The organism is Bifidobacterium catenulatum subsp. kashiwanohense JCM 15439 = DSM 21854, assembly GCF_001042615.1.
Taxonomy (GTDB): domain Bacteria; phylum Actinomycetota; class Actinomycetes; order Actinomycetales; family Bifidobacteriaceae; genus Bifidobacterium; species Bifidobacterium catenulatum.
The window spans coordinates 57,672-115,342 of sequence record NZ_AP012327.1 but is presented as its reverse complement, the minus strand read 5'-3'; the positions used below and the strand labels follow the sequence as shown (position 1 = coordinate 115,342).

Sequence of the window (57,671 nt, the reverse complement as noted above, 5' to 3'; positions counted from 1 at the left end):
CTATATGCTGTGGGGTGTGGATGATGCGACGCATGGCATCATCGGCACCACATTTAATCCGCTTGCAGCCAAGCACAAGGGACAGGAGCTTGAGTTGTGGCTACGCCTCAAGCTTTCCAAAAATGCTGAATTCAAGTTCATTCCCATGGACTATCGAGGGCATCGAACGGTTATCTTGCGCATTTGGCCCGCCACCGGATACCCCGTAGCATTCGACGGCACGGAATATATCCGTTCCGGTACGTCCACGCAGCCTATTGCCAAGAATTCGCAGAGGGAACGACGCCTGTGGGAAGTCACTAAATCAGAAGCATTTGAAGACCAGATAGCAGCCCAATGGCTCACTGCCGAAGAAACTTTGGCAATGCTGGACTGGAATACCTATTTTCGGCAAACAGGCACGCCGCTACCTTCAAATCGTACGGAAATTCTGCATTATCTTGAATCCGATCACATTATCAAATTCCTTGACAGTGGGCAGTATGCCATCACCAACCTTGGGGCATTGCTGTTTGCGGATGATCTGCAGCAATTCCCTACCGTTGCACGCAAGGCACTCCGACTCATCAAATATGACGGGGAACGTAAGTCCTCGCCGTCGCGTTCGCAAACATACGCTCACGGATATGCCGACCTTGACGATATCGCGGCCGTGCTACAGGCTTGGCTTCCGGAAAGCGAAACCATTGGGCGCGGCCTACGTGTTACGAACATCTCATACCCTCAGATTGCCGTCAGAGAGCTGCTGGCCAACATGCTGATTCATCAGGATCTCACCGTCAGAGGCGGTGGACCGCTTATTGAAATCTTCGACAATCGTGTGGAGTTCTCCAATCCCGGAAGCTCGCTAATTCGACTGGAACGGCTCGTCAACGACCCACCTGAGGCAAGGAATCCGAAGCTGGCCGATTTGTCTCGACGTCTCGGCATGTGCGAGGAAGCTGGATCCGGTTGGGATAAGATCATCGATGCCTGCGAGACGGCACATCTCCCCTCTCCCGTAGTGCAGCAGTCCAATGATCCCGAGAGCAGCGCCAGCATTATGGTGCGGCTCTCCCAATACCGCCCGTACCCTGATTTGAGCCCAAGCGAGCGCGTTGACGCCTGTTATTGGCATGCCTGCATTCAGTTCGCGAATGGCGACTATCTCACCAATGCGTCACTGCGTGCCCGATTCGGCTTGGAAGACTCGTATTCATCCCCCATTTCACGCTTGATTCGGGAAAGTGTATCGTCCGGCTTCATCAAACCGGTCGACGCAAATGCACCTCGCAAGAAGATGGAATATATTCCAGGATGGGCGTAGCGCCATTTATTTGATCCGTTTCTGCGATTTTGGTGGCACAAATCGCAGAAACGTTGATTTTTCAACGATTTTTTATTTGACTGGTATTTGATTCGTATTTGACTGACGTGCGATCAGCAAGACTTCAATCGCAATACAAAGCGTGCGATTGCCGCACACTATAAGCACAGCAATCGCACGCTATTCATTGTCGACTAGCGACAATCATGCAACGTGATTATTCAGCGTGATCAGAGTCGGTGTGATCGGTCAGGTCTAGCTTGAATGGGTGAGCGGGCAGATCATTGTCATTAGCCAACGGTGCAGGCCCCCAACTGCGCCACGCGTAGCGCATCATCACCGGCGCTGGCACTTCCGGCGTGGCCAACGTAATCGTGCCGATACTGCGACTGTTAATCGGAATACCGAACTCCGTAGCGTTATAGTCAACCACATTGACCTTCGCGTTGATCAAATCGTCAATATCGCAATCCACGAAAATCGCAGCAGTGGCCGGATGGAACACACCATCAGCGCCGGCAAGCTCGAAACCGGAACATTCCGGCAGTCGTACCAACGAAGGCAGGCTCTTGTCGAACTTATCACCATAACTGTCGGGCGTAGTACCGCTGAAATGCAGGCCGTGCGCATATCGGAAGAACAGACGCACGCGACCGCCTTCGTCGCAGCGGAAGCCCAGCACAGTCGGACCATACACCGGAATACGGCTCATACCATACACTTGGTGAAGCGCACAATTGCCGAGACGCTCGCCGGGCGTGCGCTTATCAACCGGGTGAATGTTGTTGTATTCACCGCAATCCATGGTGCAGATGGCGAACACGTTGTCGATGGACTGCGCGGCATCCCACTGGGCTTCACGCAGCACCGGCCACAGCATCGGATCGCCGTCGCCCTCGTCGACCTTCTTGTCGATCCATTGCGGCAACTGCACGATCAGGAACGGCAGATTCTCGCTCCACAGCGCACGCCATTCGCCGATCATCATGCCCAGCAGCTCACGATAGGATCCGCAATATGGCTCGTCTTCCTCGCCCTGATACCACAGGAATCCCGCCAAGGAATAGGGCACAATACGCTCCAGCATGGCATGGAACGGACCTGTCGGACGCCACTGCGAGGTCGGCGTCATCGGTGGTGGCCACGGGCATTCGCCGTACTGTTGAGTCAGCGTATCCCACGTCACATCAGGGTCGGCTTCACGAGCTGCAGCAATCGACGCATTCCAAGTATCAGAACGCGACTGCCATTCGCTATACTCCAAATCGAACTGTTCCTGCGTTTTACCGGCGACCGCCTGCTCGTAGCGAGCAAGATAATCGCGCCCGGATTCGCTGGAATTCAGTGCATCCTCGCTCATCCAACAACTAATCGACGTACCCCCGATATAACAGTCGATAATGCCGATTGGAAGGTCGGAATCAAGTTCATCACGCAGTTTTCGCGCGAAATAGTACGCTACGGCACTCATAACGCCACTGTTTTCGGGCGATGATTCCTGCCAGCTTGCCGCATGTTCGGCATTGCGATTAATCACGCCGGTTTTCGGCACATTGTAGAAACGCAGGAGCGGATCGGCGCAGTTTTCGAGGGCTTCCTCGGCGTTTTCACTGTTGCGCAACTCAAGTTCCATATTGCTTTGCCCGCCGGCAAGCCACACTTCACCAATCAGCACGTCGTAGTATTCGATGAAATCGTTGCCTGCGGTGACGCGCAACGTGTAAGGTCCGCCTTCGGGTTGCGCGGGCAGCATAACGCGCCACGGAGAAAAGCCGTTCTTGATCTCTTTGGAGGAGTACGCGTGCGCCTGCACAATCACGGAACCATCTAAATCGCGTATTTCCGCTGAAACCTCAAGTCCGGCGCAATCAGCATCCAACGCGCCGAACACGGCGATGGGTTTATTGCGCTGCAACACCATATGCGAGGCGAAAATCGCGGCAACGTGCAGAACTCCTGCCGTGCTGCGGTCCTCAATATCGCCGATTGCCGCCGTCATTTCAGATCCGGGCGCAGGACCAGTCGCAGTGACCATGGCATCTCTTCCTAATCAAAAATCCCTACGCGTTGTATCCTATGCCGACTTCCCGTCAAAATACATGAAACTTGCCGTTGCCGCAACGGATTTTTACGGTTTCGCGGCTCACTTTGTGGACCAGACACGCTGCAAGATGGAGGCTCCAGTAGGATAGACCCCAGTTTGCAGGACAAAATCCATGCATGAAAACACGAATTTCATCTGCGAATGGTAGAAACCCGAACGCTTTTCCAAGCGTTCACCCCACTACATAAAAGGAGTGCCAAGTACAATGACTGCACAAATCTGGTATGAGAACGACGGCGATCTCTCGGTCCTCGAAGGCAAGAAGGTTGCCATCATCGGTTACGGTTCCCAGGGCCACGCTCATGCGCTGAACCTGCGCGATTCCGGTGTGGACGTCGTCGTTGGCCTGCGTCCGACCTCCAAGTCCGTTGAGCACGCCAAGGAGCAGGGTCTGGAAGTCAAGTCCGTTCCGGAAGCCGCTGCTGAGGCCGACATCATCATGATCCTGGCTCCGGATCAGTACCAGCGCACCATCTGGGCCAACGACATCGAGCCGAACATCAAGCCGGGCGCTGCAGTCGCATTCGCCCACGGTTTCAACATCCACTACGGCTACATCAAGCCGTCCGAGGACCACCCGATCTTCATGGTCGCCCCGAAGGGCCCGGGCCACATCGTGCGTCGCGAGTACGCCGCCGGCCGTGGCGTCCCGGTCGTCGTGGCCGTGGAGCAGGATCCGCGTGGCGATGCTTGGGACATCACCCTGGCTTACGCCAAGGCTCTGGGCGCTCTGCGTGCAGGCGCCATCAAGACCACCTTCACCGAGGAGACCGAAACCGATCTGTTCGGCGAGCAGAATGTGCTGATGGGTGGCGTGAACAAGCTCGTTGAAATGGGCTTCGAAGTCCTCACCGACGCCGGTTACCAGCCGGAGATCGCCTACTTCGAGGTCTGCCACGAGTTGAAGATGCTCGTCGATCTCATGAACGAAGGCGGTCTGAACAAGGCCCGCTGGTCCTGCTCCGACACCGCCCAGTACGGCGACTATACCAACACCTGCATCGACGAGCATGTACGTGAGCGCATGCAGTACCACCTGAAGCGCATTCAGGATGGCTCCTTCGCCAAGGAGTTCATCGATGATCAGGACGCAGGCGCTCCGAAGTTCAAGCAGCTGCAGGAGGAGTACGGCAACGTGCGCATCGAGACCGTTGGCCCGAAGCTGCGCGCCATGTTCTCCTGGAACAACGGCAAGGATGATGACGCCGACATGGCCACCTTCACCGGCAAGATCGCCCGTGGCTGAGTGACTTAGGGCTTCGCTTGATCGGGATTCCGATCAAGCGGCCTCGGTCCATCGGAATCCGGTCAATTGGTCCCGATGGACCGGATCGCAAGCCTCAATTACCAATGGAAGGCCGTCGCCCGTTTGTGGGTGTCGGTCTTCCTCTATTTTCAGAAGATTTCACGGTTTTGAGGTTTCAAGGTTCCGAGATTCCAGAACCACGGTTCCAACAAATAACCCCGTACCCGAAAAAACGCGATCCTCGCCACCAATCCCCGGCCAACACAGGCAAGGGGGCCCTGAATCGACAGAAACCAGAAGAAACTATACCCCCATACACGAAAAACTCTATTTATCGCACCAAACACCTGTCAGTGTGGCAAAAGGAGCCAACACAACGCAAAAGACCGCCGCCCGAACGAATCGGGCGACGGTCTTAATGCTGCAGATTCCGGCTCTCAGCTCGAAATCAGGCGATCTCACTGAACCTGGGTACGAGCGATCTTGCCGTTGAAGGACTCGGACATATCGGCATCGGCGTCCACCTGGTTGTTCCAGGAGAACATGGCGCGCAGCTTCGGACCAACGGTCTCCAGGTGCGGGTGGCTGTACTCTTCCTGCAGCTCCTTGAACTTCGGAGCGCCAGCGGCCTGATCATCCATGAACTCCTTGGCGAAGGAGCCATCCTGAATGCGCTTGAGCTGGTACTGCATGCGCTTCTTGGTCTCTTCGGTGATGACGGTGGAGGTGTAATCGCCATACTGAGCAGTGTCGGAGCAGCTCCAACGAGCCTTGTTCAGGCCGCCTTCGTTGGCCAGATCCACCAGCATCTTCAGCTCGTGGAACACCTCGAAGTAGGCGATCTCCGGCTGGTAGCCAGCCTCGGTCAGCACGTCGAAGCCCAGATCGCACAGGTGGTTGATGCCACCCATAAGCACGTCCTGCTCGCCGAACAGATCGGTTTCGGTCTCCTCGGTGAAGGTGGTCTTGATGGCGCCTGCACGCAGAGCGCCCAGAGCCTTGGCGTAAGCCAGGCACAGCGGCCAGGTCTTGCCATCCGGATCCTGCTCCACGGCCACGACGACCGGGACGCCACGGCCGGCGGCGTACTCACGACGCACGATGTGGCCCGGGCCCTTCGGGGCGACCATGAAGATCGGGTGGTCCTCGGACGGCTTGATGTAGCCGTAGTGGATGTTGAAACCGTGAGCGAAAGCCAGAGCAGCGCCCGGCTTCAGGTTCGGCTCAACCTCTTCCTTGTAAACCTTAGCCTGGTACTGGTCAGGCAGCAGGATCATGACCACGTCGGCTTCGGCGACGGCCTCGCCGACCGGCTTAACTTCCAGGCCCTGCTCCTTGGCGTAATCCACGGACTTGGAGGTCGGACGCAGACCAACGACGACGTCCACACCGGAATCGCGCAGGTTCAGTGCATGAGCGTGACCCTGAGAACCGTAACCAAGGATGGCCACCTTCTTGCCTTCAAACACAGACAGATCGGCGTCCTTTTCGTACCAGATAGTTGCTGCCATGATTGGCGCTCCTTTTATTTTCTTTTATCGCTTCGGGATCGTACTTTTCCCGAAAAAATCTTTCGATTTCTGTTACTTGTTCGGTTGTTGCAACGGCTTGTGATTCCTAGGATGTTACTCCCCCGGATTGTGTCCGAGAAATCACACCGCCTCTCCTGCGGAACTGTTTTAGTCCCGTTTTCTTTATATTGGTTGCTGACGTTCACATAGTGGTTATGTTTTGCGTCAAACGCTTTTTGTAAGGCTTCGGGCGATTCCACCCGGGCACCGCCCGAAGCCCTCACGGACATCACTTGGTGAAATCGACGTCCTTAGTCTCCTTGCAGCTCAGCACCGCAACAAGGCAGCACACGGCCATCACGCCGAGGTACAGACCGACGGAGTGCACACCCCAGTGGTGGGACAGCCAAGTGGCGATGGTCGGCACGAATGCCGCGCCGACGATGGCGGCCAGGTTGTAGCCGATGCCGGAGCCGGAATAACGCACGTTGGCGTCGAACAGCTCCGGCAGGAACGCGCCGATCGGACCGAATGCGGTGCCCATCAGTGCAAAACCGATGCACAGGAACAACAGGCTGGCGGCGAAGTTACGCTGGCCGACGACCGCCGGATCAAGCAGGAACGGGAAGAGCAGCGCGAATACCACGAGGCAGCAGGACGAGAAGACAATCACGCGCTTGCGGCCAAATTTGTCGGCATTCACGCAGGAGATGACGATGAACGCGGCGAACACGCAGATGGCGAGCATCAACATGAGCAGGTATTCACGATTGGTGAAACCAAGATTACCGCCGCCCTGTTCGATAGTCTTGGTGCCCCAAGCGAGGGACCAGGTTGCCAGCGTGTAGAACAGCGTGTAGGTGACGGCCACCAAGAACGTGGCTTGGATGACTTCCTTCCAGCTCTTCTTGAACACTTCGGTCAGCGGGGACTTGACGACCTTCTTCTGCTCCTGGGCCATGCGGAAGATCGGGGTCTCCTCCATCTGCACTCGCACGACGAGGCCGACGATCACCAGAATCGAGGACAGCAGGAACGGCACACGCCAACCCCATGCCAGCATCGCATCGTTATCGTTGAACGTTTCCAACAGGAAGTAGGTGCCGTTCGACAGGAAGAAACCGATCGGGGCGCCCAATTCCGGGAAGGAGCCATACAGCGCGCGCTTGTCTTCCGGAGCGTTCTCGGTGGCCACCAAAGCAGCACCCGACCATTCGCCGCCCAAACCGATGCCCTGCACGAAACGGCACAGGCACAGCGCGGCGACAGCCACAATGCCCCACTGGTTGTAGGTCGGCAGGCAGCCGATCAGGAACGTGGCGACACCCATGGTCAACAGCGAAACCACCAGTGTGGTCTTACGGCCCATGCGATCGCCGAAATGGCCGAACACCAAGGATCCGAGCGGGCGTGCGATGAACGCGATGGCGAAGGTCAGCAAGCTGGCTAGCAGCGCGACGGTCGGATTGGTGGTGTCTCCGAAGAACACCTTCGGGAAATAGTTCGCAGCGGCGGTGCCGTATGCGTAAAAGTCGTAGAACTCGATGGCGGTGCCGACCATGGAAGCGGCGATCACGGTTTTCACCGAATCGCGCACCATTGCCTGCGCTTTGCCAGCGGCTGCTTCGACTGCACTCATTGGATTACTCCTGTTACGTCTGTCATGTGCTACCGGCTCCCATCGTGCGCCGATAACGTCTTTCTTCTATTCTCTTGTTTTGCAGTCTTCATTTCATTGCCTTACGCCTTGTGGGCGGCAACAAAAAGGCCCCGCAGCATGCAGGGCCATCAACGTGTGTTTTGCGCGCCTCAAACCCTGCCTCCGTTGGCGAGGGATTGAAGCTGCATTGCTCGAATCAGTCCGCCAACGAAAGCGGAATAATAATTCGTGCGGACAGCAGTACGCGTGCAACCATTCCGTTCATCGTGGCGAACCTCCTTTCGCAAAGTCTTGTATTCAGCGGGCGATCCGCTCGAACTAAGCCGTAAAGATAAGCGCGTCCACATACCCTTTCTACTAAAGGTTCACTATGTGGACGCGCAATTTTGAATTTGATATTCGTTTTTTCGGATTATCTCAGATCATCCAAATCATTTCAGCAGCAACGTCAGCACGCCCGCAACAGCCATGCAACCGGCGGCAACAGCGAAAATCAGCAGATACTCGCCAGTCACCGCAATCGCAATCGCGCAAACGACAGCGCCAATCAACGAACCGAACGTATTCGCCAAACTGAACGCGGCCAACGAACGACCAACGGAACGCACATCCGGCAACGTCGCAAGATTCAACCCTTGGCTCACGCCGTCGTACACCACATACGCGAAACCTGCAAACAGCGCATACAACGCAACTGCCATCGCATTATCGATCGGTGTCAACGGAAGTACTACAGCAACCACAAACAACAGGCAGGCGGCAATTGCGGGAATACGGGAATCCTTGAAAGCGCGGGCGATACGACCAAGCAGCAGCGCAGCCAACAGCGAGCCAACGAACGCGGCAACGGCCATCACCGACATAACCGCAGCCGCTCCGGACAAACCAAACATGGCGACCTGCGAAACATCACCCAAACCATCCTGCGCAAGATACCACTGGTAAATCGCAATGCCGGAAGTGGCTGCGATGGCAAACATGCGCGCGGCAAACGCAATGAAGAACTTCGGAGCGCCCTTCGGCGGGCGATACTGCGAAAAATAATCGCCCTTCTTCACACCCTCACGAGGCAAATAGCTGCTGGAACCCTCAAACGGCAACACCAGCAACGTAGCCACACCAGCCACCACCAGGCACAACGCAAACACCATCATGGCGAAACGCGTGGTGCCATCCCAACCGGAATCGTCGGCGGCCCACGTAAGCGAAACGGCCGCGATAATGCCCAACACCTGGCCGAACGCCTGGCCAACGCCATGCCACGCGTCCGCACGATCACGGAACTTGTCGGGCACGCGCTCACCGAAAGCGGCCGTCAGCGGCATCGACACCATCGCATATCCGATCAGCGTGAACAGCCAGAACACGATGACCAACGGCATGAAATCGCATGCGGAAAGAATCGCCACCGACGTGGCGGTCAGCACCGTGCCGGCGATGATCCACGGGGTGCGGCGACCCAGCGGGCAGTACGAATGGTCGGATCCGACGGAAATCCACGCATTCATCAGGAACGTCAGCAGCGTGCCGACGACGCTGAGCAGCGCCAGATCGGTGACGCGGTCGGTGCCAGAAAGACGGCTGATGGTCTGTGGAATGAGCACGGAGTTGAGCGCGGCCATCGGCGCGGTGAACAGTAGCGCACCGAGCGCGAAGCCGGCGGTGAGGCGATGCACCTGTGGCTTGGTGGGCGTAGTGCCGTCGGGCGCGGTCATCGGATCGCGCAGGTCAAGGAACGACGATTCGAGGTTCGGCACGGCGGCATCAAGATGGGCGAACGCGGTCAGCGGGGAGCCACTTTCCGTGTTGATGAGGGTCTGCTGCACTTCCGGGCGCTCGTTGGAAGCCTCGGGCACGCGCGGATTCTGCTGTACGGCCAGGCGCTTCAGGGCCGCTTTGGTCTCTTCGGTCAGCGTTTTTTCGTAATCGGGACGGTCATCGATGCCGGGGCGCACAAATACCTGGCCCGGCAGCGGCTGCGGCTGCATTGGAGTCTGCTGCTCATCTGCATTATGTTGATTGTCTTCAGTCATCTCTTGTTTCTATTCCTGTTTTTCTTGTTTTATATTGTCGCTTCTCGTTCTTGCTTCTATTTCGTTGCTCGTTTCGAAATGTCACACGAATATTCAGTACATATGAAAATCGCCCGGACGCACTGCAACAGTGCATTCGAGCGATTCTTTCGGCGGAATCAACCATATCAATACGTCCTGTCAGGCAGCAGAAACATGCGATGGCAATCTCAATATCGATATCGCATAAGAATCGATATCGCATAAGAAAAGCCCGGATGCGATTATCGCTTCGCATCCGGGCCTGTTGTGTGAGTCTGTTCAGTTACGATTGCGGATTCTATACCGTTCGATCAGCCCTTGACTGCGCCGGAGGTCACGCCTTCGACGATATAGCGCTGCAGGAACAGGTACAGGATGAGAATCGGCAGCATGGCCAGCAGCAGGGCCGCCATGATCAGGCCGATGTCGTTGGAGTAGGTGCCGTAGAAGATCTGGGTTGCAATCGGAATGGTGTACAGTTCGCGACGGCCCAGAACCAAGGACGGCAGCAGGTAGTCGTTCCAGAACGCCATGGCATCGATGATGGCGACGGTGGCGACGGTCGGCTTAAGCAGCGGGAACACGATCGTCCAGAAGGTGCGCCACTTGGAACAGCCGTCGATGCTGGCCGCTTCTTCAAGCTCGTTCGGAATGTTCGTCTTGATCGCGCCGTGGAACATAAACACCGCCAGAGAAACCGAGAAGCCGGTGTGCATGAGAATCAGCGTGATACGGCTATTCAACACGTCGAGCAGGCCGCCATAGACGGAGACGAGCGGAACCATGAGCACTTGGAACGGAATGACCATGGAGGCCACCATGAGTGCAAACACCATGCCGCCGAACTTCCACGAGGGGTTGCGCACGATTACGTACGCGCACATCGCGGAGAACAGGATGGTCAATATGGTTGCGCTGATGGTGATGATCGCGGAGTTGCCGAACACGGTGACGAAGTTCATCTTGTCCATTGCCCTGGGGAAGTTCTCCAGGGTGAACCCGTGCTTACCGATCAGTGCCAGCGGAGCGGTGTTGATGTCTGCCTTGGTCTTGAAGACGTTAATCACGACCAGGATGAACGGTGCGATGAATAGCAGCAGCAGAATCGTCAGAACGACGATCATCAGTGCATGCAGGACCTTAGTGCGAGTGCTGACTTGACCCTTCATTATGCTGCCACCTCACCCTTCTTGCCGAAGTACACCTGCAGCATGCCGATCACTGCGCAGACGATGAAGAGGACCAACGCCTCCGCCTGACCGGTGCCATAGTTCTTGTAAACGAATGCCTGATTGTAGACGTGCATTGCTGCGAGCACCGACTGGTTGAACGGTTCGCCCTTGGTAAGCGAAAGGTTCAGGTCGTACACCATGAAGCAGCGGGTGGTGCTCAGGAAGATGCACTGAACGAAGGAGGAGCGCATCAGCGGGATGACCACGTGCCACATGGCCTTGCCCTTGTTGCAGCCATCGATCATGGCCGCTTCCTTCAGGCTCTGGTCAACGCTCATGAAGCCTGCCACGTAAATCAGCATCATGTAGCCTGCGTACTGCCAGACCGAAACGAGAATCAAGCAGAGCATTGCGCCGTTTGGCGTGGAGAGCAGCGATGCGTGGTCTGTTTGCGTCGCTGCTTCGGCGATAGCCACGAATGCGCGGTTGAAGACGAACTTCCACACGTAGCCCAGAACGATGCCGCCGATGAGGTTCGGAATGAAGAAGCCCGCACGGAAGAAGTTCTGCCCCTTGATGCCGCTGGTCACGAGGTAGGCCAGCAGAAAGGCGACGATGTTGGTGAGGATGACGGCGATGACGGAGTAGATGAAGGTGCGTCCAAGCGACTGCCAATATGCGGTGTCGGCAAGAGCCGCCTTGTAGTTTTCGAGACCAACGAACGGCTTCGTTGTCGAAACGCCGTCCCAGCTGGTGAATGTCAGATAGAGGCCATAAAAGAACGGCAGGATCACCACGGCGAAGAAAAGAATCGTCGCCGGACCACCGAACATCAGAAACTGGCCGATTTTATAGGAAAGCTTATTCTGTTTCATGATGGATCCCATACGTGCCGGGGATGTAAGGTCCGCCGCAGGAAGGAAGCGGCGGACCCTGCATCATGGTGCATTATTTGGAAGTTCAGGCGGTTGCGCCGGTGAACTTAGCGGTCTTCCAGTAGTCCTGGATGTCCTGGGCGAGGCCTGCACGGTCCTCTTCACCTGCGAGCCACTTCTGGAAGGCCGCGCCGAGCACGGAGAAGTGGTCGTCAGGCAGGTAGTTGTAGTTGTCGATCAGCTTGCCGGCGTCAGCGTAGGACTTCACGGACTTACCCAGCGGATCGGATGCTTCAATCTCGTTGTTCTTGAACGGGGAGATCAGAGCGGCATCCTTGGAGATGAACTCCTGACCTTCCTTGTCTTCGGCAAGCCAGTTCAGGAAGTCCTTGGCGGCCTTACGCTGCTCGTCGGAGGTGTTGTCGGAGGAGTCGATGAAGAAGTACTTGGAGCCGCCGCCGACAAGCTTCTCATTGGAGCCGTCATCGGTGTTCTGCGGAACCGGCATGAGGCCCATGTTCTCGGTGTAATCGTACTGGTTAAGCACGGACCAATCCCAGTTGCCGCCGAACATGAAAGCAATCTCGCCCTCGGCTAGCTTCTGCTCAGTCACCTCACGCTCGGCGGAGATGGCGGAGGACTTGGCGTAGTTGTTGTCCTTCATCACGTCGAAGAAGTCCATCAGGGAGTTCCACTTGGCGTTGGAGCTGAGGTCAACCTTGCCATCCTTGAGCTCATGGCAGAAGGCGTCCGGATCTTCCTGCTCCTCGTAGACTTCCGGCAGGAGGTGCCCGGCGAGGGACCAGTCTTCCTTCATGACACCGGTCGGGGATTTCATGCCGCCGGCCTTGAGCTCGTCGATGAGATCCTTGAATTCGTCAAGGGTCTTGTAGTTCTCAGGCTTGAATTCCTTACCGGTGACCTTCTTGATGGCGTCAGCATTGTAGATCAGGCCACGGGCTTCGACGGAAACCGGGAAGCCGTAGGTTTTGCCGTCGATGCTGATGGCGTAGTCAGTGTCCTTGACCCAATCCTGATCGGACAGGTCAACGGCGTGCTCCTTGGCCAGCGAGTAGACATCCTTGGCATCAACCATGGAGATGGTGTATGGATCCTTGGAAGCGTACTTAGTGGCGAGGTGAGCGGAAACGGTGTCGTTGGAGTAGTAGACCTCGACGTCTACGCCCTTCTCCTTGGAGTATTTCTTGGCCATGTCCTCCATCTGGCTTTCAATCTCGACCTTGGAGTTGAAGATAGTGACCTTGGTTCCGCTGGAACTGGACGACGATCCGCATGCTCCCAGCATGCCAACGGTCATCAACGTTGCGACGATAGCGGTGCCAGCCTTCTTCCAAGAAGAGAACTTGCTCATTTTCCAATCCCTTTCTATCCACGATCCACCCCGCAGCTTTGCTTGGTGAAGTGATATCGAACAGCGAGACCCAACCTTCCTTGTTGTGTTCCTCGGTTCTTGATAGATGACTTTATCAAACCAGTTCGAGCCTTGTCAAACCGGTTTGATAAAATCTTGGAAAGCCCCTCATCATCGGCGTGTTGCAACGCCTTGAGGCGTTGCAATCATTGAAATTGACACAGTTAATAAAAAATGGCGTGTGGTACAATGACCGTCAAAACCGCACAGCCCGTCCCAACACCTGTGATACAGCTGTGCATCGCAACGAAGGCGTGCGTTTTACGGAGGACAAATGGCATCCTGGCTCAACAATGCGATTTTCTACGAGGTTTATCCGCAGTCGTTCAACGATACGAACAGTGACGGCATCGGCGATTTCCAAGGCATCATCAACAAACTCGACTACATCAGCAACCTCGGCTGCAACGCAATCTGGATCAACCCCTGTTTCGACTCATCGGTCTACGATGCCGGCTACGACGTACGCGACTACTACGCCACCGCAGAACGCTACGGCACCAACGAAGACCTGCACCGACTGTTCGACCGCGCACATGAATTCGACATGCACGTATTGCTCGACCTGGTGCCAGGGCACACCGCAATCGACAATCCATGGTTCCTGGAATCCGGCAAAGGCACGCGCAACGCATGGACCGACCGCTATATCTGGCGTCCGATGACACAATCGCCGAACCTGAATTCGCCATATGAATCAATCCGAGGCTTCCTTGGCGGCATCGCGGAACGCCCCGATGCCGCGGCTGTCAACTGCTTCTCCACGCAAGCGTGCCTCAACTACGGATTCGGAACCGTCACCGAAGACTGGCAGTTCGCCGCCGACTCACCCGAAGCGCAAGAGGGACGCCTGCTCATCCAAAACATCATGGATTTCTGGCTCGGACTGGGCGCGGACGGTTTCCGCGTAGACATGGCCGGCAGCCTCGTCAAGGAAGATCCCGACTATTATTGGACCAAACAGCTGTGGCGTCAGGTGCGCGCGCACCTGGACGAAACCCACCCCGATGCCGTGCTGGTCTCGGAATGGGGCGATCCAGTCAATGCGCTGCACTCCGGATTCGACATGGATTTCCTCCTACATTTCGGCCCCTCGCACTACCTCGACCTGTTTCGAGAGAACCCGTATTTCTCCGCCTCCGCCAACGGTGACATCAAGGCGTTCGTAGACACGTATCAGGCCATGCTCGCCGACACCAAAGGACTGGGATACATCTGCGTGCCGTCGGGCAACCATGACATGATCCGCATGCGCGACACTCTCACCCCGGGCGAGATGAAACTCGCCTTCGCGTTCCTGCTGACCCTGCCCGGTTGCCCGTTCATCTACTACGGCGACGAAATCGGCATGCGCTACGAGCACGGGCTGCTGTCGAAGGAAGGCGGCTACGAACGTACCGGATCCCGCACGCCGATGCAGTGGAATCGCAATACCAACGCCGGTTTCTCGGCGGCGCACAGCGGAGACCTGTATCTGCCGATCGACCCCTCCGACGACCGTCCGGACGTGGCTTCGCAGGAAGGCGACGCAGCGTCGCTGCTAGAAACGGTACGGTCGTTCAACACCTTGCGGCTGGCTCATCCCGCGCTGCAGGCCGACGGAGCAATCGTATTCCTACATGCCGAGGACCATGCCCACCCACTGGTATACGCGCGCAGCGCAGGCGACGAGCGAATCGTAATCGCCATCAATACGTCCGACGCCGACGCAAGCTGCACGCTGCCCGACGATTACGCGGACCGGCTTGCGCACGCCGACGTCCTGCTGGCGATTGGCGACGCGGCGGCCCGCTGCGATGGCACCTTGCTGCATACGCCCGCCGGCAGCGCGACGATATTCGGATAAGTCGCAATATACGATTAGGGGGCATTTCGACCAAGTCGCGAAATGCCCCCTGATTACTGTGGAAGGCTCGTTCAGGAACGCTCAACCTTACGTCCCTTCGCATCGATCTCACCATCGACACGGCGAAAAATCCAGTTGTAAATCCATGCGCAGCAGTATTGCGGTAGCGAAATACCCATCATCAGCAATAGCGGAATAGCATAGACGAAAAACTGCACGTATAACGCGGCGAAAGCGGCAAGTATCACCAGCATGCACAGCGTGCATGGGAAGAAGCCAAGCGCGAGTTTCGCCGCGTTCCTCAGCATCGTCGACGTGGGATTGTCGTAACGGGACAGCAACGGGAAAAAATACTGCGCAATCGCAATGATGACCAGTCCGGCGAACACCACGACGATCATCATCGGAATACGCAAAACGTCCGACGACCAAGCGAGCATGCCGTCGACCGTCAGCACCGCCGCAGCCAACAGGAATGCCAGCCACGGCAGCAACGACTGCTTGAGGTTGCGCTTGAACGAGTCAAAAAACTGGCGCGACACATACGTCTCCTCATGACGGACCATGTGCCACAGCACGTTGTGCATGGCCGTGAATGAAGCGCCAGCCGTAACGATCGGAATGCAGCAGAGCAACGTGAGCACGTTGAGAATAATCAGATCGAACAGCACGCCCATGATGGTGAAAAACATGTTGTTTTGATCGAAGAGCTTTGACATCTTTGACATATGCTCACCTTACCCGTTTGTGCTTGGATTTCAGCTGATTCTCGGGAAAAACGATTTCTTGAGAAGCAGAATGCGAATCGTCCTTCCTGAAGGAGAGGTGACAAGAAGGACGATTACAGATTTATGGATGCACGCGCGATCAAGCGACGATCGGCGGATTGGCGATCAGATCGTCCGTACGATGTTCGCCCACGGAATCACGCCATGCGAGCGTGGCGACCGGCGTGGTGTTCTCCACACCAAGACCGCGACCCGGCTCGAAGGTGAGCGTGGCCTCGGTAGTTGCGCCCTTCCACGTGAAGCTGATGGACGTGTCACCGTCGGCGCTGTACGAAAAGGTTCCGTCGAACGCGTCAAGCTCATTGCGGAACTTGGCGAGCGCATTCAACGCCTTCACCACCGGACGCTGCAGATTCTCATCAATCTCAGCAGTGGAATAGTAATGGCGATTGATATCGCGGCCATTATTGGTCTTGCGCAGCAGCTCCATGTCGTTCTTGCCGGCAAGCGCGCCAACATAGTAGACCTGTGGAACGCCTGGCAGGAAGAATTGCACTGCGCGAGCCGCAATATAGTGCTGATCGTTGCATCCTAGCGCCGAATAGTAGGTGCTGTTGACCTGATACAGATCAAGATTGGACGCGGCAGCGCCGGTAGCGGCCTGCGATTCGCCGTGCGTGTTCGCGTGAATGGTGTTGACGAGATTGTCAACGTCCTCATCAGGCACGAGCCCCTTGAGCGAACGATCCAACTGGTCGGAGCCGATGTCGATCACGCCGATGCCGTCGTGCGTGTCGAGCACGGTGACGGCGTTGTTCGGGCGGATGTCGGTCCAGTGCGCCACGGGTTCAATGTGACCGGTATTCAACGAATGCAGCAGCAGCGGCGGAAGCGCGAAATCGTAGACGCGATCGACCTTCGATGCAATCTCAACCTGCTTCTTGTAGTAGGAATGCACTTCGATGAGGATTTCCAGACCGCGCTTGATGCCCTCCTCACGCAGGCGGGAGATGAGCTTGAACGTCTTCGGAGTCATGAAGCAGCTTGTGCCAGCTTCCTTAGCGCCGTAGCCGACGGCGTCGAGACGGATGTAGCTGACGTGGGACGCGGCCATCTGATCGAAGATGGACATGAGGTATTCCCAGCCCTTGTCGGAATCGGTGTCAATATCAACCTGCTGCGGGGTGAAGCTGACCCAGACCAGGCGGGTCTTGCCGGCGAACTTGTAGTGGGTGAACGGCAGGCCCGGGCGCGGACGGTAGATGCCGGCCAGATCCTCTTCGGTGGCGCCGTTCGGGAAGACGGAGCTCATGGTCAGAAACATCGGGTAATACTCGGATTCCTCACCTTTTTCAAGTACGTCTTGGAACTGCTTGGATTCCCAGCTCATGTGGTTGACGATGGCATCGACCATGATGCCGTGGGTCTTGGAAAGTTCAGCGACGTCGTCCCAGCTGCCGAGACGCGGGTCGACCTTGGTGTGGTCGATCGGGTCGAAGCCTGCATCCGCACCGTCGAATGGGGTGAAGAACGGCAGGATATGCACGCCGTCATACACGCCGTCGAAGCGGGTGCGCAGGATGTCGGTCATCGAGCTAAGAGTGCCATCGCCGAGACGATCGGCGTAAGTGATGAGTTGCACTTTGTTTTTCATGGGACCTCCCTTGGCTCATGGGCGCGGATGCAATGTGTGCGCGTCTACCTGTTTGCTGTTTATATGTGTTTATGACTGTGTTGCACGTACTTGCGCGCATTGCCTGCGCATAAGTACGTACGGATTTACGTACTCACGTACGTATCGAACCGGTTCGATGCTACCTCGAGAGAGGCGTTGTTGTCCAGTCCGAAGGTGGCAATGCGCGTGTCGAACCGGTTTGATTCGGTGTTCTATGCAACCCGGCGTTCCAATGCACAGCATCAACGCGTGGTATCGCCTGGCACCAGCGTCATGGGCATAAGCACGTTCGGCTCGAACGGCTTGGGAATATTCTTGCGTGAAGCGTTAGCTGCGGCCACTTCCTCATTGGCAATCGCCTGCACAATATGGTCGGCTGCCGACTGTGCGATCGCCGAGAAATCCTGCGCGACCGCGGTCAGCTTCATGCCGGCCAAATCGGTTAAATACGTTCCATCGTAGGCAACGATCTGCAGCTCGTTAGGAATGGAAATTCCGCGGCTCAATGCTTCGCGCACGCAGAACGACGCACCGATGTCGGAACTGACCACGGCATCGACGCCGTCGGTCGCCACCTTGTCGAGCGCATTGCTGACCGCACGATGATAGCCGGCAAAATCCATTACTTCGCCAGCTTCAACATACTCGTATTTCACGCCTGCGGAGGTCAATTCCTGTTCCAACGTGAGGTAGTAGCGCACCGTCGGGAACGTGGTCTTTCCCAAATCGAACGATCCTTCCTCGACTTCTCCGCGCGCAGCCAAATCGAAGAATTGATCTCGCGGACCGCCAATCATCACCACATGTTTGGCACCATTGCGGATCAGCATCTGCGCAATCAATCGCCCACCCTGCTCGTGGTCGGATCCGATTGACGAAATACCGTCTCCAAGCACACGGTCGAACGCGACGATCGGGCGATGAATCGACGTCCAATAATCGCCGGGATGCGAAGTGTGCGCACACATGACGATGCCGTCCATCATGTGCCGACGCAACATGTCGACATACTGGATTTCGCCATCCGCCTCATCTGCAGTAGAGCACAGCATAGTGCGTAATCCTTGCGCGGCGAGTGCATGCTGCAGATGTGCGGTGAACGTCGCAAAGAACGGATGACGAATGGTAGGCACGATGACGCCGACCAGATTCGTGCGATCATGATACAGATTGCGGGCAAGCTCGTTCGGCACATAATTGAGGGCTTGCATGGCCTTACGCACGCGGTCGCGCATGTCATCAGACACGTACCCGTTGCCGTTCACCACCAGCGAGACGGTGCTCAGAGACACCCCGGCCTTCTTCGCCACATCGCGCATGCCGACCATGATCACACCTTTCCCGTTATCACTGTTCTATCGCTGTATTCTCACGTGCTTACCACGCGCCTCTCGCGAGATATTATACTTATTTTCACATTCTCTCGAACCTGTTCGACAGTCCGGTGTGTATATCGTTTGACGGGGGCACCCCTCACTTTATTTCCATCATGTGTTTTTTTGATGATCCCTTGAAATCACATTCATGGATCACTTTTGCACTGCAGTCGATGCTGCATCGATGGAAGATACATCATGCACAACATCTTGCAAAACATCACAATTACGCACAACGAAAGAGACGGCACAAAGCTTGCGATATACACGCTCACTTTGCGCCGTCTTCTTGTATTGATGATGGCCTACATTGCGATCATTGCGATCAGTCGGTCGGAACGTCACCAGACTGCGTGTGGTCAAAGACCGGCTTGCTGTCTTTGTCGAAAGTGTAGACGCCGATATTCGCAGAACTCGGATCATTGTTCTTATTGAACGGCCCGATACCGGTCTGGCCCTAATACTGGATATCCTTGCCGTCCTTCAGCAGCGGCTTGGTCTGGTCGAATGCAATCACCAGCGTTGCATCCGGACTGGCGGCCTTGATGGCGGTTGCGCTCAGATTTCTTTCACGTTACTCAGCGACCGCCCGTGTAACGTGAAAATTACGCCGGATTGGCGAGCAGCGCAATGCCGAAACCGGTGGCCACGCAAATGAGAGGCACCGCGACGGTTGCTATTCCATAGCCCAGAGCCAGCGTAAAACGACGCTGGCGAATCAATGAAACCACTTCGTTGAGCGCTGTGGAGAATGTTGAGAAACCACCGAGAAATCCGACAACGAACATCATGACCGTGCCCATATCCACCGATTGCGAATAGTAGGACATCATGGCGATGCCCGCGCATAGCGAGGCGACGCCGTTGATGACGAGCGTGGATAGCGGGAAGTTGCGGCTCGTTCTCCGATTCTCGCGATTCCAGCCTCGTTGAATTGACACGTCGAGCACGTAACGGGCCATGGCGCCCAGACCGCCGAACAGACAGATCATCCACATCATCAGCACACCTCCCCGGTAGCCGGGTCGGCGACAAGCGAAATCTCCGCAGTGATCGGTTTGGGCTCGAAGCTGGGCGGAAGCGGGTTGGCCGGCTGCCGGATCGGCTGCGACTGCTGCTGGGGCTGCTGGATTGGTTGCGACTGCTGAATCGGCTCGGGCAGCTGCCCCAAGTCTGGAGTATCCGGCTCGCGTAGCAACGGCTGCGATGGCTGTGTCAGCTGAGGAACGGCCAGCGGAGGAATCTGCGGAACGCGGCCTGTCTGCATAGGCTGGCTGGCGGTCGGCGGCACGGTTGGTGTTTCGACTCGCGGAACCTGTCCCGTCTGTGCAATCTGCTGGGCCGCCTGCGCGGCCTGCTGCGCCGCCTGCGCGGCTTCCATTGCGGCCTGCGCGGCAGAACGCGCTACGTCGGCCACTTTCACATGGCGTACGCCCTGCGTGTCCGATTCGGCAGAATCGGACACGGAAACAGCTGAAAACGCACCTCGAACCCGCTTTCGAGTACTCCGTGACAGCAGTGCCTGCATCAGAACCACGCCGGCGGCGGCAGTGAACAAACCGCCTGCAAAATTTCCCGCAAGATAGCCAAGCGCACTGGCGATATGCCGCTCGTGCAGACCTTCCATCGTTTCCAGCATCACGCCGGACATCGTCGAAAGCCCACCGAGCAAGCCGAGCCCAACGCCACGGCTGACAACCTGCCGCACCCGGCGACGCAGCCACGAAGCGGTCGCCATGAATTCGGTCAGCATCGCGAACAGGAAGCAGGCGACCATATTCGACACAAACGTGCCCACAACGAACGGCGTCCCGCTGACCGACGGCAGAAGCATATCCAACGCATGCCGACAGCCGACTCCAACAAATCCACCGACGAACACCACAACATACATCAGTCCGTCGGCGAGCGGATTGAACCGCGCCTGCATACGTTTCATCGGTGCCAGGGGAATCGTAGGCGGATCCATGGTGTTAGCGGCGGGCGCGGTTGCACCAGCATGCGTCACCTCAACAGTGTCGATTGTCTGCGTGATGGGATGCGAGTCCTCACCCGCAGTCACCACGTCTCCCGGCGATTGTTCTTGCGATTCCATTGCGCTCCCCCTGTACTGGCCTCCTGCGGACAGCGTTGTTCCGCCCATAGGCCGTGCAACAACGAGCTGGGCCGCGGTTGCCGCCTTCCTAACGCATATGAGTTTACACGGAGCGCCAACGTATGCACCCTGGATGTCCGATTCCGCAGATTCGGACATCCAGAGTCCAGCCGAATTCAGCCAGGCTCAGTCAAGCCGGGCATCACACAGCCGCCGCATCGCAGGTCGCACCTCGCGCTCCTCCTCGCCACTGAACAGCACCACCAGATAGTCACCGGCACGCAGCTGTGTATCACCGCGCGGCACGATCTCGCTTTCGCCGCGACGCAGGCCGATGATCAGACACCCAGACGGCCAACGCACGTCACGCACCCGCTTGCCGTCCGCAATCGCCCCCATTTCCAATGGCAGTTCCATAATGCCGCTGCCCACATGGCTTGCGATCGCCATCTGCATGCCTTGCGCGCGCACGTACCGCTCCAGCAACTCCCCATAGATCGGTTTGGTGCGCAGCAGATCGGACACCAACAGCGCGATGAAAGCGACAGCCGCGACCGGCAGCATGTGCGTCAACGTTCCGGACATCTCCACAGCCAACAGAATCGACGTGATCGGCGTTTTCACGGACGCGGCGAGCGTGCCCGTCATCACGCACACCGCAAACACCGCCACTGCGTCGGATGGCAGATCACCGAATCGATGCAACACTTCACCGCAGATGCCGCCGGCCAGCGAACCGACCGCAAGAATCGGCATGAAAATACCACCAGGCGCACCTGAGCCGAAACTCGTGGATGTGAACAGCGTCTTCGCCACGAACAGCAGACACAGCATTCCTAAGCCGACGCGCGCATGTTCGGCGGTATCAATCAGATTCGAGCCGCCGCCGAGCACATCGGGCAACCAGATGCCGACAGGCAACGCGATCGCAATCGCAATCATCGGGCGGCTCCATGCCGGCAGTTTGCCGTACAGCGTCTGGAAGCCAAGCAACGAGCGGTTCATCAGCGAACCAACCAAACCGGCCACCAATCCCAACGGAATCAGCCACACATACTCTTCCAACGACAGCTGACCGATATCACCGAAATCCAAAACCGGACGCAGACCGAAACAGTATTTCGAGACGAAATCGGCGGTCAGCGATGCGGCGGTAGCGCCCATCAGAATCGCAGGGGAAAAACTCCGATGCACCCCTTCCAAAGCGAACATCATGCCGGACAGCGGCGCGCTGAACGCGGCGGACAAGCCGGCCGCGGCACCGGCGGTGACCAGATAATGCTCCTGCATGTCCTCACGGCGGCGGCCACGCAAACGGTGGGACACACACTGCGCGCCCGACGCACCAATCTGAATGGACGGCCCCTCACGGCCGAGCGACAGACCAAACAACGCGCCCAACAGTCCACCGACGAAACGGACTGGCAGAATCGTCTGCCAACGCATCTTCAAGCCGCATATCACCACGCCGTTGGTCTGCGGGATGCCGCTGCCACCAGCCATCGGCTCCTTACCGACCATCCACGCGATCGCCAGCGCGGCCGCCACCGCGGCAACCGCCCACGGCGCAATCAGCCACGGGGTCTCGCGAATCCGCGCATATATCCAACGGGACGCATCCGTGCCGTATTCGATGCCGAGACGGTATACGACAACCAGCAATCCTGAAACCAGACCAATGACTATGCCGGCCGCCGCCATCTTCCACTTCAAGTGGTCGAATCGCGGAATCAGCCGGCGGATATCATGTGCCGCGTCGTTACCAGTCAAGCCGGGAAATTCGTTGCAGACGGTCAGTCGACCAGCGAATTGATCTGAATGACATGGTCGCGCTGCGGGCCGGTGCCGATCACGGAGATACGGCAGCCGGACAGTTCCTCAAGACGCTTGACGTAATCCTGACAGGTCTTCGGCAGATCATTGAAGTCGTGGATTTGGGAAATATCCTCGTCCCAACCCGGCATGGATTCGTAGATTGGTTTCGCCGCCGCGAATTCGGACTGATCAGTAGGCATATCGTCGCGGCGTTCGCCGTTGACATCATAGGCCACGCACAACGGGATTTCCTTCAGGCCGGTAAGCACGTCAAGCTTGGTGAGCACGATGTCGGTCAGGCCGTTGACCCGAGCCGCATAACGATTGACGACCGCATCGAACCAGCCGCAACGCCGCGGGCGACCCGTAGTCACACCATACTCATGACCCTGCGCACGCAGCCACTCGCCATCCTCGCCAAACAGCTCAGTCGGGAACGGACCTTCGCCCACGCGGGTCACGTATGCTTTGGAAACGCCGATCACGCGGGTGATCTTGGTCGGGCCGACACCGGTACCGGTGCATGCGCCGCCGGCGGTCGGGTTGGAGGACGTGACGAACGGATACGTGCCGTGATCCACGTCGAGCATGGTGGCCTGGCCGCCTTCGAACAGCACGGTCTTGCCTTCGTCAAGTGCCTTATTGAGCACCAGCGAGGTGTTGGCCACGTACGGCTTCAGACGTTCGCCAAGCTTGAGCAGCTCGTCGGTAGTCTCGTCCACGTCGATCGGACGACGGTTGTACAGCTTGACGAGCATCTGATTCTTCTGATGCAGGCTCGCCTCGACCTTGTCATGCAGATGTTCGGCGTTGAACAGGTCGTGTACGCGGATGCCGACGCGGTTGATCTTGTCCGCGTAGGCCGGACCGATGCCGCGGCCGGTGGTGCCGATCTTATGCTTGCCAAGGAAGCGTTCGGTCACCTTGTCGAGCGTGCGATGGTACGGCGCGATCACGTGCGCGGCTTCGCTCACCAGCAGTCGGGAGCAGTCCACGCCACGGCTTTCAAGACCGTCGATCTCCTCGAACAGCACTTCGGGATCGACGACGACGCCGTTGCCGATCACGGGGGTCACGTTCGGGCTGATGATGCCGGAGGGCAGCAGGTGCAGCGCATACGATTCGTCACCAACGACCACGGTATGGCCCGCATTGTTGCCGCCATTGAAACGCGCAACATAGTCGACCTTGGTGCCGATAAGATCGGTCGCCTTGCCCTTACCTTCGTCGCCCCACTGGGCACCGATCAAAACAATTCCAGGCATGTTGTTGCACCTCCGCGCGTATGCGATTTCGCCTCAAAGCCTTACCCAAGGCCTTACAAAGACTACCCTGCGCCCTCTACCGGATATCTGCCGGATATGCACCGATCGGCCGTTGAAACTAGTCAGTTCCATCGTTTTCGTCTCATACAACGCGACACACCCACCGTGCCGCACACGCCGCATGCATTACACGGCGCGTGCGGCATCACACTACTTCAACGCCTTGCCCGCGCTGCCAAGCTGCCTGCAAGCCTCCACCACGCGTGCGGCCATGGCGCTTTCCGCTTCGCGCCCCCACGAACGCGGGTCGTACATCTTCTTGTTGCCCACCTCGCCATCGATTTTGAGCACCGAATCATAGTTGGAGAACATGTGACCGGCCACCGCACGGCTGAATGCGTACTGCGTATCGGTGTCGATGTTCATCTTCACCACGCCGTAGCTCACGGCCTGCGCGATCTCCTCCGGCGCGGAGCCGGAACCGCCGTGGAACACCAGGGCGAACGGCTTACCGGGAGCGACATCCAGCGAGTGCGCGGGGTCGGGCATTTCGCCGGCCTTGATCGCGAGCGCGACCGTGGTCTGGATTTCGTCGAGCAGTTCGGGGCGCAGTTTCACCACGCCTGGTTTGTATGCGCCGTGCACGTTGCCGAAGGTGAAGGCGGCCATGTAGCGTCCGCGCTCGCCGAGGCCGAGTCGTTGCGCGACGGCGATGCCTTGCGCGGGCGTGGAATACAGTTTGTCGTTGATTTCGGCGCTGTGCCCGTCTTCTTCGCCGCCGACCGCGCCGATTTCGATTTCCAGCACGGTGCGCGCGGCTTGGGATTTGTCGAGCAGTTCTTCTGCGATGTCGAGGTTTTCACCCAGCGGCACTGTGGAACCGTCCCACATGTGTGACTGGAAGGTCGGTTCCTGACCGTGCTTCACCTGTTCGACTTCATGATCGAGCAGGGGGCGCACCCATTCGTCCAAATACTGTTTGGCGCAGTGGTCGGTGTGCAGGGCGATGGTGATGTTGGGGTATTTCGCCGCGACTTCGTGCGCGAAGGCTGCGAAGGCAAGCGAGCCGGTGACGCGGTCGTTGACGCGTTGCCCGGAGAAGTAGGCGGCGCCGCCTACGGAGACTTGGATGATGCCATCGGATTCCGCCTCGGCGAAACCCTGGAGTGCGGCGTTCAGGGTCTGCGTGCTGGTCACATTGATCGCGGGATAGGCGTAACCGCCGCGGCGTGCGGCGTCCAGCATTTGCGCATAACGTTCCGGCGTTGCAATAGTCATGCCTCCATTATCGCCCAACCCTATCCCACTTGTCATGTGACAACATTCGCCATCTTTCCTTTCCGTTTTCCCGACCGTCCGCTCCATATCCAGGTCGCCCGCCCCACTAGGGCCATATGCCGAGCGTTCTCGTCTCATATCCCGACACTTGCGGGACCGACCAATAAACATGGCGAAACCATTGCGATCGTTCCATCGGAAGTCATAGAATATTCACCGGATCGCGCGACGAAGAGCCCAACCGGGTGTTCCCGCACGGGCATGCCGCCGCACGTAGATGTTGCGACCAATACCCGCGAGGAGGCTTGATGCACCAGGTTTTCGCCATCTTCCTTCGAGACGTGAAACGCATTCTGAAGAACCCTGTGGCGCTCGTCGTCACGCTGGGTGTGGCTATCATCCCATCACTGTACGCATGGTGCAATATCCTCGCCAACTGGGACCCGTACGCGAACACGGGCAACATCCAAGTCGCTGTGGCGAACGAGGACAAGGGCACAACCTCCACGCTGGTCGGCCATCTCGACGCTGGCCAGCAGACCGTCAACCAGCTTAAGAAGAACCATCAGCTCGGCTGGCGTTTCGTTCCCAAGCAGCAAGCCATCGAAGGCGTGGAATCCGGCAAATACTATGCGGCGATCGTACTGCCGGAAGACTTCAGCTCCAGACTCATCGGCACCGTCACCGGTAAAGGCGACCGACCGTCGATCACGTACTACATCAACGAAAAGCTGAACGCGATCGCGCCGAAAATCACCGATACGGGCGCGACCACGATCGACGAACAGATCAACACCACTTTCGTTTCCAGCGTGGCCGACGCCGTGGCAAAGGAAGTGAAGGAGACAGCGGGAGAAACCACCGGCAGCGTGAAAAGCGCGCAAAGCGACGTCATCAACGATCTAACCGACACCATCAACCAGCTCGAAACCGTCCAACAGCAGCTGCGCGACACCCGTTCCACGCTCGACAAGGCCCTCACCACCATCGATTCGGCCAAACAGTCCAACATCGCGCTCGCCTCGGAAATCACCAACTCGCTTGACACCGTCGGCAAGGCGTCCGACTTGCTGAGCGAGACGCGCACACAAACCGAACGATTCTCGAACACGCTGGTCGGAGCGCTCGACAACGGCAGCACGCAACTGTCCGGCCTGCAGGTCAACGTGAGCAATGCCACCGGCACCGTGCTCAGCGGACTGAACACCACGCAGGACGCGCTCGACCAAGTGTCCAGCACCATGCATCACATCAACACCACCACCGGCACCGTGCTCGACGGCGTGGAGAAGGCGTTGCAGGCCAGCCAGCTGGATCCGAACAGCCAAACGTATAAGGATCTTTCCGCGCAGCTCGCCGAAGCCCGCAAACAGCTGACGTTCCAGCAGCAGCGCATCGACGCCTTCGATCAGGACACCACGGCTGCGATCAACGCGGGGAAGAGCACCGCGAACGGGTTCAATGACGATGTCACCACGCTGGCGAAGAACGGCACGGCGTCGATGGCGAGCGCACGCACGACCATCACCGGCACGGTCATGCCGAATCTCAACACCGGGCTCGATACACTCAGCCTGGCCAATGGGTCGCTGTCCGGCACGCTTACCACGCTGCAAAGCACGCTGGAACAGGGCAACGGGCTGCTCGACCAGTTGTCGCGCACCGTGACCCAAACGAACACCACCATTGCTGGCACGCAGACGCAGCTCGCCAATCTCGCCAAACAGCTCAACACCACGCGCACCGATGTGGCCGCGTTGAGCAGTTCGGCGATGTTCCAGCAGCTTTCCCAAGCGCTCGGACTTGACGCGAGCGAGGTCGGCTCGTTCGTGGGCGAGCCGGTGCATTTGGACGAACAGGTCCTCTACCCGGTCAAAAACTATGGTTCCGCGGTCACGCCGTTCTACACGAATCTTGCGCTGTGGGTCGGCGGATTCGTGCTCGTCGCGATCTACAAGCTTGAAGTGGACCGCGATGAGAAGATCCGCATGTACACGCCACGCCAAGGCTATATGGGCCGTTGGCTGCTGTTCGTCACGGTCGGATTTCTGCAGGCGATCATCGCCACGATCGGCGATCTCGCGCTGGGCATCCAATGCGAGCATCCGTTCCTGTTCATCCTCGTCGGCATTTTCGCCTCGTTCGTCTACGTGAACATCATTTACGCGCTCGCCGTGGCGTTCCGGCATATCGGCAAGGCCGTCGCCGTGATTCTGGTGATCATCCAGATTCCGGGCGCGGCAGGCCTCTACCCCATCGAGATGATGCCGGAATTCTTCCGCCGTCTGAAACCGTTCCTACCGTTCACTTACGGCATCAACGCGATGCGCGGGCCGATCGGCGGCATGTATGCCAACCATTATTGGATCGACATGCTCTCGCTGTTCTGGTATCTGCCTGTGGCGCTGTTCATCGGCTTGGTGGTCCGCAAGCTGGCGTTGAACCTCAACCGCCTGTTCGACAACCGTCTGGCGGACACTGATCTGATGATCACCGAACATAACGAAGGCACGGTGGAACCGTTGCGGCTCACCGAGACCGCGCAGCAGATCGCCGAGGAGTTCCCCGAACTCGCCCGCAGACGGGCGATTCATTTCTTCCGCCTGTACCCGCGCCTGGTGCGTTGGGGATTCCTTGCGCTGGCGGTACTGCCGTTCGTGTTCCTGCTATTGCTATTCATCACGCGCATGAAGCTCGCCATGCTGCTCGGTTGGATCATTTCGATCATCGCCATCGACACGTATCTCATCGTGGTGGAGTATCTGCGCGAACGGTATGCGAATTATCTGGGCGAGGAAGCGATGAGTGCGGAAGAGTTCCGCAGCGCGATCCTGCACGAGAACCTGCTGTTCCGGCCGGGCATGCATTACAAGCCGATGCATGCCATACGTACGAGGCTGTATGAGGCTGCGCATGGTGGTTCGGCCGGACATGCGACTGAACATGCGGCTGAATATGCGGCTGGAAACACGGACGGAAATGCTGGCAGGAGTCGGCGTGAGGAGGGGAGCGAACAGTGAAAATGATCTGGGGCATCTTCAAGCGGGACATGTGCCACGCCACCCGCAACGTGATCGCCGTGATCGTCTCGATGGGCCTGGTGGTAGTGCCGGCGCTGTACGCCTGGTTCAACATTGCGGCCAGCTGGGACCCCTACGGCAACACCAAGGCATTGAAGGTCGCCGTGGCCAATAACGACAAGGGTTACAAGTCGGATCTCATACCGGTGCGCGTCAACGTGGGCGAAACCATCATCAGCACACTGCACGCCAACGACCAGCTGGACTGGCAGTTCGTGAAAAGCGACAAGGCAATCGACGGGGTGAAATCCGGCGAATACTATGCGGCGATCGTAATTCCGAAAGGTTTCAGCGCCGACATGATGACGCTGTTCTCCCCCGACATCAAACACGCGCAGCTCAAGTACTATCTGAACGAGAAAATCAACCCGATCGCCCCGCATATCACCGATCAGGGCGCGACAACCGTGGTCAACACAATCGACAAAACCTTCGCCAAAACGATCGCGCAAGTCGGACTCGACCTGGCCTCAAGCATCCTACGCTATTCGCAAAGCCCGCAAATGGCCGAATACATGCGCAACCTCAACGGCAATCTCACCACCATGGCGGATACGCTGAGCGGCGCATCGCAGCAGGTGACGTCGTATTCGCAGCTGCTCGGCTCGGCGAACGACATCGTGGATTCCACGGGCAAACTGCTCGCCTCGGCGACCACGGCGGGCAAACAGGCCCAGAACGCGTTGAAGCAAGGCAAATCAGGTGCCACGTCGTTCACTTCGGCAGGTGCGAACGTCACCTCCTCGGTGAACACCGCGCTCGACCAGGTGTTAGGCGCGTTCGACCAAGTAGCTGCCAAGGTGAACAAGGCGTTCGACGCGATCGGCAAGGGCGCAGACACCGCAGCCAGCCAGTTGACAACGTTGAGCGAACAAGTCTCCAGCGGCGAATCGCTGTACGACACGTACATCACAAGCCTCAACCACATGCGCGAATCGGTGGAACAACTACCGGACAGTGATTCCGCGAAACAGGCGCTGCTGGAAGCCATCGACCGGGAGATCACGCTGCTGGAAGCCGCCAAAGGCGATTCGCAGAAGCTCGCGCAGCAGCTGAAAGACGCTTCCACGCAGGTCACGCAGGATGCCGCAGCCGCGGAAAGCTCCCGCAAGGAGATCCTGAACCGCATCACCTCCGCGAAGCAGTCGATCAGCAATGTGCGCGACGATTACGCCACGAACGTCAAGCCGAAAATCGACGCGCTCGCCTCCACAGTCAGCACGCTGATCTCCCAAACCGACAGCATGATCACCCAGCTGAGCGGCACCGCCGACGATCTGGACGATGTGACGGGCGATGTGGGGACGAATGTGACGTCCATCCGTTCCGCGCTCGGCGCGATCGCGAAGAAACTCGACTCGTCGGCAGCGACGGTGAAGGAGCTGATCACGAAGCTGGAGACGGGCGGGAACGCCGGCGACGGCAACAGCGATGGTGGCGACGGTGACAACGACGCCAGTTCGTCCGATTCGGGTGAATCGGACGAACTACGTGCACTGGCCACCGCCAACGCGTCCACACTGTCCACGCTGATTTCCGCGCCCGTCGCACTGCATCGCGTCTCGGTGTACCCGATCGCGAACTACGGTTCGGCCATGGCGCCGTTCTATACGATCCTGTCAATCTGGGTGGGTGCGATCATCCTATGCGCCATGCTGAAAGTGACGATTTCGGACCGCGAGAAGGCGCATGTGCTGGGCTTAGGCGACACGCTGCCGCGCATCGCCGGCCCGTCCGGCCCGGGGAACGCCTCACGTTGGGGACTGCGCCTCGACCACGAGTATTTCGGACGGTACACGATCTTCGCACTGCTCGCGTTGCTGCAGGGCACACTGGTTTGCCTGGGTGACATGTATTTCCTTGGCGTGCAGGCGAATCATGCGCTGCAGTTCCTTGCCGTGGGGTGGCTTGCCGCGCTCGTGTTCTCGAATATCGTGTATACGCTGACCGTGTCGTTCGGCGATATCGGCAAGGCCGTGGCCGTGGTGCTGCTGGTGATGCAGGTCGCCGGTTCGGGCGGTACGTTCCCTATCGAGACGCTGCCGAAGTTCTTCCAAATGCTCTACCCGTTCCTACCATTCCCACACGCCATCGATGCCATGCACGCCGCGATGGCCGGATCGTACGGCAATGAGTACCTGCTTGACATGGTGTATCTCGCCTTGTTCCTGATTCCTTCGCTGCTGCTGGGATTGGTGTTGCGCAAGCCGGTGATCCGGTTGAACAACTGGGTGAGCCGCAATCTGGAGTCCACCAAGGTGATGTGACGAGGCGGATTTGAACGGGCTGGTTTGAGCCGGTTTAGATCGGTTTCGGCTGGTACACGGTCTGGAAGTCCGATTCGGGAGAAACGGACAACCAAGATGGGCGCATTACACCTCGGACGTCCGATTCTGCAGAATCGGACAATCAGCAGCGTCGCGCAAACCACACGTTGATCAGCGAGCCGACTACCACCAGCGCGACACCGATCCAGAATGGCATGCCCAACGTCACGCCCAATAGGAGCGTGCTGGAAGCAGTGGAGAACAGCGGCGTCGCATACGAACCGATCGCAAGCGTTTCCATACTGCCATGTAGCATGCCATACCCCCAGCACGCGTAGCCGCCGGCAATCGACGCGGCACATGCGAGCAGCGCAATATAGCCGCCGATGCCAGGCGCTACAGCTGGTAAACCGTCGCCCGAAACGAAATGGATAATCCACAGCACAACAGCAACGCAACAGAAGAAAATCGTCGTACCATCGTAACCACCGGACATCGATGGCGTCACGGTCGCGTAAATCGCCCAAATAAAGGCACCTGCGAACGCGAGCGCGTACGGCAATGGATTGCTGGCGATATTGGCGACCGCTTCCTGCACGTCAAGGTTTTCACCGCCGACCGCCATTGCCACGCCGACGGTGGCTACGATTGCACCCGGCAGCGCTTCGGAGACCGAGCCGCGTTTGTGCGACACGGCGGCGGTCATCAGTACCAGCAGCGTCGGCCACAAATAATTGACGAGGCTGACTTCCACAGATTGCGCGTTCGTTGTGGCCAGACCGATCGACAGCGAGATCGACGCCTCGTATGCGATGAACATGAGTCCGCCTGCGACGAGGTACTTGCGTGGCGCTTGGCTAATCGGTTTCGGCCGTCGCACGATGAGCAGGAGCATGCCGCCGACAGTGTAGATGAGCGCCGAGCCGAGCGTGGTACCGAACGATTCGGAAACGAGTCGCACGAGGCCGGCCATGAAGCCCCACAGGACGATTGCGAACAGGCCGACGAGTGTCGCCGCGTGTGATATGGCATGGCCAAATAGGGGGTTACTGGGGCGTTCGCCTGCGGATTCGGCGGGAAGTTTCTGATCCGTATTCACGGATTCCAGCCTACCTGCCGCCCACCCCGCATGTCCGATTCCGGAGAAACGGACACTATTTGTTGGTTTACCGCCGCCTGGCCTCCTTGACCAATGACACGATGATGTCCACGACGCCACACAGCACACCGCCGATCGGCCACGGGACCCAGAACACCTTCATCCACGCGTCAGCATCACTGCCCGCCGTTCCAAGAAAAAGCATAAGCAACGCGACAACAGTCGCTAACAACATGATCACGCCACAAATTGCACCGGTAAGTCTTCTGTAAAATCTGTCCGACTCGCTCATCGTCGGGTGCGGCACGGAACGTCCCTCGCGCACGCTTTCCTCTTCGGCTTCACGATTGTATTTGTCCACATTCACCTTGTCATGCGTCATCCCGGACATAATGAAACAGAACACCGCCGCGGCCACGCAAGCCAGCAGAACGCTGTCCGGCCACCCCGCGTCTCCGTCGGCAACAAACTCGTCACAAAACACTCGCACGCACACGCCCGCCAAAATCAGCACGGCACCAATCGCAACACCAATCGCCAATACGACCGACGCACGTGACTTGTCCTCATTCGTGTAAAAATCCTGCACATACGGGTGGCGACGGCGGAAATCGCCATGCATGATTCCGGCCGGTATCAGCAAAGCGAGACCGACCATCGCGCCAACCAACGTGCATACTGTGACCAGCACGTCGTTCACCGGCGACGGCCCCAAGACAGACCCCTCCGGCGAAAACAACATGCCAACCGCGACTCCGAGGATAATTGCGGCCACACCAATCGCAATAAGCCACGCAAAACGCCTCATATGACTGTCGTAGCCAACCACATCCTGCACGATATGTCGGGGCACGCTTTGCGGAATGTCCGTCCCATCTCGCGTGTCCGATTCTGGAGAAACGGACAATTGAACACCGGTTTTGGCACCTTGTGCGTCCGATTCACCAGAATCGGACATTCCTGCGACCTGCGATGCCGCAAACCCGATTACCCCCGGAACCGCGCCAACAGCAGCATCAGCCACCCCAACCGACGCGGCCACACCATCCGTATCAGCAGCCAAGTCCACGCGTCTCGCACCCCCACAGCCCGCCGACGCACGCACGTCGCCCATGACCAAATCATCCAACGTCACGCCGAACATGTCGCAAAGCATCAGCAGCTTGTCCATTTCGGGGTATGCCTTCTCGGACTCCCATTTCGAAATTGCCTGCCGGGAAACGCCCAGCAGCATTGCCAGCTGTTCCTGCGTCATGTTGCGCGAACCGCGCAGATACTGCAGATTCTCTTTGAAACTCATGTCCGCCCTTTCGTCGAGTTTCCATATCGCCTCGACTTGCGATTATTGGCGATTGCCAAGCAACAGCTTGTCATAAACGTCGCGCTCCACGCCACCATCTTTCGGTTGCATTGCGATTCGCAACCAAATTTTGCGACGCAACCGACAGTTGCGCGGCGCGAAGTTGACTTCACGGGTCTTTTACGGCAATAGAAAAAACCTTGGAATTCCAACGATTCCAAGGGTTCCGAATGGAGCGGATGACGGGAGTCGAACCCGCCTTTAAAGCTTGGGAAGCTTTCGTTCTACCGATGAACTACATCCGCAAGGTTGTGCCTTTTGGGCACGAAACTTCAGTTTAGCACGCAACGGATGCGTATGCGGACACAGACCGACATACGATACCAATTTTCCGCAATATCACGGAAACTCAACCACGCGGCCGCTGCGAATAGTCGCGAGAATATCTGCCAGCCGAGCCGACCGAATCATGCCCGGACCCATGCTGCGTTCCAAATTGCGGACCACCGGCACCAGCCATCGCAGAACGTCCGCCTTGCCGAATATCCGCCGCCGCAACGCCGCTCGTGGCATAGCCACCGGCCAAATATCCGGACTGCACGCCCTGCTGACGCATCTCCTGCCCCATCTGCATCAGCCGCGCAATGCGATCCGAGGTCGGCGGGTGCGTAGAAAACAGCTTGGAGAAACCTTCCGCAGAAAACGGATTCGCAATCATCATCGCAGCAACCGACTGCGTACCAGCAGTCTTCTGCATCGGCATCGTCTCAGCGCCGTTCGAAATCTTATTCAATGCGGACGCGAGCGCCTCCGGATCTTCCGTAAGCATGGAACCATCTTCGTCAGCATCATATTCTCGCGTACGCGAAATTGCCATCTGAATAAGCGAAGCGGCAATTGGCGCAAGAATCGTACTCAACAGCACACCCAGCAATCCAAGACCATTAGAAGACGAGTCATTACGATCATCGCGCGAATTGCCACCACCGAAATACATGAGCGAATAGCCTAGATACGAAATGACCGTCGCCATTGCGGACGCGATCGCAGACGTCAGGATGTCATGATTGTACACGTGCATAAGCTCATGACCGAGCACGCCGCGAATCTCACGTTCGTTGAGCATCTGCAGAATGCCCTGTGTGCAGCAGACCGCCGCATGACGTTCATTGCGTCCCGTTGCGAACGCATTGGGACTCATGGTTGGGGCGATATAAATACGTGGCATAGGCTTGCCCGCCTTTGCCGACAGTTCGCGCACGATTTTGTACAGTACCGGCGCTTCCTGCTCGCTGACTTCCTGCGCATGCATGGATGCGATCGCGAGTTTGTCGGAAAACCAGTAAGATGCGAACGTTGAGCCAAGTCCGATGAGAATGTAGATACCAAGTGTGCGCTGACTGCCACCGGTCGCCCACCAAATGAGCATGATGACGCCCCACATCAACGCGAATAACAGCGTTGTCTTCAAGCCATTGCAATGGCCATGCACCTGCAATTTGCCGTTCATGGTCACTAGCGTAGAAACGGAGTCTGAGTTTTTGCTGGATATGCGCTGGAGACTGGGCTGTGGAAAGGACTAGGGGCAGTTGCGGAAGTTCGCACGCTCAGCTTCTCCCCGGGTGTCCGATTCTCCAGAAGCGGACACCCAAGACGCATGAAAAAAGTCTGAAACCTATCGGACCGGGTTTCAAACACCCACCTTAGGCGTGAGCCAGGGCGCGCATCTGCTCCGGGTCGATGACCTTCTTGTGCTCGCGACCTTCCTTCGCACCCTCAGCGCGTTCGAACGCGTCAATCTTCTTCCAACCGGCAAAGTCGATCGGCTTGACACCGCGCGACTCCAGCAGTCGGTCGATGGACTCCGGATCACGATCAGCGGCCACACGACCACCCTCGGCAGCCTTCGACAGATCTTCCAGCATGTTGGTCACGATCAGCAACGCGTCGGACTTGGTGGAACCGATCAAACCAACCGGACCGCGCTTCGCCCAACCGGTCGCATACAGACGCTCACGCACCTCAACCGCAGCATCCGCACCATCAGCTCCAGCCTCAGCAGCAACGGTGATGCGTCCGTCACCGTTCGCGTTCGCCAGATGCGCGTGACGCTCGTCGTACGCAATGCCCGGCGCGGTGGCCGGCTTGTAGCCGATCGCATGGTACACGGCCTGCACCGGATACTCTTCAAACTCGCCGGTGCGGCTCATCTTGCCGTCAGCCGACGTTTCGGTCTTCTCCACGCGAATGCCAACGACCTTGCCGTCCTCGCCCAGCACTTCGACCGGCGCGGAATTGAAGTGCACATAATACTTGCGATCAGCCGTATTACCCTCGTAATCCACGTCACCGTCATCTTCCATGTCTTCCGCCATCTCACGAATCGTGAACAGCTCTTCGACCATCTGACGGGTCAGCTTGTCTTTGCCGGCCTCTTCAATCGTGTCTTCATCCAAATCGAAATCGTCTTCGTTAATGATCAGCTGCACTCCCGGCAGCTTCTCCATCTCACGCAATTCCTGTACGGAGAACTTGGCTTGCGCCACACCGCGGCGGATGAACAGGTGCAGCACGCGAGCCTTGTTCGCCTTGACGCCCTCGTACACATTGTCTGGAATATCAGTGCGTTCCTTCAGATCGTCGGCATTGCGCATGAGTTCGCGCGCCACATCCATGGCCACGTTGCCACCGCCGATCACGGCGACTTCCTCAGCTTCAAGCGGCCACTCGCGAGCGCCGGTCGGATAACCGTCGTACCATTCCACAAACTTGGCTGCGCCATACACGCCATCCAGGTCGGCACCCGGCAGTCCAAGCGGCTTGTCCTCAACAGCACCGGTGGCGAACAGCACAGCATCGTAACGCTCAAGCAGCTCGTCGAGGGTCACGTCCTTGCCGAATTCCACGTCGCAATACAGGTGGATGTCGGGGTTGTCGAGTGTCTTTTCGAGTGCCGACGCGATGAATTTGATGGACGGGTGGTCGGGGGCCACTCCGTAGCGCACCAGGCCGAACGGCACAGGCAGCTTTTCGAACAGGTCGATGCGAGCGGCAGTGCCGAGGCCAAGCCCCTCGCCGAGCTTCTTCAACTGGCGCAGGAAAATGTCAGAGGAGTAGACGCCTGCAGGGCCGGCTCCGATTACAGCAATACGAAGTTCATTAGTTTCAGTCACGCGCTCTAGCCTAATGCATTCCCTGCATTTGCAACAGGGGCGCACGAGTATTTTCTTGCGACTTCCTCACGCATGCGCGCCCGACGGAGTACGGGGTCATGTCGCCGGCGAACACCACCGTAAGTAATAAACAAACCGTATACTATGTGCGACACTATGCACTGTCAATCGATTGACACCGTCACTGCAACGCGTTGTGGTGGGAAAATTTACGATTGTGGCGCGCACCGTATCACGAAGAAGAAGAATTATGAGTGACTCCAACAACTTGGCGCAATCCAAAGCACCGGAGCAAGGCGGCGTACGCAAGCTCGACAAGAGCGACGCCGGCTATGCGAAGGCTCTGAAGCCCCGTCATATCCAGATGATCGCCATCGGCGGTTCCATCGGCACCGGCCTGTTCCTTGGCGCGGGTGGCCGTCTTGCGCAGGGTGGCGCAGGTCTTGCGATCGCATACGCGGTGTGCGGTATTTTCGCGTTCCTGATGGTTCGCGCGTTGGGTGAGCTTGCGATTCGCCGTCCATCGTCGGGCGCGTTCGTGTCGTATGCCCGCGAATTCTTGGGTGAGAAGGGCGCCTACGTGACCGGCTGGCTGTTCTTCCTCGACTGGTCGGTCACCGTCATGGCCGATATCACCGCCGTGGCCGTGTATTTCCACTACTGGAAGGCGTTCCAAGGCGTGCCGCAGTGGCTGTTGGCACTGATCGCCCTGGCGTTGGTGTTCGTGCTGAATCTGCTGAGCGTGAAGATGTTCGGTGAGGCGGAATTCTGGTTCGCCGCCATCAAGGTGGCCACTATCATCGCGTTCATGGTCATCGCCATCTGGGTCATCGTCACCGGCGCTCCGGTGGGCGGCTCCCACGCCGGCGTGGCCAACATCACCGACAACGGCGGCCTGTTCCCGAAGGGCATCGCCCCTGTGTTCGCCCTGACGCTGGGCGTGGTGTTCGCCTTCGGCGGCACCGAAATGGTGGGCGTGGCCGCGGGCGAGGCGAAGGACGCCGAAAAGGTATTGCCGAAGGCCATCAACTCCATGATCATCCGCATTTTCGTGTTCTATGTGGGATCCGTCGTGCTGATGGCTCTTGTGCTGCCGTACACCGCCTACTCTTCTAACGAATCCCCGTTCGTCACGTTCTTCTCCGGCATCGGCATTCCGCACGCCGGAGATGTGATTCAGGTGGTCGTGCTCACCGCGGCGCTGTCCTCGCTCAACGCCGGCTTGTATTCCACCGGCCGCACCCTGCGATCCCTGGCGGTGGCCGGCTCCGGCCCGAAGTTCGCGGCCCGCATGAACAAGCATCACGTACCATACGGCGGCATCATCATCACCTCCGCGCTCGGTCTGATCGGCGTCGTGCTGAACGCCGTGCTGCCGTCTGACGCGTTCGAAATCGTCATGAACCTCGCCGGCATCGGCATCGCAGGAACGTGGGCCGCCATCCTCGTCACGCATATCTCCTTCCTCAAGAAGGTCAAGGCCGGCGAGGAGACCCGCCCCGCGTACCGCATGCCGGGAGCCCCGTACACCAACTACATCTCGCTGCTGTTCTTCGCCGTGGTCGTGCTGTCCAATCTCACCAGCGCGGCCGGCCGTTGGACGCTGCTCATGTTCGCGGTGGTGGTTGTGGCCATGATCGCCGGATGGTTCTACGTGCGCGGCCGCATCAACGGCAATCTCATGGATGAGATGCTTGACGACAACGACAACGATGTCGCCGACGTGCTGGAAACCACGGAAGTGCCGGGCAAGTAGGCACGTCATCGCAAACCTTGGCGTCGATGGCAATCGCCGGCATTCCAGCGTTCCGGCATGCTTCGGCGTCAGGCGAACGTACAATCGCAATAACTGCAATCGGGCCCTCATCGAGCGAGGGCCCTCATCATAAGAGGTGGCAATATGCGCATTCACATCACATATACCGGCGGCACCATCGGCATGATTGACTCGCCGAACGGCCTGATTCCAGGAGCCGACACTCGCGGCTGGCTGTTCCGCCTGCTGGAGGACGCGCACATGGACGCAAGCCTGTTCACGTTCACCGAGCTTGATCCGCTTATCGACTCGTCGAACGCGACGCCCGACAATTGGCAGACGATGGTTGATGACTTGCGTGCGCATCACGATGATGCCGACGCGTTCGTGGTGCTGCATGGCACCGACACGATGAGCTATTCGAGCGCCGCGCTTTCGTATGCACTGGCCGATTTCGGCAAGCCGGTGATTTTCACGGGATCGCAGCATCCGCTCGGCAAAATCGAATCGGATGCCACTGCGAATGTCACGGGTGCGCTGAACGCCGCGATGAGCGGACGATTCCACGGTGTGGGACTGTTTTTTGGACATCACCTGTTTGCCGGAAATCGCGTAAGTAAGTCGTCGAGTTGGGCGTTTGAAGGATTTTCGGCGCCTTCCGTCGGCCCGCTGGCACGCACTGGCACGCCATGGCATTGGTATGCGGGCGATTCCGCTGCGGTTGGCTGCGGTTGGACGTCGCCTCAGCCTTACTCTCGCCATGATGTTGCGGTGATCGATATGGTACCCGGCATTTCCGCGGCACGGTTGGAAGCGATGCTTACGCCGCGGCCGGAAGCGGTTTTGTTGCGTGCGTACGGCGTCGGCAATGTGCCGAGCGACGAGCCTGGACTGACTGACGTGATTGCCGACGTGCTACATGACGATGTTCCCGTTGTGATCGCGTCGCAATGTCAGCAGGCGGAAGTGCTGCTCGGCCATTACGAGACGGGCGATGCGATCGCACGCGCCGGCGCAATTGGATCTGGCGATATGACGCTGGAAGCCACGTATGCGAAAATCATGTTCCTGCTGTCGCAAGGCGTGACCAGAGTAGACTTTGGCAAGTGGATGCGCGTATCGATCGCTGGAGAAATCTCGCCAAGCTCGTTGTAAACGCTTCCCCAAAGCGCCGCGCTTGACACCACTCTCCGCAAATCACGCGGATTCGCCGCGGTCGAAAAGCACAGTGAGCGCCCACAGAATGCTGACCACGTCGATCGCCTCCTGCATGAATGCGCCAACGACCACGGGAATCAGATTGAACGCGGCCGCGATCATGCCGATAATCGCAAGGCCGAGGCCGATCAGCACCGCCTGCAACATCACCTTTTTCGTGCGGCGCGCGATGGCGATGGCACGCGGCACAGAGGCGATGTCATCATTCATGATGACCACTTGCGCGGATTCGGAAGCTGCGGTGGACGTGCCGTCGGTCATGGCCATGCCGATGTCTGCGACTGCAAGTACAGGGGCATCGTTGACGCCGTCGCCGACCATCATGGTGACTTGGTGATTCCTGGATTCGCCAGTTATACGACGCATGATGCGGGCGGGCATGGACTGGTTTTGATGCGTGGACTCGGTGGCGTTTTTAACAGCGGCAACCTTATCTTCAGGGAACAGCTCGGATTGTACGTCATCGATACCGACCTCATTTGCGATGATGCGGGCGGACGCGGCCTTGTCGCCGGTAAGCATGGACAGCTCCTTGATGCCAAGCTCATGCAGACGGGCCAAGGAACGTTTCGCATTCGCACGGGGCACGTCGCGAAGCACGATGCGGGCGGCCAGTTTGCCGTCGATCGCCACATATGCGGCCATCTCGTCCGGCGCAAGCGGAGCGAACAGTGAGTTTGCGGTTTCGGACTTGCGGACGGGCGTCGTCTGCGACGCCTCAGCGTAAGAGGTAATGGAGGGGGCTACAACTGTAGACTGCGCATCGTCAGACATTCCGTCTCGTACTCCTAGAGTGTCCGATTTGGGAGAATCGGACACGTAGCGTTCACCCGGCGCATGCAGCACCGGCATGAATCCGGCTTCGTCGGCCGTCACATACGCAAAACGCCCCACACGCACCCGATGCCCATTCACTTCGCCGGCAACACCTTTGCCTGAATCCTCCACAATGTTCTTCACCACCGGATAGTCGTGCCCGTGCCCAGGCAGATCACGCTCAGCGCACAACCGCTGCCCCGACGTATACCGCGCGTACAAGTCGTTCATGGCCTTGCGCCCGGCCGCCGCAATGCCTTTCGACAGAATGTGCACCGAGTAACTTTCCACCACACCGGCCATCATGAGAATATGGTCTTCATTGAGCGGCGAACTCGTTCCGAACGGTTTCTCCACGCGCACGACCTGCGGTTGCTTGACGGTAAGCGTGCCGGTTTTATCGAAGAAAATATGCGATACTCGACCTAGATTTTCCAACACGTCCTGTGCTTTAATCAGGATTCCCGCTTTGGCAAGGCGCCCTGTTCCAGCCACATACGCAACCGGAGCGGCAATAAGAAGCGGGCAAGGCGTGGCGAGAACCAGCACCTGTGCAAATCGCAGCGGCAATCCGGAAACCGCCCATGCAATCCCAGCAATCGCAAGCGAAAGCACGGTAAACGGCACTGCAAGCATATCCGCGGTCTTCACAACAGCGGGGCGCGACTCTTGCGCCGACGAAACCAGCTCGAGAATCTTCTGATACTGCGAATCCTGCGCAAGTTGCGTGGCACGCATGGTCAACGTGGTCGAGCCATTGACTGCGCCAGACATCACGCGAGCACCCGCATACACTTCACGCGGCACAGGCTCGCCGTTGATGTTGCTCAGGTCCAGCGTGGCCACACCCGACAGCAACTCGCCGTCGACAGGCACTGTTTCGCCAGGCAGCACCAGAATCACGTCGCCGAGCCGCACTTGATCGACGGGGACCGTTTCGAAGCGCTCTCCAGCCGCATCATACGTTTGCGAAGCATCTTTTGTGTCCGTTTCTCCAGAATCGGACACATAAGCATGCTTTTCACCGTCTTGGTTGTCCGATTCTGCAGAGTCGGACATTCTGACGGCACGGAATCCGTCGGCTGTCACGTCGGCCGTATGCTCGTTGCCCGTCGCATGCACATGCCCGCGCACTCCCGGCAGCGCAACCACGTGCGCAGTTCGGGGCGCCGCGTCGATCAGCGCAGTCAGGTTGCTTTCGGCCTTCGACTGCGCGAATTCCTCGATCGCCTCGCCGGATGAGATCATCAGCACCACGGCCCAAGCGGCCCAATATTCCTGCACTGCAACCGTTGACGCAATCGCAACGACCGCCAGCAGATCGACGCCAACATGGCCGTTCCGCAGATCGTCGATCATGCCACGCACCGTCACCACAATCGTGTATGCAACCAGTGCGATCACTATCCACTGCCCAACACCCGGATTAAACGCGTTCAGCCAACCGAAGCCAGCATGCAAATCGTGAGAAACCCACGCAGCCTCGCCCCACGGTCTCCACTCCCCCAGCAATGCCAACGGAATCGCGGCCAGAATGGTAATCGGCAGTAACGGAACCTGCTTGCACAGTCGCCAGCAAATATCGATGATTCTACGCATGAGAATCTCCTTACGCTCGTATCGGACGCCTTGTTAACCCATCGGCGCCTCGCCCGCGCGAGCCATCGATACACGGCGTAAAAAGATATTTCCAGCGTAGCAAACATTTGCGATTTTCGTGCCGCAATTGCCAAAAAATAGAAAAGCAGGACCGTACGATTGTTCGCACAGTCCTGCTTCTACTTTTAACTTTTATTGGTTTTCGTTGGTTTTCCGCGGTTTTACCGTTCTCGCGATGACGTTCACAAGACGTTCTTGCGATTAAGCAACTCCAGTTACGTCTTCGCCGTCAGCCTATCGGGTGGTCGCCACCTGTATTGCAGCCCGCCGTAGCCGACCGCAACCATCCACGGCCAACCGCGGCGGTCTGTCGCGCTTTACCACAGACCGAACGGGTCGAACAGGCCGCCTCCGTCACCGTAGCCGTTGCTACCATTGCCGTCGCTCTGTCCATTTCCGTTGCCGCCGTTACCGCCGTTACCATTGCCATTACCGTTCTGGCTCTGGCCATCATTGCCGTTGTTCTGCTGGTTCCGGTTGTTGGAGGAGTTCGTCTGGGATTCCTCCTGGTCGAGCGTCACGTCAAGCTCCATGGTGTTGCCGTCGCGCACGACCGTCAATGTCACCTTGTCATTCATGGCGGAGGCGCGCACGTAGCCGAGCAGCGAATAGTTGTTGTTCACCGCCTTGCCGTTGAACGCCACGATGGAGTCGCCGGCCTTCACTCCGGCCTTGGCTGCCGGGCTGTTGTCGACCACGGACTGCACCTGCGTGCAACCGCGGGTCACGCCGTCCGCCTCAACCGTGGAGCTCTTGACGGTGACGCCGAGCGCCACATGCTGCACGGTACCGTTGTCAATGATTTCGTTGGCCACACGCTTTACCAGGTTCGATGGAATGGCGAAGCCGATGCCGATGGATCCGGCTGTGCCGGAAGACGTTGTGGTGGATGCGATGGACGAGTTGATGCCAATCACCTGGCCGGCCGCATTGAAGGTCGGACCGCCGGAATTACCTGGGTTGACGGCCGCGTCAATCTGCACGGCGTTGGTGACGATGTCGTTGTTGTTGTCATCGGACACGGTCACCGGGCGGTTGAGCGCGGAAACGATGCCGACGGTTGCGGTGTCATCGTAGCCGAGCGGATTGCCGATGGCCATCACGGATTCACCCACGGCAAGATTGTCGGAATCGGCAAATTCTGCGGCTTTCAGATTGCTCGGAGGATTGTCGAGTTTGATTACGGCCAGATCGGTGGTGGTGTCGGTGCCGACGATTTGCGCTGAGTAGATGGTGCCGTTGGCGAGCGTCACTTGAATCTGCTTCGCACCGGAAATCACATGGTTGTTGGTGACGATGTAGCCTTTGTCACTAATGATTGCGCCGGAGCCTTTGGCGCTGCCGTCGCTGGTTGCCACGTCAATGGACACCACAGAATCGGACACTTCTTTCGCCACTGCGCTCCAGTCCGCGGCCTCGCCGGATTTGGCTTTAGCCGAACCGGATCCGGACGTGTTGGACTTTACGTTGGTCAGTGAGCTGGAGGTGGGTACGGTCACCCATCCATTGGTGATTGCCGCGTAGCCGACGCCGAGGCAGAGGACCGCGGAAACAAGCGCCGCCACCACGCCGGTCATCACATGCCCGGTCACGCCGGAAGCGGACTTCGGCTTGGCTGCAGCGCCATTCTGCTGCGGGGTACCGAACGGATTACCGTTATTCGGATTCCCAAACGGGTTGCCATTATTCGGATTATTCGGCCCGGCCGGCGGCACGTTGGCACCACCTTGCGCCGTGGGCTTTATGAACGGATTGCCGTTATTCGATTGCGCGTTCTGCTGATCGTTCTGCTGATTTCCACCTACATACGGATTTCCGAAGAAAGGATTGCGAGGCCGCTGCGGCTGCTGCGGAGCCTGCCCGTATGTGCCATATTGCGGCTGCGGAGGCATGTTCGGCGCGTCACTCGCCGTACCGTTCGCGGCTGCGGCGCCATTAGCCGGCTGCGTCGGCACGGGACCGTACGCACCATATTCCGGTGCCGGACGGTACTGCTGAGACGGCGCATCCTGCGCGGAACCGCCAACCACGGTACGCTCGCCCGCTGCGGAAGCATAATCCGGAGTATCGCCCGCCGCAGCCGCGAATTCCGTCGAAGCGCCATCGTTCGCAACAGGCATGGCGGCCGTCGGCTGATCCTCAATACCGCCCTGCACGTCAATCGGTTCGGTAGCCGACTCTGCGGCATACGGCTCGCCTGCGTAAGTTTGCGTCTGTTCCGCATCAACCGGCGGCATCGGCACGGTCTGCTGCTCATCATTCTGCGGCTGCACGGCGTTCTGGTCGTTCTCTTCAGCCATTTTCGCTCCTTATTCGTCTCGCGGCATTTCACAAATCAGCAATCGTGCCGCTCGAACTGCTATCTACGAGTAAAGATACTCGCTCTGGAAGTTTCCTGAATGTTTGTTGAAAGTAGCAACCGAATCTCTTGGCAGTTCTCTCCATACGGTACCAGAGGCTATGCGATGCAACTTGACAAACCTCAGCCGATACGCCTTCTCACAACCATCGCAAGAAATTCGATAACTCATTCGCGTTATATGTGGCAGAAATGCAGCCACACAAAAACTCATTTGCGCTATATGTGGCACTTTCCTCTGCACAGATGGGTTCAAAACGTCGTTTCAATACCCCCTAACGACTCTTGTTTTCGGAAAACTGCCACATATAAGGGAAATCACATTTTTCAACGGAACGAATCTGCCACATATAAGGAAAATCGTATTCAGCCGGCGAACGACGTAGCCACCGTCGGCAATCGGCGCTATCGCATAAAATATTTCGCATGACAAGCCTCATCGAATCATCTACTGACACAGCGCAAGACACGCAAAACGCGGCAACCGCAGTGTCCGAGAATCTCATCGAACATCCGCGTGGAGCGGAACCAGGCAAGCCGGGCCGCCGCGACGCCTTCTATTTCGAGCAGAAAACCCGCCTTCCCGACGCGGCCGACGGCAAGGGACGCGGCGGCGCACGATACGGCCGCACCGGCACCATTCATACCCCCCACGGCGATATTCACACTCCGGCGTTCGTGCCCGTGGCCACGCAGGCCGCGATGAAAGCCGTGCTGCCCGAAACCATGAAGGACCTCGGCGCACAATGCCTGCTGTCCAACGCGTTTCACCTGTATGAACGCCCCGGTGAGCAAGTGCTCGACGAAGCCGGCGGCCTTGCCAAATTCATGAACTGGAACGGTCCGACCTTCACCGATTCTGGCGGTTTCCAAGTGCTTTCGCTCGGCGCGGGCTTCAAGAAAACCCTCGCCATGGATGTGACCGGAATGAAATCAGACGACGTGATCGCCGAAGGCAAAGAGCGCCTCGCGTTCGTAGACGAGGACGGCGTAACATTCAAATCGCCGCTCAACGGCTCACTGCACCGTTTTTCCGCCGAAATATCAATGGGAATCCAGCATAAGATCGGCGCCGACATCATGTTTGCATTCGACGAGCTGACCACACTGATGAACACACGCGGCTACCAGGAACGTTCCGTGGAACGCACTTACCGTTGGGCGCAGCGTTGCGTTGCCGAGCATAAGAGGCTTACCGAAGAGCGCGTCGGTAAGCCGTATCAGGCGCTGTATGGCGTGGTGCAGGGTGCGAATTATGAGGATTTGCGCAGGCATGCAGCTGAACAGATCGCTTCGCTGGATTTCGACGGCGTCGGTATCGGAGGCGCGATTGAAAAGCGCATTATCGGCGACACTTGCGCTTGGATTTGCGATGCGATGCCGGAAAGCCGGCCACGTCACGTGCTCGGCATCGCTGCAGTCGACGACATTTTCGCATGTGTCGAGAATGGTGGAGACACGTTCGATTGCGTCGCACCGGCGCGTTGCGGCCGAAATGGCGCGATTTTCACGCGCGACGGACGTTACAACATCAAGCGCGCGCAATTCAAGCATGATTTTGGCCCGCTTGAAGAGGGCTGCGATTGCTACACGTGCACGCATTATTCGCGTGCTTACGTGGATCATGCGTTGCGCGCCCGCGAATTCAACGGTTTCACATTGGCCACGATCCACAACGAGCATTTCTTCGTGAAGCTGCTGGACGACATTCGCGCGTCGATTGACGGCGGATATTTCGACGAATTCCGCAATGAAGCCTTGGCACGCTTCTACACCAACGGTTCCCGCGGCTAATGCATTTCACGTGGGCTTTCCGCCCAAATGAATGCTGAACCACACTTCCGCATTCCAAGGCGCCGACGAACAAACCCGTCGGCGTCTTTTTTCGTGCGTGTCACGCGTGTCACGCGTACGCCCAGCCGTCTCGTTCCCATCCACCACCCCATGTGTCCGTTTCTCTAGAATCGGACACAGCACATATACGTTTATCAGAGATAAAAGCTGCCTAAATCACACACCATGCATCATGGTTTGCATCAGCCAGAGGGCTATTGCCTGACCTCGCGTTTTCGCCCCAAGCTTCGCCATGGCACGCTTGGTATAAGTCTTGACAGTGTTCTCCGATAATCCTAAGCACTCCCCCACTTGAAGTGTGGTCTGCCCTCGCGCATACCTGGCTATAATCGCCGTTTCCCGATCAGACAAAACTGGTTTCACGGCCTGCCCGCCAAGAGTCTCTGCGACGATCCTACGATGCGCCTGTACTGGCAACTCAAAATGCAGATCCGGCATGGTTTCCGCTAACTCATCCGGCAGATAAACGTGTCCAGATACAACGCATTCGAGAGCAGCGGCAATAGTGCGCAAATTTCGTTTCGCGACAATGCCTTGCACTCCAGCCCGAGCCACCGCAGCAGCATATCGGCGCAGCAGAAAAGAAGTAATCGCCAAAATCGGCATATCGTTAACAGTACGCCGAATCTCCTGGCAAATCTGCACGCCATCGGCATCAGATAATGACATATCCATGAGTAATATCTGGGGACGTGTTTGCGAATTACTACATAATTCCGCAGCTTTTTTACCAAGCGTGCATCGCCATAAAATTTTCTTGTCTCCAAATTGTTGAGTCAAATAGCTAGACAACGCACCCAACGTCAACACATCATTGTCGACTATTCCTATATGTTCAACTGATTTGTCAATTCTTTCCACATTAGTTTCCATTACATTAACCACCAAATTACTTGCGATATTTTATAAAGCTTCAGCATGAATAATTATCAAATATCTACACCAAAACCTATTGTTTTCACAACGGTATGACCACATGCAGCGTCCAAGTATCACCCTCTTCACAAGTAGTAATCGACCCGCTCATCGCGTCAAGCATCCTCCGATGAAACGCAAGTCCCCTTCCTGAAACCTTCTTCTTATAGCCGCTCTGTGCATCGTGCGGGCACGCTATAGCGTTTACCTGCGTGATGCGGAGGCATCTGTTCTCGCGACTGACAAAAACAGCGTATGGCTGACTCGTATCAGCGTGACAAGAAATATTGGTGTATAACTCATCAATCAGACTTGTACACTCATCAATCAGATCCGCACAAACACTTTCACCAGTATCATCAGCATCCGCAACATCCAGCTGAATCTCACTTGTTCCAACAAACCCGAGCGTCTTAAGCCGAGAATCCCCCTCATCACAATGCTCGCGAATAATTCTCTCCAATGAAGAAACATCTGGCATCTGTATTTCTTGCGATTCGCAATCAAACCCTTCGCCGCCAACGGGATTTGCGGGGTCGATATCTCGTCCAAGAATATCAATAACTTCATGAACATTGTCCATCGTACGTTGAGCCGCATCATCGATATGTTTCCACGCAACCCGTTCCTCGTCCGATAAGGTTTTACCCTCCAGCTGCTGCTGCGCAATAAAGGCAATATACGACAGACCACCGGTAACCGTATCATGCGTCCTGCTGGCCAATTTTGCATCTCGGCGCATAACCGTCATGCGATAACCCGCCTGTTCCAATCTCCTATCGCGATCCGCAAGCACTGCGATAAGCGCCCGATGCGCGGCAACAAATGCATATATCAGCCAATACAGCGCATATACAACGCACAAGACTCCCCCGACTAATGCCAACCATAACCAGTGCGACGCGTCATAAGCAATCATTGTCGCAGTGCCCAGCAACGGAACACCATATCCGCCGATATACGCATACAGCGTATCGTTATCAACGAATTTTTCCAAGGCTTTTGCCAGCCCGCCCGCAACCGACGAATGTATCGTGCCACGGTATTTCATGCATCTCACACGCCGTTTACCGAAAATATTTTCCCCACGGAACAGGCGCACGATGTACACGCCTCGATTGACGATGAAATACACAGTATAGGAAACAGCAAAAAACGCGCTGACACACGCATAGAATCCGTTTCCATCACGAGAATAGAGCCATCCTGCAGCCATCGCTACAACCAGCAATGGCAGATGAAGCTTCGCTTCCCAGCATGGATGAGGTGCCGAACAGCGCAGCAATCGAACACGAAGCACATAGCCTCTCCGTCCAGCCCACAGCCGACAAACAATATGCTTACCCGGCAGAGGCGGGGGCTTCCGGAATATTCCCCACTAAAAATGCAAACGCCTACACGGTGCTGCGGCCGCAGTATGCTGGGCCGGGGCAGCCGCAGCCTATGCCGCCTGCCTAGCGGGGAAAAGTTCCAATGCGACAAATAGCCAAACACTATCTTCCGACCCGAAGAGCGAACAACCCGCAATCGAAGATACGCGCATTTGATGGGAGACGAGCATGCAGCGACAATTCCAATACGAGGGTGGAGATCGGGTGTTGTCGGTTTCCGAACCGCAAATCGACGAGGACACCTGGAGTGTAAACGTTCGTCTGGAAGACGCTTCTGGACAGACCGTCTGGGAGCATGTCATTTACGGCATCGACGAGGTGCAAGCCACGCTCCTGGGTTTACATTTTGCGAAAACCCGATTGCTGGATGACGGCGGCTATCGTTTTCTCGGCGGCACCGATTTGATGCTGCCTTGATTCACGCCCGTTCACAGCCGCGTATTCGCATGTCTATTTGTCCGATTCTCCAGAATCGGACGAGCTGCGTCGCGCCGCTTGAATTTCCCTACGAAAAATGGCGGAATTTAAGGATGGCTCCGTCGTACGGAAGCTCCCAGAGCTTCCTCCCTCCTCGCGTCGCGCCGCTTGAATTTTCCTACGGAAAATGGCGGCGCGACACGCCGATTTGAGGTTGCGTGGGTTGTGGTGTAGATTAGTCGACTGTCTGCGAGCGTGGCGGAATGGTAGACGCGCTGTCTTCAGGTGGCAGTGAGTGTATGCTCGTGGGGGTTCAACTCCCCCCGCTCGCACCATGATGAAAGGCCGGAGCCGAAAGGTTCCGGCCTTTTCGTTTCCCAAGCGGCAGTAAGGCTCAGCAGCTCACGACGCCTCCAGTGACTGGAAAAATCAGGACTCGTGTTCGTCTCGGTAATGGTTCCCCCCATGTCTTCATCGCCTCGATGATCGGACGTAAGCGTTCGCCGACTTCGGTCAACGAGTATTCGACGTGGTCGTGAACGCGGTCGGCGCTTGGACCGAAGAGACTCTGTCGGCGATCCCGAACACTGCCAAGCATCTGGCCGACGTGCTCGCCGGCACCGACGTGCGCCTTATCGGGGTCGGACGTGCGCACCATAAGTGTCCGATTCGGGAGAAACGGACAACTGTGGCGCAGTTTTACCCGTTTAGTTGTCCGTTTCTGGTGAATCGGACAATTAAGGTATGGGTTTTACGTTCTGGCTGTCCGATTCTGCAGAATCGGACAGTTTGTGAAGAATGGTTAGCGCACGAGGAAGACCATAATGATGATCATGGCGAAGCCGGTCAGGTCGGTGAAGGTGAACGTTTCGCCGGCCCATGCCACTGCGGTGATGGTGGCCATGACCGGTTCGCTGGTGCCGAGCATGGTGGCACGCACTGCGCCAACGCGCATCACGCCTGCCATGTAGAGCCAGAACGCGAGGAACGTGCCGCATACGATGGTGTAGAGCAGCAGGAGCATGCCTCGCGCGTCCAGTGCGGGAATGTTCACCCACGGTTGCGCGAACGGGCATAGGATGAGTCCGGACATGAGGAATGTGATGCCGTTGATGGTCATGTTGCCCCATTTGAGCATGAGCATGACCGGCAGGATGGACATGGCCGCGGTGCTCACCGCGTCGATCAGTCCCCATGCGAGCCCCTGCCATGGCAACGACAGCGAGGTGAAGTTGCCGCCGGTGGCGATGAGGAACGTGCCTGCGAATGCCAGGAGTACGCCGACCAATTCACGCTTGAGGGGCAGTCGTTTGCCGCGCAGGCATACCCAGGCGAGCACGAAGATCAGGTTGAGCGTCTGCAATACGGTGGCGGTTCCGGAGTTCGTCCAGTCGATGGTCATCAGGTAGGAGACCTGCACCAGAAGCACGCAGATCAGTGTGGTGACCAAATATTTCGGATACGATTTGACGTCTTTGACCGCTCCGGCGAGTTTCTGCGGTGTGGTGATGGCCGATCCGACCAGGAAGATCAGGCTGGCGAATAGCGCGCGTACGCAGGAAAGCCAGATCGGATCCAGCTGGTAGTCACGCATCAGCAGTTTGGCCACGGTGCTGTTCATGCCCCACATGGCACCGCCCAGCAGTGTCATGCCAGTGCCGATGAGCAGACTTTTCGGCGTCTGCTCCAGCACATGTTCCGTTTTTTTCGCGGTTTTTTTCGCGTTTTTTTGCGATTCGGAAGTTTTCTGCGATTGCGACGTCTGTCCCGACGTTTGCTTTGCCACGGCCTATCCTCGCTCTCTCCACGGCTTTCACGGCAAATTCACGGCGATTGTAACGCACACGGTGCGCATACTAAACGTCAGTTATGCAAAACAGATTTATTCCGCCAAACTTGCGTTCGGTGCCGCCAAAAAAACGAGGATTTTGTCAAGATATGATTCGAGCACGGCATTCGGCATGGAGAAAATTTCGTGCAATGACTGGCTGTACCGCACTTTTTCGATGGAACCGCCACCTTCTCGCACACGTTCAACGAAGTCATCTTGTGGTCCGTTGAGCACCCACACGTCGCGGCCGGCTTGGAATAGCAATACCGGGGCTTCGATGGCTCCGCACATGTCGGGTTTGAGCACGGCTCGGGAAAGCGCCATCGCCTGGTTTGCCCAATCGAAAGTGGCAGCATTGGTCTGGCATGACTTGTCTGTCAAGCGCTGTTTGTGGAACCAGCGGATGCGTGCTTCGGAGGCTCCCTTGTAATCGTCGGGATTGAGGTTTCCGTCGAAATCGGTATGGCCGAACACGCGCGATTTGCCGAAACCAAGCCCGCAGATCACACCGACCACAATGCGTGCAATCCACGTTGGCATGCCGACCACCGGCGCGATCATCGGCGTGGACAGTACCGCTTTGTCGAACAACGACGGGTAGCGTTCCAACACGGCCGCACCGATGCCACCGCCCATGGAATGGCAGTACAAGTACATTGGACCATCTCCAGCCACTTCGCGACCCACGGTCTGCGCGAACGTGGCGAAATCGGCCACATACCGGCGCCAATCGTCGATCCATACCAGGCTCGGGTTGCTCATGTCGTGCGTGGAATGGCCATGTCCGCGATGTTCGAACACGCATACGGAATAGCCGGCCAGTAGGAAGTACCACACCATTTCGCTGTATTTGCGTCCGAATTCGGTGAATCCGTGCGAGATCACCACCGCACCGCGGAATACGCCCGATGCGCCGTCTTCACGTAATGCGTCGAATTTGTGCGCGTCGTAGCAGTAGTAATGCAACCGTCCAGGATGCTTCAGCTTAGGCAGCATATTGCCGTCCCAATCAATGGTGGTGGGTTCCATCCAACCTTCCGTCATGCAGTTACGCAGCGCAGGCAGTACCGTTTCGTCCATTTCGGCGTCGTAGCGCGCCTCATCGATGAGCGTGATAGTCATGAATTCCATCTTAGGCGAACAAAGCCAAGACAAAACTAAGCACAAGCATGTGCGCTGTATAACGATGTATCAACAGTGCGTCACGACTGTATCGCCGCCCCCGCGCGTCACTCTCGCATACTATGGAAGCATGAAATGTGTTTCACTGCTGATGGTGGTGACGTTGTCTCTCACCAGCACACCAGCATATGCGTATGCAGCAACTCCCGTTAACGGCAACGACGATATCTCCACTGCCGCGAATCCCAACTGCCCAACATGGCTGCAATGGCTGTGTGGGAAAGGAAAGTGATCGCATAATGACCACGTCGGAAAAGCATCCTAAGATTCATCGCATCGCGCTAGTCGACAAGGATCCGCGAGCGCTGGATTCGCTCAGTGCCGTCATTGCCTGCAAAGTGCCGACCGCATATGTGGTGTGGACTGCGACTTCTGGCGATGAGGCGATAGAACGCTGTCAGGACGCGAACAGCAATGTCAGTTTGTTGATTCTTGATATGTCGATGGAGGGTTTGCAGGGGCCTGCTACTTGTCGTCGGTTGCGTTTGATGGGCAAGCATATGCCGATTCTTGGTGCGACGAGTTTTTCCATCAAAAGTTATCGGGACAAGCTGATGGAGGCTGGTGCGCAGGGTTTGGTTGGTAAGGAGAATGCCGACCAGTTGGCGCAGATTATTATGTGTATGTGCAATGGCGAGGTGATGGAGGGGTTTGAGACGCCTGCGTTGGCTAATTTGCGTATTAGCAGGGAGGCCGAGACTGCGCCTTCGCTCACTGTTCGTGAGGAGCAGATTATTTCTTTGTGCGCGGAGGGCATGCTTGATCGAGAGATTGCCGAGCGTTTGGGGATTTCCGAAGCCACCATCCGCAAGCATATGCAAAGTATTTTAAGGAAACTCAACTGTAAGACTTCGCGTCAGGCAGTGGCATTGTGGGTGAGGTCCAATGCGTTCTAAACCTGCAGCTCAGTACATTGCGTGGCGGAATCGTGTGCGCACGTTGCATCCGAATTTGTGGCATCCAATCCGTTTTACCATCATGTTGATCGTGCTCATATGGACCGTATATGGCGTTTGTTACGAACCGCCTACCGACATATCTGGCGTGGTTTGGATTGCGATGCTGGTTGCAGCGCTCGTGGTATCTCCATTGTTTCCAAAAAGCATGTCGGTGGCGATTATTGTGATTGTCTACGCTGGCGATCTGTTTACCTCTTACGCAAGTTCGGGTAATTCTCTTCCCACGCATCTCTACGCTTATGGCATGCTTGCGTACAGTACCAATGTCATTATCGCGACAGCGCTGTTCACATATTACATTGCTACTATCCTGCTGATTTCGCCTCCTGGCCCAGGCACTAACCCTGTCTCCATGATCAGCATGTATGCCATGGTGCTGCTGCTCGGCAGGGCGTTGAGTTGGAGCGAGAAAACGACGCGGAAGCGTTTTGAAGCGGCGCAAAACAAGAATCGGTTGCGGGAGTTGGAAAGCCGCGCACGCATTGCCGACGCTATTCACGATGCGGTGACGGGCGATTTGTCGGCGGCGGCGTTTGTGGCACAACGGCATGTTGACGGCGTTTCAGGCAGCCCTAGTGCCGCTGCCGGAGGCCCTGTCAGCGCAGCCGATGCAGCCGACGCCGAAGACTGGCGTCAGATCAACGAATACATTCTTTTCGCATTGACGAATGTGCATCGCGTTATCGACGAATTGAATATGGATGCCACCGTCCTCCCCGGCGATGCCGACGGCGAAGCGCTGGCCAATCTGCTGCGAACCACCATGGACGACGGCGACCGACGTTTGCGTAAACTCGGCTTCGAAATCACGTCCATACGGCACTGTGCGGGCGGCAAACCGAGTGCATCGCGGGAGACCGCCGAGCTTGCCAATAATCTGCTGCGCGAAATCTATGCGAATATCGCTCGTCATGCCGCTCCGGGAAGCAAGGTTGATCTTTCGGTGATGCTTAGACCGAATGCCATTGAAATCACTCAAATCAATCCCATGAAAGAAGGGCTAGCCGGAGCTGACGGGCACGATAACGAACTTCCTGGCGGCCATGGGCTGGCCTCGTTCAAGAAGCAACTTGAATCACATCAGGGCACGCTCACCGCGTCCGCGCAGGACGGCAGTTGGACGCTTTTCGCGTATATTCCGGTGACTGTCATCGACGATTCGCCGGGATTGTTTGAGCAAGTGCAGGCGTGATCGTGCATATTGCTATTGCAAATCTGACGTGATTCACGTGTTTTCTGATGTGATTCACGTTTCGACTTTGCTTGATATTCGCCTATTTCTAACGATTTTCGGCTTTTCCAAGCCCAAATTGAGGGGGTACACAAATGTGGTACCCCCTCGCTTGCGAAGTCGTTTTCGCCTGTTTTATGTTGGCAATCGGGAAGGGAACGCGTTCGCCCACGACGCTCGGATGCTTGGCAGTTCGGGAATCGCTGGGGAACGCGTTTTGCTTTTGTTTGATACTTTTGCTTGCGTTTTTGCAGTTATCATTACAGCGCTATAGGCGCAGCACTACCGCTCCAATGCTTCCGCAAGGAAATCGCGCTGCAGGATCAGCAGATTTTCGGCGACGGTTTCGTCATTAGTCATATGCGTGATGCCGGTCAGCGGCAGGAACGTGTGCTTGCGTCCGGCCGCCATCAGCGCTTGGCTCAGGCGTAGACTGTGCGCGATCGTCACATTGTCGTCGGCGAATCCGTGAATGAGCATGAGTGGGCGATCAAGCTGCGGCGCGTCGGAGATGATGCTGTTACGTTCGTACACGGCCGGATCAAGGCCCAAGTAGCGTTCGGTGTAGTGCGTATCGTACAGTGTCCAGTCAGTCGGGGGTGCGCCCGCGCAGGCTGCAGCGAAGGTTTCCGGCGCTTCCAACACGGCGAGCGCGGAAAGGAATCCGCCGTACGACCAGCCGATCATGGCTACGCGGTTGAGGTCGGGTTGCGGGATGGTGGTTTCCGAGGATTCCTTGTTTTCTTGCGCGGCCAGTGTTGCCAACGCTTCCGGTAGCGCACGTACGGCGTCTACTTGGTCTTCGAGCGTCACGGATTTCATGGTTTCGTAGATGGCACGGTCCCATTTCGGCCCGCGTCCGGTGGTGCCGCGTCCGTCGGCGGTGACCACGATGTAGCCTTGGTCGGCCCACCATTGCGCATCCCAATAGAAGGATTGGTTTTCGACGACTTGCTGGAATCCGGGGCCGCCGTAAGGTTTCATGAGCACCGGCAGAGTGTCGGCATGCGCGTATTCGCTGCTAGCCGAAGGGAGCACGATTGCCGTGTACAGGCCACGTTCGCCAAGTCGGGTGAAGTGTACGTTCGGCGTGAATCCGGGGGTTTCGGCATGGTTTTCGATTGGTGAGACCACCATTGACGCCACGTCTATACCATTTTCGTCGGTTGTGACGATGTTCATGCAATGCTGCATTTGCACAGTTGCATCATCCACGCCGCGTCCGGTCACCACGCAGCCGCTGCCTGCGCGAGACATGGTCCACTGGCCGGGCGCGTAGGTGAGAGGTTCCCATGTGCCGTCATAGCGAATCGACACCACGTCGAAGCTGCGGGCGTCATGATCGGCGGCGTTGGACTGCCAGAGGAATGGCAGGCTGTCGTCAGGCAACAGTTCGGGGGTGCGCTGTACCACACAGAGCACGTCGTCGTCGGTCACGTCGATCACTTCGCGCACTTGCAGTCCGGCCGGCGTGAAGGGCACGCCATTCGCGGTGAGGCGGTTCGTGTCGGCATCCATGTCGTTCATCGCGCAGATCAGGCGTCCGTTCGGCGTGAATGCGGGCGTGCCGTGGATCAGGTCGAGCCAGTAGGCGTTGCTGTGTTCTTCGAGCACGCGCGTGCTGCCCGGGCGTTCACCTTCGGCATATTCGGGGATGGCGATGGAGAAGGTTTCGACTTGATCGCCTTCATCGTCGGTGAATCCGTTTTCCGCATCTCGCATGGTGGCAATCGGTTCGCCCACGTGGATGGCGAGCACCTGATCGTGCTGCTGGCGTCGGTCTTGCACAAGGATGATCGGCTCATGCCCGCTCGTCCAGCTGACTGCGGCCAAGTATTCGTAGGTTTCATGGTCCCACTGCACCTCATTGACGATTGCCCCGTAGCAGCAGTTGTCGCTGTCGAAGCCGAGTTCCAGCAGGGTCAGTCGCACGTTGGCATTAGCGGTCAATGCTTGCGGATAGCGGTTGGATCGTGCAGGATTCGCAGGGTTAGCCGGGTCCGAAAGATGCCAGATTGGTTCCAGGGATTCGTCGTAGGTTTCGAACAGCACATATTTGGAATCGGGAGACCACCAGAAGCCGTCGTAGCGGTCCATCTCCTCGCCTGCTGCGAATTCCGCCAAGCCGATCTTCCATTCGCCGTCTTGCGGGATTGAAGCGACTACCGAAATCGCGTCTCCGATTTCGCAATCGTCGTCACCGGAAGCCGTGTCGAAAGCGGTATCGGCAAGATCGACATTCACTAGATAGGTGCCGGTGGTGTACATAACATGCTGCCCGTCAGGGCTGATACGCGGGTTCAGTACCGGCTTGAGCTCGTCTTCCTCTATGGCGATGGCTCGCGTCACGCCGGCTGCGATGTCGGTGAGGAAGAGTTGTCCGTTGATGGTGAAGGTCACGCGGTTGCCGCTTACGTCGGTGGAATAGCCGACAATTCCGGACCCGCCTTCGCGTGCACGTTCGCGACGCGCCCGTTCTTCAGCGGGAACGTCTTCGGCGTCGGCATCAGCGAGCAGCGTGCGCGGATCGGCGAGCAGCATTTCGCTGGCGTTGCCGTTTTCGTCGATCACGCTCATCCACAGTGAGGTGACGGTGTCTTCCGATCCGTCGGAACGCAGGAACAATGCACGGGAACCGTCTGCAATCACACGTGCGGAACGCGGAGCTCCGCAGGAAAATCGCAGTGTACGAGCTTTTTTACGAGGAAACTGTCGAATCGCATCTGTCATATTTCCAACCTATCACCATTCCATATCTCCTTTCCCACAGACATCCATCGCACAGCATGGGAATCGAAATGATGGTGACAAACTCAGAATCATATACCCCCTAGATGGTATAAAGACTGAAATATTGCATGAAATTTTTGCAATTAAAGGGCTTACGAATTGGCGCTCGGCGCTCTACCGCGTAGGATGGGTGAGGATAGAAAGGGACAAGCATGAGTGTTCTCGACCGATTTGAGAAGAGCGTAGAAGGCGCCGTCAACGGGGTTTTCGCCAAGTTCGGGTCCAAGGACCTGCAGCCCGTCGACCTTTCCAGCGCGCTGGAACGTGAGATTGATAAAGAGGCCATGCCCGTCACGCGAGACCGCACCGTGGCGCCGAACGAGTACCGTTTCAAGCTCAGCACACCGGATTTTAACAACATCGTCGATTGGGGTGCCGAGGCGCTGGCCAACGAGCTGGCCGACAACCTCACCCAGTATGCGAAGGACCAGCATTATGCATTCGTAGGCCCGGTCGTGGTGATCTTCGAAGAGGACCTCGAATTGACCAAGAGCAACTTCAAGCTGACGAGCGAATCCGTGCAGGGCAACACCGTGCCCGTCACCACCGAGGCGCAAACCGAAGATTGCCCGATGCTGGAGATCGGCGAGCACCAGTATCTGCTTACGGAAAGCAAGACCATCATCGGCCGCGGATCCGACTGCGACATCGTGATTGACGACCCGGGCATCTCCCGCCGTCATATGGAGATTGATGTCACCGACAATGGCAGCACCGTCATCGCGCGCGATCTGGGCTCCACCAACGGCATGTATGTCGAAGGCCACCATGTCGAGGCGGCCACGCTGCTCGACGGCAACACCATCACCATCGGCCGCACCCGAATCCTGTATTGGGCCTCTTCGCAGGATCAGGAGTAACCAACCCCAACCTCGGGAGTTGCCTCTATGCTCACTGAACTTACTTTCGCGATCCTCAAGTACGGCTTCCTCGTAC

At 57.4% G+C, this 57,671-nt stretch carries 40 protein-coding genes and 2 tRNA genes (2 of these 42 cut by a window edge); 14 read left to right on the top strand and 28 right to left on the bottom strand.

Features of this window, described 5'->3' with window-relative positions; all coding sequences use genetic code 11:
- Nucleotides 1-1,306: the 3' portion of an ATP-binding protein gene (locus BBKW_RS00435; RefSeq protein WP_033500621.1), read on the top strand. The gene continues 158 nt to the left of window position 1, outside the view; only the last 1,306 of its 1,464 coding nucleotides appear in the window; its start codon lies off the left edge, out of view; its stop codon occupies nucleotides 1,304-1,306.
- Nucleotides 1,307-1,523: 217 nt separating this feature from the next.
- Here BBKW_RS00435 and BBKW_RS00430 read toward each other — a convergent pair whose 3' ends face one another.
- Nucleotides 1,524-3,341 carry a sialate O-acetylesterase gene (locus BBKW_RS00430; RefSeq protein ID WP_033500620.1) on the bottom strand — a complete coding sequence of 606 codons (1,818 nt, stop codon included), beginning with the start codon at nucleotides 3,339-3,341 and terminating at the stop codon, nucleotides 1,524-1,526.
- 274 nt (nucleotides 3,342-3,615) lie between these two features.
- Here BBKW_RS00430 and ilvC (BBKW_RS00425) point away from each other — a divergent pair, with 274 nt between their 5' ends.
- Complete coding sequence (gene ilvC, locus BBKW_RS00425; protein WP_048349482.1) at nucleotides 3,616-4,656, top strand: ketol-acid reductoisomerase; 1,041 nt, start codon at nucleotides 3,616-3,618, stop codon at nucleotides 4,654-4,656.
- A 458-nt stretch (nucleotides 4,657-5,114) separates the two neighbouring features.
- On the opposite strand, the gene ilvC (BBKW_RS00420) is transcribed toward ilvC (BBKW_RS00425), so the two are convergent.
- The 6 genes from ilvC (BBKW_RS00420) to BBKW_RS00395 form a co-directional block, all read right to left on the bottom strand.
- Nucleotides 5,115-6,167 (bottom strand): ketol-acid reductoisomerase, encoded by a 1,053-nt coding sequence (ilvC, locus tag BBKW_RS00420; protein WP_034255230.1) that lies wholly within the window; start codon nucleotides 6,165-6,167, stop codon nucleotides 5,115-5,117.
- Nucleotides 6,168-6,456: 289 nt separating this feature from the next.
- The gene (locus BBKW_RS00415) at nucleotides 6,457-7,806 is read right to left on the bottom strand and encodes an MFS transporter (RefSeq protein WP_033501515.1); all 1,350 of its coding nucleotides are present in this window, start codon (nucleotides 7,804-7,806) and stop codon (nucleotides 6,457-6,459) included.
- A 452-nt stretch (nucleotides 7,807-8,258) separates the two neighbouring features.
- Nucleotides 8,259-9,860 carry an MFS transporter gene (locus BBKW_RS00410; RefSeq protein WP_033501516.1) on the bottom strand — a complete coding sequence of 534 codons (1,602 nt, stop codon included), beginning with the start codon at nucleotides 9,858-9,860 and terminating at the stop codon, nucleotides 8,259-8,261.
- Nucleotides 9,861-10,192: 332 nt separating this feature from the next.
- Nucleotides 10,193-11,050: a carbohydrate ABC transporter permease gene (locus tag BBKW_RS00405; RefSeq protein ID WP_033501517.1), complete on the bottom strand. Its 858-nt coding sequence runs from the start codon at nucleotides 11,048-11,050 to the stop codon at nucleotides 10,193-10,195.
- Complete coding sequence (locus BBKW_RS00400) at nucleotides 11,050-11,928, bottom strand: carbohydrate ABC transporter permease (RefSeq protein WP_228429031.1); 879 nt, start codon at nucleotides 11,926-11,928, stop codon at nucleotides 11,050-11,052. The genes BBKW_RS00405 and BBKW_RS00400 overlap by 1 nt, the downstream gene beginning before the upstream one ends.
- 85 nt (nucleotides 11,929-12,013) lie before the next feature.
- Nucleotides 12,014-13,300 (bottom strand): ABC transporter substrate-binding protein, encoded by a 1,287-nt coding sequence (locus BBKW_RS00395; RefSeq protein ID WP_033501519.1) that lies wholly within the window; start codon nucleotides 13,298-13,300, stop codon nucleotides 12,014-12,016.
- 334 nt (nucleotides 13,301-13,634) lie between these two features.
- On the opposite strand from BBKW_RS00395, the gene BBKW_RS00390 reads away from it, so the two are divergent.
- Nucleotides 13,635-15,206, top strand: a complete 1,572-nt coding sequence (locus BBKW_RS00390) for an alpha-amylase family glycosyl hydrolase (protein WP_033501520.1) — start codon at nucleotides 13,635-13,637, stop codon at nucleotides 15,204-15,206.
- Between the two features lie 71 nt (nucleotides 15,207-15,277).
- Here BBKW_RS00390 and BBKW_RS00385 read toward each other — a convergent pair whose 3' ends face one another.
- The 8 genes from BBKW_RS00385 to fbaA form a co-directional block, all read right to left on the bottom strand.
- Entirely contained in the window at nucleotides 15,278-15,934 is a 657-nt protein-coding gene (locus tag BBKW_RS00385) for a YesL family protein (RefSeq protein ID WP_033501521.1), read from the bottom strand.
- A gap of 139 nt (nucleotides 15,935-16,073) precedes the next feature.
- The gene (gtfA, locus tag BBKW_RS00380; RefSeq protein WP_033501522.1) at nucleotides 16,074-17,588 is read right to left on the bottom strand and encodes a sucrose phosphorylase; all 1,515 of its coding nucleotides are present in this window, start codon (nucleotides 17,586-17,588) and stop codon (nucleotides 16,074-16,076) included.
- A 263-nt stretch (nucleotides 17,589-17,851) separates the two neighbouring features.
- Nucleotides 17,852-18,937 carry a LacI family DNA-binding transcriptional regulator gene (locus BBKW_RS00375; RefSeq protein WP_033501523.1) on the bottom strand — a complete coding sequence of 362 codons (1,086 nt, stop codon included), beginning with the start codon at nucleotides 18,935-18,937 and terminating at the stop codon, nucleotides 17,852-17,854.
- Between the two features lie 653 nt (nucleotides 18,938-19,590).
- Nucleotides 19,591-19,986, bottom strand: a complete 396-nt coding sequence (locus BBKW_RS10660; protein WP_033501524.1) for a fluoride efflux transporter FluC — start codon at nucleotides 19,984-19,986, stop codon at nucleotides 19,591-19,593.
- Nucleotides 19,986-21,080, bottom strand: a complete 1,095-nt coding sequence (locus BBKW_RS00365; RefSeq protein WP_033501525.1) for a fluoride efflux transporter FluC — start codon at nucleotides 21,078-21,080, stop codon at nucleotides 19,986-19,988. The genes BBKW_RS10660 and BBKW_RS00365 overlap by 1 nt, the downstream gene beginning before the upstream one ends.
- Nucleotides 21,081-21,266: 186 nt before the next feature.
- Nucleotides 21,267-22,850 (bottom strand): ClC family H(+)/Cl(-) exchange transporter, encoded by a 1,584-nt coding sequence (locus BBKW_RS00360; protein WP_033501526.1) that lies wholly within the window; start codon nucleotides 22,848-22,850, stop codon nucleotides 21,267-21,269.
- A 23-nt stretch (nucleotides 22,851-22,873) separates the two neighbouring features.
- Nucleotides 22,874-24,160, bottom strand: a complete 1,287-nt coding sequence (locus BBKW_RS00355; protein ID WP_033501527.1) for an adenylosuccinate synthase — start codon at nucleotides 24,158-24,160, stop codon at nucleotides 22,874-22,876.
- A gap of 210 nt (nucleotides 24,161-24,370) precedes the next feature.
- Entirely contained in the window at nucleotides 24,371-25,438 is a 1,068-nt protein-coding gene (fbaA, locus tag BBKW_RS00350) for a class II fructose-bisphosphate aldolase (RefSeq protein ID WP_033501528.1), read from the bottom strand.
- A gap of 308 nt (nucleotides 25,439-25,746) precedes the next feature.
- Between fbaA and BBKW_RS00345 the strand changes: the two genes are divergently transcribed.
- Together BBKW_RS00345 and BBKW_RS00340 are read left to right on the top strand one after the other, a co-directional pair.
- Entirely contained in the window at nucleotides 25,747-28,458 is a 2,712-nt protein-coding gene (locus tag BBKW_RS00345) for a YhgE/Pip domain-containing protein (protein WP_033501529.1), read from the top strand.
- A gap of 2 nt (nucleotides 28,459-28,460) precedes the next feature.
- On the top strand, nucleotides 28,461-30,785 hold the full coding sequence (locus tag BBKW_RS00340; protein WP_081962282.1) for a YhgE/Pip domain-containing protein: 2,325 nt from the start codon (nucleotides 28,461-28,463) through the stop codon (nucleotides 30,783-30,785).
- Between the two features lie 142 nt (nucleotides 30,786-30,927).
- Here BBKW_RS00340 and yddG read toward each other — a convergent pair whose 3' ends face one another.
- The 5 genes from yddG to BBKW_RS00315 form a co-directional block, all read right to left on the bottom strand.
- Nucleotides 30,928-31,884, bottom strand: coding sequence for an aromatic amino acid DMT transporter YddG (yddG, locus tag BBKW_RS00335; RefSeq protein WP_033501531.1), 957 nt, complete (start codon nucleotides 31,882-31,884; stop codon nucleotides 30,928-30,930).
- 67 nt (nucleotides 31,885-31,951) lie between these two features.
- Nucleotides 31,952-33,184 (bottom strand): helix-turn-helix transcriptional regulator, encoded by a 1,233-nt coding sequence (locus tag BBKW_RS00330; protein ID WP_033501532.1) that lies wholly within the window; start codon nucleotides 33,182-33,184, stop codon nucleotides 31,952-31,954.
- Between the two features lie 231 nt (nucleotides 33,185-33,415).
- Nucleotides 33,416-33,489 (bottom strand) — tRNA-Gly (locus BBKW_RS00325).
- A 104-nt stretch (nucleotides 33,490-33,593) separates the two neighbouring features.
- A complete protein-coding gene (gene htpX, locus BBKW_RS00320) occupies nucleotides 33,594-34,694 on the bottom strand; it encodes a zinc metalloprotease HtpX (RefSeq protein ID WP_033501601.1) in 1,101 nt (366 codons plus the stop codon).
- A gap of 193 nt (nucleotides 34,695-34,887) precedes the next feature.
- On the bottom strand, nucleotides 34,888-36,357 hold the full coding sequence (locus BBKW_RS00315; protein WP_033501533.1) for an FAD-dependent oxidoreductase: 1,470 nt from the start codon (nucleotides 36,355-36,357) through the stop codon (nucleotides 34,888-34,890).
- A 250-nt stretch (nucleotides 36,358-36,607) separates the two neighbouring features.
- Here BBKW_RS00315 and BBKW_RS00310 point away from each other — a divergent pair, with 250 nt between their 5' ends.
- On the top strand, nucleotides 36,608-38,113 hold the full coding sequence (locus tag BBKW_RS00310; protein ID WP_033501534.1) for an amino acid permease: 1,506 nt from the start codon (nucleotides 36,608-36,610) through the stop codon (nucleotides 38,111-38,113).
- Nucleotides 38,114-38,257: 144 nt separating this feature from the next.
- Nucleotides 38,258-39,268: an asparaginase gene (locus tag BBKW_RS00305; protein WP_033501535.1), complete on the top strand. Its 1,011-nt coding sequence runs from the start codon at nucleotides 38,258-38,260 to the stop codon at nucleotides 39,266-39,268.
- Between the two features lie 42 nt (nucleotides 39,269-39,310).
- On the opposite strand, the gene BBKW_RS00300 is transcribed toward BBKW_RS00305, so the two are convergent.
- Together BBKW_RS00300 and BBKW_RS00295 are read right to left on the bottom strand one after the other, a co-directional pair.
- Nucleotides 39,311-41,746 (bottom strand): heavy metal translocating P-type ATPase, encoded by a 2,436-nt coding sequence (locus BBKW_RS00300; RefSeq protein ID WP_033501536.1) that lies wholly within the window; start codon nucleotides 41,744-41,746, stop codon nucleotides 39,311-39,313.
- A gap of 377 nt (nucleotides 41,747-42,123) precedes the next feature.
- Nucleotides 42,124-44,106: a S1C family serine protease gene (locus BBKW_RS00295; RefSeq protein WP_033501537.1), complete on the bottom strand. Its 1,983-nt coding sequence runs from the start codon at nucleotides 44,104-44,106 to the stop codon at nucleotides 42,124-42,126.
- A 485-nt stretch (nucleotides 44,107-44,591) separates the two neighbouring features.
- Here BBKW_RS00295 and tgt point away from each other — a divergent pair, with 485 nt between their 5' ends.
- A complete protein-coding gene (gene tgt / locus BBKW_RS00290; protein WP_048349481.1) occupies nucleotides 44,592-45,959 on the top strand; it encodes a tRNA guanosine(34) transglycosylase Tgt in 1,368 nt (455 codons plus the stop codon).
- A gap of 216 nt (nucleotides 45,960-46,175) precedes the next feature.
- Here tgt and BBKW_RS00285 read toward each other — a convergent pair whose 3' ends face one another.
- Nucleotides 46,176-46,880, bottom strand: a complete 705-nt coding sequence (locus BBKW_RS00285) for a response regulator transcription factor (RefSeq protein ID WP_033501538.1) — start codon at nucleotides 46,878-46,880, stop codon at nucleotides 46,176-46,178.
- A gap of 97 nt (nucleotides 46,881-46,977) precedes the next feature.
- On the bottom strand, nucleotides 46,978-48,150 hold the full coding sequence (locus BBKW_RS00280) for a hypothetical protein (protein WP_144314080.1): 1,173 nt from the start codon (nucleotides 48,148-48,150) through the stop codon (nucleotides 46,978-46,980).
- A 343-nt stretch (nucleotides 48,151-48,493) separates the two neighbouring features.
- On the opposite strand from BBKW_RS00280, the gene BBKW_RS00270 reads away from it, so the two are divergent.
- Together BBKW_RS00270 and BBKW_RS00265 are read left to right on the top strand one after the other, a co-directional pair.
- Nucleotides 48,494-48,742, top strand: coding sequence for a hypothetical protein (locus tag BBKW_RS00270; RefSeq protein WP_034255222.1), 249 nt, complete (start codon nucleotides 48,494-48,496; stop codon nucleotides 48,740-48,742).
- 249 nt (nucleotides 48,743-48,991) lie between these two features.
- Nucleotides 48,992-49,077 (top strand) — tRNA-Leu (locus tag BBKW_RS00265).
- A gap of 59 nt (nucleotides 49,078-49,136) precedes the next feature.
- Here the strand turns inward: BBKW_RS00265 and BBKW_RS11230 are convergent.
- From BBKW_RS11230 to BBKW_RS00255, 3 genes are all read right to left on the bottom strand, one after another.
- A complete protein-coding gene (locus tag BBKW_RS11230) occupies nucleotides 49,137-49,340 on the bottom strand; it encodes a winged helix-turn-helix transcriptional regulator (RefSeq protein ID WP_414835674.1) in 204 nt (67 codons plus the stop codon).
- A 204-nt stretch (nucleotides 49,341-49,544) separates the two neighbouring features.
- On the bottom strand, nucleotides 49,545-50,528 hold the full coding sequence (locus BBKW_RS00260; RefSeq protein ID WP_033501542.1) for a DMT family transporter: 984 nt from the start codon (nucleotides 50,526-50,528) through the stop codon (nucleotides 49,545-49,547).
- 96 nt (nucleotides 50,529-50,624) lie between these two features.
- A complete protein-coding gene (locus BBKW_RS00255) occupies nucleotides 50,625-51,695 on the bottom strand; it encodes an alpha/beta fold hydrolase (protein ID WP_193786595.1) in 1,071 nt (356 codons plus the stop codon).
- A gap of 299 nt (nucleotides 51,696-51,994) precedes the next feature.
- Between BBKW_RS00255 and BBKW_RS00250 the strand changes: the two genes are divergently transcribed.
- Both BBKW_RS00250 and BBKW_RS00245 read left to right on the top strand, forming a co-directional pair.
- Complete coding sequence (locus BBKW_RS00250) at nucleotides 51,995-52,651, top strand: response regulator transcription factor (protein ID WP_033501544.1); 657 nt, start codon at nucleotides 51,995-51,997, stop codon at nucleotides 52,649-52,651.
- A 307-nt stretch (nucleotides 52,652-52,958) separates the two neighbouring features.
- Nucleotides 52,959-53,906 (top strand): sensor histidine kinase, encoded by a 948-nt coding sequence (locus BBKW_RS00245; protein WP_231858496.1) that lies wholly within the window; start codon nucleotides 52,959-52,961, stop codon nucleotides 53,904-53,906.
- A gap of 321 nt (nucleotides 53,907-54,227) precedes the next feature.
- Here the strand turns inward: BBKW_RS00245 and BBKW_RS00240 are convergent, their stop codons facing one another.
- Nucleotides 54,228-56,675, bottom strand: coding sequence for a S9 family peptidase (locus BBKW_RS00240; protein ID WP_033501546.1), 2,448 nt, complete (start codon nucleotides 56,673-56,675; stop codon nucleotides 54,228-54,230).
- 212 nt (nucleotides 56,676-56,887) lie between these two features.
- Here BBKW_RS00240 and BBKW_RS00235 point away from each other — a divergent pair, with 212 nt between their 5' ends.
- Complete coding sequence (locus tag BBKW_RS00235) at nucleotides 56,888-57,595, top strand: FhaA domain-containing protein (protein WP_033501547.1); 708 nt, start codon at nucleotides 56,888-56,890, stop codon at nucleotides 57,593-57,595.
- A gap of 27 nt (nucleotides 57,596-57,622) precedes the next feature.
- Nucleotides 57,623-57,671, top strand: the beginning of a protein-coding gene (locus tag BBKW_RS00230; protein ID WP_033501548.1) for an FHA domain-containing protein FhaB/FipA. It continues 467 nt past the right edge of the window; 49 of the gene's 516 nt are visible here — the first part of the coding sequence; its start codon is at nucleotides 57,623-57,625; the stop codon falls past the right edge of the window.

Excerpts from the sequence above, each read along its gene's own strand:
- BBKW_RS00430 (WP_033500620.1), bottom strand. The coding sequence starts at position 3,341 with ATGGTCACTGCGACTGGTCCTGCGCCCGGATCTGAAATGACGGCGGCA.
- ilvC (WP_048349482.1), top strand. The coding sequence starts at position 3,616 with ATGACTGCACAAATCTGGTATGAGAACGACGGCGATCTCTCGGTCCTC.
- ilvC (WP_034255230.1), bottom strand. The coding sequence starts at position 6,167 with ATGGCAGCAACTATCTGGTACGAAAAGGACGCCGATCTGTCTGTGTTT.
- BBKW_RS00415 (WP_033501515.1), bottom strand. The coding sequence starts at position 7,806 with ATGAGTGCAGTCGAAGCAGCCGCTGGCAAAGCGCAGGCAATGGTGCGC.
- BBKW_RS00410 (WP_033501516.1), bottom strand. The coding sequence starts at position 9,860 with ATGACTGAAGACAATCAACATAATGCAGATGAGCAGCAGACTCCAATG.
- BBKW_RS00405 (WP_033501517.1), bottom strand. The coding sequence starts at position 11,050 with ATGAAGGGTCAAGTCAGCACTCGCACTAAGGTCCTGCATGCACTGATG.
- BBKW_RS00400 (WP_228429031.1), bottom strand. The coding sequence starts at position 11,928 with ATGAAACAGAATAAGCTTTCCTATAAAATCGGCCAGTTTCTGATGTTC.
- BBKW_RS00395 (WP_033501519.1), bottom strand. The coding sequence starts at position 13,300 with ATGAGCAAGTTCTCTTCTTGGAAGAAGGCTGGCACCGCTATCGTCGCA.
- BBKW_RS00390 (WP_033501520.1), top strand. The coding sequence starts at position 13,635 with ATGGCATCCTGGCTCAACAATGCGATTTTCTACGAGGTTTATCCGCAG.
- BBKW_RS00385 (WP_033501521.1), bottom strand. The coding sequence starts at position 15,934 with ATGTCAAAGATGTCAAAGCTCTTCGATCAAAACAACATGTTTTTCACC.
- gtfA (WP_033501522.1), bottom strand. The coding sequence starts at position 17,588 with ATGAAAAACAAAGTGCAACTCATCACTTACGCCGATCGTCTCGGCGAT.
- BBKW_RS00375 (WP_033501523.1), bottom strand. The coding sequence starts at position 18,937 with ATGGTCGGCATGCGCGATGTGGCGAAGAAGGCCGGGGTGTCTCTGAGC.
- BBKW_RS10660 (WP_033501524.1), bottom strand. The coding sequence starts at position 19,986 with ATGATGTGGATGATCTGTCTGTTCGGCGGTCTGGGCGCCATGGCCCGT.
- BBKW_RS00365 (WP_033501525.1), bottom strand. The coding sequence starts at position 21,080 with ATGGAATCGCAAGAACAATCGCCGGGAGACGTGGTGACTGCGGGTGAG.
- BBKW_RS00355 (WP_033501527.1), bottom strand. The coding sequence starts at position 24,160 with ATGCCTGGAATTGTTTTGATCGGTGCCCAGTGGGGCGACGAAGGTAAG.
- fbaA (WP_033501528.1), bottom strand. The coding sequence starts at position 25,438 with ATGACTATTGCAACGCCGGAACGTTATGCGCAAATGCTGGACGCCGCA.
- BBKW_RS00345 (WP_033501529.1), top strand. The coding sequence starts at position 25,747 with ATGCACCAGGTTTTCGCCATCTTCCTTCGAGACGTGAAACGCATTCTG.
- BBKW_RS00340 (WP_081962282.1), top strand. The coding sequence starts at position 28,461 with ATGATCTGGGGCATCTTCAAGCGGGACATGTGCCACGCCACCCGCAAC.
- BBKW_RS00330 (WP_033501532.1), bottom strand. The coding sequence starts at position 33,184 with ATGAGTTTCAAAGAGAATCTGCAGTATCTGCGCGGTTCGCGCAACATG.
- htpX (WP_033501601.1), bottom strand. The coding sequence starts at position 34,694 with ATGAACGGCAAATTGCAGGTGCATGGCCATTGCAATGGCTTGAAGACA.
- BBKW_RS00310 (WP_033501534.1), top strand. The coding sequence starts at position 36,608 with ATGAGTGACTCCAACAACTTGGCGCAATCCAAAGCACCGGAGCAAGGC.
- BBKW_RS00305 (WP_033501535.1), top strand. The coding sequence starts at position 38,258 with ATGCGCATTCACATCACATATACCGGCGGCACCATCGGCATGATTGAC.
- BBKW_RS00300 (WP_033501536.1), bottom strand. The coding sequence starts at position 41,746 with ATGCGTAGAATCATCGATATTTGCTGGCGACTGTGCAAGCAGGTTCCG.
- BBKW_RS00295 (WP_033501537.1), bottom strand. The coding sequence starts at position 44,106 with ATGGCTGAAGAGAACGACCAGAACGCCGTGCAGCCGCAGAATGATGAG.
- tgt (WP_048349481.1), top strand. The coding sequence starts at position 44,592 with ATGACAAGCCTCATCGAATCATCTACTGACACAGCGCAAGACACGCAA.
- BBKW_RS00280 (WP_144314080.1), bottom strand. The coding sequence starts at position 48,150 with ATGGCTGCAGGATGGCTCTATTCTCGTGATGGAAACGGATTCTATGCG.
- BBKW_RS00270 (WP_034255222.1), top strand. The coding sequence starts at position 48,494 with ATGCAGCGACAATTCCAATACGAGGGTGGAGATCGGGTGTTGTCGGTT.
- BBKW_RS11230 (WP_414835674.1), bottom strand. The coding sequence starts at position 49,340 with ATGCTTGGCAGTGTTCGGGATCGCCGACAGAGTCTCTTCGGTCCAAGC.
- BBKW_RS00255 (WP_193786595.1), bottom strand. The coding sequence starts at position 51,695 with ATGACTATCACGCTCATCGATGAGGCGCGCTACGACGCCGAAATGGAC.
- BBKW_RS00250 (WP_033501544.1), top strand. The coding sequence starts at position 51,995 with ATGACCACGTCGGAAAAGCATCCTAAGATTCATCGCATCGCGCTAGTC.
- BBKW_RS00245 (WP_231858496.1), top strand. The coding sequence starts at position 52,959 with ATGCTTGCGTACAGTACCAATGTCATTATCGCGACAGCGCTGTTCACA.
- BBKW_RS00240 (WP_033501546.1), bottom strand. The coding sequence starts at position 56,675 with ATGACAGATGCGATTCGACAGTTTCCTCGTAAAAAAGCTCGTACACTG.
- BBKW_RS00235 (WP_033501547.1), top strand. The coding sequence starts at position 56,888 with ATGAGTGTTCTCGACCGATTTGAGAAGAGCGTAGAAGGCGCCGTCAAC.